The sequence below is a fragment of the Streptomyces vulcanius genome, assembly GCF_042653945.1.
GTDB lineage: Bacteria > Actinomycetota > Actinomycetes > Streptomycetales > Streptomycetaceae > Streptomyces > Streptomyces mangrovi.
The window spans coordinates 1-57,671 of record NZ_JBHSFK010000021.1; the positions used below are offsets into that span (position 1 = coordinate 1).

General features: G+C 68.8%; 44 protein-coding genes and 2 pseudogenes (1 of these 46 running past the window's edge). 13 read left to right on the forward strand and 33 right to left on the reverse strand.

Annotated elements, in window-relative coordinates:
• Window positions 1-288 precede the first annotated feature (288 nt).
• The 5 genes from ACFPIH_RS29135 to ACFPIH_RS29155 all read right to left on the reverse strand — a co-directional run bounded on the left by ACFPIH_RS29135 (window position 289) and on the right by ACFPIH_RS29155 (window position 7,301).
• Window positions 289-2,847 (reverse strand): CBM35 domain-containing protein, encoded by a 2,559-nt coding sequence (locus tag ACFPIH_RS29135; RefSeq protein WP_381178918.1) that lies wholly within the window; start codon window positions 2,845-2,847, stop codon window positions 289-291.
• Window positions 2,848-2,917: 70 nt separating this feature from the next.
• Complete coding sequence (locus tag ACFPIH_RS29140) at window positions 2,918-3,772, reverse strand: carbohydrate ABC transporter permease (protein ID WP_381178915.1); 855 nt, start codon at window positions 3,770-3,772, stop codon at window positions 2,918-2,920.
• Window positions 3,769-4,725 carry a carbohydrate ABC transporter permease gene (locus ACFPIH_RS29145; protein ID WP_381178912.1) on the reverse strand — a complete coding sequence of 319 codons (957 nt, stop codon included), beginning with the start codon at window positions 4,723-4,725 and terminating at the stop codon, window positions 3,769-3,771. The genes ACFPIH_RS29140 and ACFPIH_RS29145 overlap by 4 nt, the downstream gene beginning before the upstream one ends.
• An 82-nt stretch (window positions 4,726-4,807) precedes the next feature.
• Window positions 4,808-6,118, reverse strand: coding sequence for an ABC transporter substrate-binding protein (locus tag ACFPIH_RS29150; protein WP_381178909.1), 1,311 nt, complete (start codon window positions 6,116-6,118; stop codon window positions 4,808-4,810).
• A gap of 112 nt (window positions 6,119-6,230) precedes the next feature.
• Complete coding sequence (locus tag ACFPIH_RS29155) at window positions 6,231-7,301, reverse strand: LacI family DNA-binding transcriptional regulator (protein ID WP_381178906.1); 1,071 nt, start codon at window positions 7,299-7,301, stop codon at window positions 6,231-6,233.
• A gap of 167 nt (window positions 7,302-7,468) precedes the next feature.
• On the opposite strand from ACFPIH_RS29155, the gene ACFPIH_RS29160 reads away from it, so the two are divergent.
• Together ACFPIH_RS29160 and ACFPIH_RS29165 are read left to right on the forward strand one after the other, a co-directional pair.
• Window positions 7,469-9,628 carry an alpha-galactosidase gene (locus ACFPIH_RS29160; protein ID WP_381178903.1) on the forward strand — a complete coding sequence of 720 codons (2,160 nt, stop codon included), beginning with the start codon at window positions 7,469-7,471 and terminating at the stop codon, window positions 9,626-9,628.
• A gap of 329 nt (window positions 9,629-9,957) precedes the next feature.
• Window positions 9,958-10,347 carry a cupin domain-containing protein gene (locus tag ACFPIH_RS29165; protein WP_381178900.1) on the forward strand — a complete coding sequence of 130 codons (390 nt, stop codon included), beginning with the start codon at window positions 9,958-9,960 and terminating at the stop codon, window positions 10,345-10,347.
• An 887-nt stretch (window positions 10,348-11,234) separates the two neighbouring features.
• Here the strand turns inward: ACFPIH_RS29165 and ACFPIH_RS29170 are convergent.
• The 5 genes and pseudogenes from ACFPIH_RS29170 to ACFPIH_RS29190 all read right to left on the reverse strand — a co-directional run.
• Window positions 11,235-12,575: a right-handed parallel beta-helix repeat-containing protein gene (locus ACFPIH_RS29170; protein WP_381178897.1), complete on the reverse strand. Its 1,341-nt coding sequence runs from the start codon at window positions 12,573-12,575 to the stop codon at window positions 11,235-11,237.
• A 72-nt stretch (window positions 12,576-12,647) separates the two neighbouring features.
• A complete protein-coding gene (locus ACFPIH_RS29175; RefSeq protein ID WP_381178894.1) occupies window positions 12,648-13,697 on the reverse strand; it encodes a glycosyl hydrolase 53 family protein in 1,050 nt (349 codons plus the stop codon).
• A gap of 311 nt (window positions 13,698-14,008) precedes the next feature.
• Window positions 14,009-15,139, reverse strand: a complete 1,131-nt coding sequence (locus tag ACFPIH_RS29180; protein ID WP_381178891.1) for a substrate-binding domain-containing protein — start codon at window positions 15,137-15,139, stop codon at window positions 14,009-14,011.
• 340 nt (window positions 15,140-15,479) lie between these two features.
• Window positions 15,480-16,043 (reverse strand): DinB family protein, encoded by a 564-nt coding sequence (locus ACFPIH_RS29185; RefSeq protein ID WP_381178888.1) that lies wholly within the window; start codon window positions 16,041-16,043, stop codon window positions 15,480-15,482.
• 709 nt (window positions 16,044-16,752) lie between these two features.
• Window positions 16,753-16,833: pseudogene (locus ACFPIH_RS29190) on the reverse strand (DUF6355 family natural product biosynthesis protein); the annotation flags it as partial.
• Between the two features lie 1,182 nt (window positions 16,834-18,015).
• Here ACFPIH_RS29190 and ACFPIH_RS29195 point away from each other — a divergent pair.
• Window positions 18,016-19,506 carry a class I adenylate-forming enzyme family protein gene (locus ACFPIH_RS29195; protein WP_381178885.1) on the forward strand — a complete coding sequence of 497 codons (1,491 nt, stop codon included), beginning with the start codon at window positions 18,016-18,018 and terminating at the stop codon, window positions 19,504-19,506.
• An 885-nt stretch (window positions 19,507-20,391) separates the two neighbouring features.
• Here the strand turns inward: ACFPIH_RS29195 and ACFPIH_RS29200 are convergent.
• From ACFPIH_RS29200 to ACFPIH_RS29245, 10 genes and pseudogenes are all read right to left on the reverse strand, one after another.
• Complete coding sequence (locus tag ACFPIH_RS29200) at window positions 20,392-21,417, reverse strand: 6-phosphofructokinase (protein ID WP_381178882.1); 1,026 nt, start codon at window positions 21,415-21,417, stop codon at window positions 20,392-20,394.
• 169 nt (window positions 21,418-21,586) lie between these two features.
• Window positions 21,587-21,664, reverse strand: a pseudogene (locus ACFPIH_RS29205) (short-chain dehydrogenase/reductase); the annotation flags it as partial.
• A gap of 226 nt (window positions 21,665-21,890) precedes the next feature.
• Complete coding sequence (locus tag ACFPIH_RS29210) at window positions 21,891-22,916, reverse strand: nuclear transport factor 2-like protein (RefSeq protein ID WP_381178879.1); 1,026 nt, start codon at window positions 22,914-22,916, stop codon at window positions 21,891-21,893.
• 170 nt (window positions 22,917-23,086) lie between these two features.
• Complete coding sequence (locus ACFPIH_RS29215; RefSeq protein WP_381178876.1) at window positions 23,087-23,749, reverse strand: sigma-70 family RNA polymerase sigma factor; 663 nt, start codon at window positions 23,747-23,749, stop codon at window positions 23,087-23,089.
• Window positions 23,750-23,773: 24 nt separating this feature from the next.
• Window positions 23,774-25,357, reverse strand: coding sequence for an ATP-binding cassette domain-containing protein (locus tag ACFPIH_RS29220; protein ID WP_381178873.1), 1,584 nt, complete (start codon window positions 25,355-25,357; stop codon window positions 23,774-23,776).
• Window positions 25,357-27,099, reverse strand: coding sequence for an ABC transporter ATP-binding protein/permease (locus ACFPIH_RS29225; protein WP_381178870.1), 1,743 nt, complete (start codon window positions 27,097-27,099; stop codon window positions 25,357-25,359). Before ACFPIH_RS29225 ends, ACFPIH_RS29220 begins: the two co-directional genes overlap by 1 nt.
• Window positions 27,086-27,331 (reverse strand): hypothetical protein, encoded by a 246-nt coding sequence (locus ACFPIH_RS29230; protein WP_381178867.1) that lies wholly within the window; start codon window positions 27,329-27,331, stop codon window positions 27,086-27,088. The genes ACFPIH_RS29225 and ACFPIH_RS29230 overlap by 14 nt, the downstream gene beginning before the upstream one ends.
• The gene (locus ACFPIH_RS29235; RefSeq protein WP_381178864.1) at window positions 27,328-28,374 is read right to left on the reverse strand and encodes a cytochrome d ubiquinol oxidase subunit II; all 1,047 of its coding nucleotides are present in this window, start codon (window positions 28,372-28,374) and stop codon (window positions 27,328-27,330) included. Before ACFPIH_RS29235 ends, ACFPIH_RS29230 begins: the two co-directional genes overlap by 4 nt.
• Window positions 28,371-29,789 (reverse strand): cytochrome ubiquinol oxidase subunit I, encoded by a 1,419-nt coding sequence (locus ACFPIH_RS29240; protein ID WP_381178861.1) that lies wholly within the window; start codon window positions 29,787-29,789, stop codon window positions 28,371-28,373. The genes ACFPIH_RS29235 and ACFPIH_RS29240 overlap by 4 nt, the downstream gene beginning before the upstream one ends.
• A gap of 27 nt (window positions 29,790-29,816) precedes the next feature.
• Window positions 29,817-31,295 carry an MFS transporter gene (locus ACFPIH_RS29245; protein ID WP_381178858.1) on the reverse strand — a complete coding sequence of 493 codons (1,479 nt, stop codon included), beginning with the start codon at window positions 31,293-31,295 and terminating at the stop codon, window positions 29,817-29,819.
• A gap of 103 nt (window positions 31,296-31,398) precedes the next feature.
• Between ACFPIH_RS29245 and ACFPIH_RS29250 the strand changes: the two genes are divergently transcribed.
• Window positions 31,399-31,908: a MarR family winged helix-turn-helix transcriptional regulator gene (locus ACFPIH_RS29250; protein ID WP_381178944.1), complete on the forward strand. Its 510-nt coding sequence runs from the start codon at window positions 31,399-31,401 to the stop codon at window positions 31,906-31,908.
• 160 nt (window positions 31,909-32,068) lie between these two features.
• Window positions 32,069-32,743, forward strand: a complete 675-nt coding sequence (locus ACFPIH_RS29255; protein WP_381178855.1) for a hypothetical protein — start codon at window positions 32,069-32,071, stop codon at window positions 32,741-32,743.
• A gap of 257 nt (window positions 32,744-33,000) precedes the next feature.
• Here ACFPIH_RS29255 and ACFPIH_RS29260 read toward each other — a convergent pair whose 3' ends face one another.
• From ACFPIH_RS29260 to ACFPIH_RS29290, 7 genes are all read right to left on the reverse strand, one after another.
• Entirely contained in the window at window positions 33,001-34,068 is a 1,068-nt protein-coding gene (locus tag ACFPIH_RS29260) for a methyltransferase (protein ID WP_381178852.1), read from the reverse strand.
• Complete coding sequence (locus tag ACFPIH_RS29265) at window positions 34,028-34,987, reverse strand: TauD/TfdA dioxygenase family protein (protein WP_381178849.1); 960 nt, start codon at window positions 34,985-34,987, stop codon at window positions 34,028-34,030. Before ACFPIH_RS29265 ends, ACFPIH_RS29260 begins: the two co-directional genes overlap by 41 nt.
• Before the next feature lie 51 nt (window positions 34,988-35,038).
• Complete coding sequence (locus ACFPIH_RS29270) at window positions 35,039-36,394, reverse strand: ATP-grasp domain-containing protein (RefSeq protein ID WP_381178846.1); 1,356 nt, start codon at window positions 36,392-36,394, stop codon at window positions 35,039-35,041.
• Between the two features lie 67 nt (window positions 36,395-36,461).
• Window positions 36,462-37,610, reverse strand: a complete 1,149-nt coding sequence (locus ACFPIH_RS29275) for a GNAT family N-acetyltransferase (RefSeq protein ID WP_381178844.1) — start codon at window positions 37,608-37,610, stop codon at window positions 36,462-36,464.
• Window positions 37,611-37,634: 24 nt separating this feature from the next.
• Complete coding sequence (locus ACFPIH_RS29280; RefSeq protein ID WP_381178841.1) at window positions 37,635-38,798, reverse strand: hypothetical protein; 1,164 nt, start codon at window positions 38,796-38,798, stop codon at window positions 37,635-37,637.
• Window positions 38,799-40,172, reverse strand: a complete 1,374-nt coding sequence (locus ACFPIH_RS29285; protein ID WP_381178838.1) for a DUF6002 family protein — start codon at window positions 40,170-40,172, stop codon at window positions 38,799-38,801.
• Between the two features lie 141 nt (window positions 40,173-40,313).
• Complete coding sequence (locus tag ACFPIH_RS29290; protein WP_381178835.1) at window positions 40,314-41,222, reverse strand: 2-oxoglutarate and iron-dependent oxygenase domain-containing protein; 909 nt, start codon at window positions 41,220-41,222, stop codon at window positions 40,314-40,316.
• A gap of 722 nt (window positions 41,223-41,944) precedes the next feature.
• Here ACFPIH_RS29290 and ACFPIH_RS29295 point away from each other — a divergent pair.
• The 6 genes from ACFPIH_RS29295 to ACFPIH_RS29320 all read left to right on the forward strand — a co-directional run bounded on the left by ACFPIH_RS29295 (window position 41,945) and on the right by ACFPIH_RS29320 (window position 48,822).
• On the forward strand, window positions 41,945-43,102 hold the full coding sequence (locus ACFPIH_RS29295; protein WP_381178832.1) for a glycine amidinotransferase: 1,158 nt from the start codon (window positions 41,945-41,947) through the stop codon (window positions 43,100-43,102).
• Window positions 43,103-43,144: 42 nt separating this feature from the next.
• Window positions 43,145-44,203, forward strand: coding sequence for a 3,5-dihydroxyphenylacetyl-CoA synthase DpgA (dpgA, locus tag ACFPIH_RS29300; RefSeq protein WP_381178829.1), 1,059 nt, complete (start codon window positions 43,145-43,147; stop codon window positions 44,201-44,203).
• A gap of 80 nt (window positions 44,204-44,283) precedes the next feature.
• Window positions 44,284-44,940: an enoyl-CoA-hydratase DpgB gene (gene dpgB / locus ACFPIH_RS29305; protein ID WP_385877806.1), complete on the forward strand. Its 657-nt coding sequence runs from the start codon at window positions 44,284-44,286 to the stop codon at window positions 44,938-44,940.
• Window positions 44,937-46,274, forward strand: a complete 1,338-nt coding sequence (gene dpgC, locus ACFPIH_RS29310) for a (3,5-dihydroxyphenyl)acetyl-CoA 1,2-dioxygenase DpgC (RefSeq protein ID WP_381178822.1) — start codon at window positions 44,937-44,939, stop codon at window positions 46,272-46,274. Before dpgB ends, dpgC begins: the two co-directional genes overlap by 4 nt.
• A complete protein-coding gene (locus ACFPIH_RS29315; protein ID WP_381178819.1) occupies window positions 46,271-47,626 on the forward strand; it encodes an aminotransferase-like domain-containing protein in 1,356 nt (451 codons plus the stop codon). The genes dpgC and ACFPIH_RS29315 overlap by 4 nt, the downstream gene beginning before the upstream one ends.
• Window positions 47,627-47,637: 11 nt before the next feature.
• Window positions 47,638-48,822 (forward strand): cytochrome P450, encoded by a 1,185-nt coding sequence (locus tag ACFPIH_RS29320; protein ID WP_381178816.1) that lies wholly within the window; start codon window positions 47,638-47,640, stop codon window positions 48,820-48,822.
• A gap of 40 nt (window positions 48,823-48,862) precedes the next feature.
• On the opposite strand, the gene ACFPIH_RS29325 is transcribed toward ACFPIH_RS29320, so the two are convergent.
• The 4 genes from ACFPIH_RS29325 to ACFPIH_RS29340 form a co-directional block, all read right to left on the reverse strand.
• Window positions 48,863-50,206, reverse strand: coding sequence for a preATP grasp domain-containing protein (locus ACFPIH_RS29325; RefSeq protein ID WP_381178813.1), 1,344 nt, complete (start codon window positions 50,204-50,206; stop codon window positions 48,863-48,865).
• A gap of 80 nt (window positions 50,207-50,286) precedes the next feature.
• Window positions 50,287-51,585: an MFS transporter gene (locus ACFPIH_RS29330; protein ID WP_381178810.1), complete on the reverse strand. Its 1,299-nt coding sequence runs from the start codon at window positions 51,583-51,585 to the stop codon at window positions 50,287-50,289.
• A 7-nt stretch (window positions 51,586-51,592) separates the two neighbouring features.
• Complete coding sequence (locus tag ACFPIH_RS29335; protein ID WP_381178807.1) at window positions 51,593-53,923, reverse strand: lantibiotic dehydratase; 2,331 nt, start codon at window positions 53,921-53,923, stop codon at window positions 51,593-51,595.
• Between the two features lie 504 nt (window positions 53,924-54,427).
• Window positions 54,428-55,456: an NAD(P)H-dependent amine dehydrogenase family protein gene (locus tag ACFPIH_RS29340; RefSeq protein ID WP_381178804.1), complete on the reverse strand. Its 1,029-nt coding sequence runs from the start codon at window positions 55,454-55,456 to the stop codon at window positions 54,428-54,430.
• 427 nt (window positions 55,457-55,883) lie between these two features.
• Between ACFPIH_RS29340 and ACFPIH_RS29345 the strand changes: the two genes are divergently transcribed.
• Window positions 55,884-56,117 carry an integrase core domain-containing protein gene (locus ACFPIH_RS29345; protein ID WP_381178801.1) on the forward strand — a complete coding sequence of 78 codons (234 nt, stop codon included), beginning with the start codon at window positions 55,884-55,886 and terminating at the stop codon, window positions 56,115-56,117.
• Between the two features lie 33 nt (window positions 56,118-56,150).
• Here ACFPIH_RS29345 and ACFPIH_RS29350 read toward each other — a convergent pair whose 3' ends face one another.
• Window positions 56,151-56,789 (reverse strand): NAD(P)-dependent oxidoreductase, encoded by a 639-nt coding sequence (locus ACFPIH_RS29350; RefSeq protein WP_381178798.1) that lies wholly within the window; start codon window positions 56,787-56,789, stop codon window positions 56,151-56,153.
• 95 nt (window positions 56,790-56,884) lie between these two features.
• Here ACFPIH_RS29350 and ACFPIH_RS29355 point away from each other — a divergent pair, with 95 nt between their 5' ends.
• Window positions 56,885-57,292, forward strand: a complete 408-nt coding sequence (locus ACFPIH_RS29355) for a winged helix-turn-helix transcriptional regulator (protein WP_381178795.1) — start codon at window positions 56,885-56,887, stop codon at window positions 57,290-57,292.
• 117 nt (window positions 57,293-57,409) lie between these two features.
• Here ACFPIH_RS29355 and ACFPIH_RS29360 read toward each other — a convergent pair whose 3' ends face one another.
• A protein-coding gene (locus ACFPIH_RS29360; protein WP_381178792.1) for an exonuclease/endonuclease/phosphatase family protein crosses the window boundary here: on the reverse strand, window positions 57,410-57,671 show its final stretch. The gene runs 1,007 nt beyond the window's last position; the window shows 262 of its 1,269 coding nt (coding positions 1,008-1,269); its start codon lies beyond the right edge, outside the window; its stop codon occupies window positions 57,410-57,412.

Sequence of the window (57,671 nt, forward strand, 5' to 3'; positions counted from 1 at the left end):
GGTCCAGGACCGCATGGGCGTAGGAATGCTCCGCCGAGGCCAGTTCGGCGCCATCGGCGACACGCACCACCACCGCCCGCCCCGACAACGTCCCGTAATCGACTCCGACGACGCAGGCGTCGGAGTGGGTGTGGTCGCCGTGCTCGGCGTTCATCATCGGGTCGCCCTTCCGTTCGGCATTTCGTGCAACGTTCGAAGCGTTGAGTGGGGTGGAGAGAGGAAACCCGTGGGACAGAGGTTCCAGCCGGGGCCCGGCTCCAGTGGCCGGGCCCCGGACGGGGTCGGTCGTCAGCCGACGAGCGGCGCGACGGTGACGCGGTCGATGTTGGGCGCGTACGCGCTGGAGTTGGCGAAGGTGATCGTGTTGGTGCCGGCGGCGAGGGTGACCGGGACGGGCAGGTCCCAGTAGGTCGACCAGCTGTAGTTGTTGCGGAACATGACGGTCTGCGCGGTGCCGTTGACAGCGATCTGGGCTGCCCGGGAGACGACGTTGGTGTTGTAGTTTCCGGAGCCGGATACCTGGTTGTTGGCGTAGCGGACGTTCATGACGTACCGCCCGGCCTTGGGGGCATCGACCTTGACGGTGAGCGTGTTGCCCGAGCCGTTGCCGATGTAGCCGACGTACTTGCCGCCGGAGGCCCAGGTGTCCGAGCTGACGACGGCGGTACCGGCGAGGGTGCCGTTCTCGGCCTCGTAGGCGGTGACGCCCGAGGTGTCACCGGCGGCGGCGACGCGCAGGTCGCTCAGGTCCAGATTGGACCCGGAGGTGGCGGCGGTGATGCGGTTGTTGCCCGCGGACAGGTACAGCCGTGCGCTCCGGTCGGCGGGATCGCCGCTCGTGGACGGCAGAGCGACGGCGGTGGCGCCGTCCAGGGTGAGGGTGGCGCCCCCCTTGGAGGAGTAGTCCGTGTGGACGGTGTAGTAGCCGTCGGTCGGCGCGTAGACGTCGAAGATGGCCGAGTCGCCTGTCTTCAGGTGCAGGGCGCCCGCGCCGGTGATGCCGGAGTCGTCGTAGTGGTAGGCGGGCTTTCCGGTGATGTCGGCGTAGGTGGCCGGGTAGACGGTCTCCGCGGTGGAGGACCTGGTGAGGTCGATCTTGTCGAGGGTGACCTCGTTGGTCCCCTTGGCCAGGGTGAGGGTGTGCTTGCCCGCTGTCAGGGACACCGATGCGCCGGCGATGGAACGGTAGGTCCAGTTCAGGGTCGGCGAATAGGTGATCGTCCGGGCCGAGCCGCCGTCGACGGTCAGGGTCTGGGTCGCCGGTCCGCCGGACTGGTTGCCGTAGAACACGTCGAGGTCGTACGTGCCGGTGCTCGGGACGTCGACCGTGAAGGCGGCCTTGCTGTCCGGCTGGTTCAGGCTGCCGACGTCCTTGGTGCCCGAGGTGGCGTAGCCGTAGGGGTTGGACACCGTGCCCTGGGTGTAGACCGTGCCGCTGGTGAGGGCGGCGTTCTCCGCCTCGTACGTCGCGGACCAGGGGACGTCGGCCGCGGTGGGCGAGCCGGTGCCGGCCGGGTTGACGGTGATGCGGTAGGCCGACATGGGGTCGAGGTCGGTCAGCGGCACGGTGACGCTGCCGTCCGCGGCGACGGTGTAGCTCTTGCGGGCAAGCACGCTCGGCGCGGCGGCCGCTCCTTCGTAGCCGCTCCAGGCGGTGCGCTCCACGGAGACGTTGACCTTGCTGCCGAAGGAGGCCGGGATGTGCTGGATGACGGTGTCGGCCGAGCCGGAGGTCCCGCCGCCGAGGAGCACCTGGGCCTGCTTGGCATGGGTGTCCAGCGATGCGATGCCCTGCAGGGTGTCGATGACGTTCGACTGCGGCGGGGTCACCTTGGCGGTCTTGCCGGTCAGGCCCGCGTACCAGCGCAGCAGCCACCAGTCGCCGTTGGGGATGTTGGTCTGGCTGACGTTGCCGTCCAGGTTTCCGGCGATGTCCCAGTACGCCTGGTCGGCGTAGACCTTGTTCCGTTCGAACATGGACATCCACTGGATCATCTGGCCCGGGACCGAGAGGTCGCGGCGGTTGCCGTACTCGTTGATGTTGACCGGCAGGGCGCTGATGCCGATCTTGCGCTCGATGGCCCGATAGGCGCTGAGGTTGCCCTCGAAGTGGGACAGGGAGCCCGGGTCCAGCTCGTGCCACGTGGTCATGTCCGGCAGGACCTTGTTGGCCTTCGCCCACGGATAGAAGTCGCCCATGAGGCGGGCGTCGTAATGCGTCTCGTTGGGGCCGGCGATCCTGGCCTCCGGAATGATCGACCGGATCTTCTTGTAGACGGTGGTCCAGTCGCTTTCGAAACTGCTCAGCGCGTTCGCGTACGTGGCCGTGTTGGAACTGCCCAGTCCGGTGTACCAGTTGCCGTCCGGCTCGTTGAAGGGCACCCACACGAACGTGTCCGCGTCGGGCCGGGCGGCGACCTTGCGGACCATGGTGTCGACCTTGGCCAGGTAGTCGCTCAGTCCGAGGTTCTCGTAGGGCCAGTTGGCGTAGATGTCCTGCATGTAGATCAGGTTGTCGCCGCCGCCACCGCGGGCGAAGGCGGGCTGGACGACCAGCGCGTCACCGTTGGGGTGCTGCGCGCCGTCGGGCGCCTTCGTGGCGATGCTCGTCATGTGCAGGGGCGTGACCAGGTTGTCGCCGGGGACCCCGTCGTCGCTGAGCCCGTACAGGGCACCGTTGGCGCCGTGCATCACCGCGCCGGTGGTCTGGCCGAGGTCGACGGTCAGCTGCGGTGTGGCGGCCTGCGCGGCGGGGATGGCCAGCGCCGTGCCCACCAGGGCGGCGGTGACGGCGCCCGCGCCCACGAGGCTGCGGAAGCGACCGGATCTGCGATGTGTTCGAGGCATGGCTGTCCTCCAACTCCCGCACCGTTGCGGGAGGTTCGTGGGTTCTTGCGGGGGTGGGTACTACCCGGGGCTACTTGACGGCGCCGCTGGTGATGCCGGACACGATGCGGCGCTGGGCGATGACGAAGACGAGGACCATCGGCAGGCTCATCATCACGACGTAGGCGAAGATCAGGTGCCAGTTGTTGAGGTAGAGCTGCGCGTTGGCGACCTGGTAGAGGTTCAGCGGCAGGGTGGCCTTGTCGCCGCCGCCGAGGACGAAGAACGAGTAGAAGATGTCGCTCCAGGCGAAGAGCATCACCATGATCGTCGCCGTGGCGATGACCGGCCGCAGCAGCGGCAGGATGATGCGCAGGAAGACCCGCATCGGGCCGGCGCCGTCCATGCGCGCGGCCTCCTCCAGCTCATCGGGGAGTGCCCGGATGAACCCGGTCATAAAGAAGATCGACGTGGACAGGTACATCCCGGCGTAGACGCCGATCATGCCGGGCCGGGTGCCGGCCAGGCCCAGCTGGCGAAGCTCCATGACGATGGTGATCACCGCAGGAGGGAGCAGCAGTCCGCTGATGCTCAGCGCGTACATGGCGTTGACCAGGCGCCCCTTGCGGCGGGCGAACACCCAGGCGGCGCCGGCCCCGAGGAGCAGGACGAGGACGACCGACGGGGCGACGACCAGCAGGCTGTTGACGAAGCCCTGGACGACCTTGCCCTCGTCGAAGCTCTGCTTGTAGTTGGCCGCGGCCTGGACGTGGTGGGGCAGGGCGAGGTTGGGCTTGATGGCCTCGGCCTGCGGCTTGACGGAGGTGACCGCCACCAGCCACAGCGGGATGCCGATGGTGACGGCGGCGATGAGCAGGACGGCGACAGGCTGAACCCAGCGCAGCGGACGCCGGTGCGCGGGGGCGAACGCGGGGACGGTGGTCACTGGTTGTTCTCCCTGCGGCGCAGGCCGACGATGACGGGCACGGCGAGGACGACGACGATGAGGAAGAGCACCAGGCTCATCGCCGATGCCTGCGCGTACAGCCCCTGGCCGAAGATGCGGAACATGTAGATGTTGAACACCTCGGTCTCACTGCCGGGACCGCCCGCAGTGGTGGCCTGAACGATGTCGAAGGTGTTCATGGAGCCGATCAGCGCAGTGGTGACGTTGAACGTCACCGCAGGCGCCAGCAGCGGGAACCTGATCGACCAGAACGTGCGCCAGCCGCCGGCGCCGTCGATGCGGGCGGCCTCCAGCACGTCACCGGGCATACTCTTCAGACCCGCCAGGTAGATCAGCATGGCCAGACCCATCCACTTCCAGCCGTGAATGAGCGTGACCACCACCAGCGTCCAGGTCGTCGAGCCGAGCCAGGGGGTGTCGACGTGGTGTCCGGCGAGGGAGGACAGCGCGCTGTTGAGGGCGCCGTCCTGGGCGAGCAGGGCCCGGAAGATGTAGCCGACGGCCAGTGCGGAGATCAACACGGGGAGGAAGAAGACCGCACGGAAGAAGCGGTTGAAGCGGGTGTCGCGCTCGAGCAGCAGGGCGAGAGCGAGACCGAAGCCGTTCTGGAAGACGGCCACGAGGACCGCGTACTCCAGGGTGATGCGGATGTCACGGGCCATCGACCCGTCGTGAAGAATGGTGTTGAAGTTCGACAGGCCCACGAAGCCGATCTGCGAGTGGAACGCCGACCAGTCGGTGAACGGGTAGACGAAGTTCAGCAGGTTCGGCAGCAGGAAGAACACGCCGAACACGGCAAGCGCGGGAACCGCGAACCACCACGGCTGGTTGGCCCTGCGACGGGGGCGCTCGCGCCGGCCGTGACGCGCGGGCCGGTCCGGTTCCTTTGCGCGCGGGGCGTCAGTGACGCCGGCGGTGGCTGTGTCCGCCACTTTTCAACCTCCGGTACGGGGCCCCGGGCACGCCGCCGACGGGCGGCCCGGGGAAGGGGGCAAGCGAAGGGGCGAGCGCCGGTCAGAAGCCGGAGACACCACGCGCCTTGAGGACCTGCTTGAACTGGTCCTCGGCGGCCTGGGCGACCTGCTGCGGGGTCTTCTTGCCGTAGATCATGTCGGCGAGCGCCAGGTGCATGTCCGGGGCGGTCAGGGCGTTGACCTGGAAGACTCCGGTGGCCGTGGAAAGCGCCTTGGACTGGGCGATGGCGGTCTGCGGCAGGCCGTCGGGGTTGGGCACGGACGGCTCCACGGACACCAGCTTGTTGGCCTTGATGTACGCGGGGTAGTCCGCACCGAGCCAGAAGGACATGAACTGCCGGGCGGCGTTCTGACGCTTGCTGTCGCCGGTGTTGAAGGCGACGACGCCGTTGGTCTGGTCCGGGGAGTACTCGGCGTTGGCGGCGCTGTTGGCGATGGGGAACCAGCCGAGCTTCTTGTCCATCTCCTCGGTGCTGGAGGTGGCCTGTATCTCGGACTGGAGCGCGGTGACGTTCAGGGCCATCGCGGCGGTGCCGTCCATGATCGCCTTGCCCTGGTCCACGAAGGTGGCGGTCTTGTAGTTCTTCTGCGCCAGGCCGCCGTCGAGGATCTTCGTCTTGTACTTGGTGATGGCGTCGACGATGGTCTTGTTGGTCCAGGACTCCTTGTTCTTGTTGAGGTCGTCCCAGAACGACTGGGGCAGGTCCGTCATCTGGGCCTGGACCTGCCACTGCAGGGGCCACTTGTCGCCGCCGACCTCGAAGAAGGGGGCCACGCCCGTCTTCGACTTGATCTTCGCCGCGTCGGCGAGCATGTCGTCATAGCTGCTGGGCATCTCGGTGATGCCGGCCTTCTTGAAGACGTCCTTGTTGTAGTAGACGCCGAGGACGGCGGGGCTGGTGACGATGGCGGCATAGCGGTGGCCGTCGACCTGTCCGAGGCCCTGCTCCGTCTTGCCGAGCTTGGAGACCCAGTCCTCATTGTCGAGCTGCAACAGGTTCTTCGCCGGCTGGACGAACGGCAGGGTGCTGCCCGTGGGCTGCCAGAACATGAGGTCCGGCTTGACGCCCGAGGCGAGCTTGGTCGGGACGTTCGACTCGTAGGGGTCGGGGATGACCTCGGTGGTGACGGTGGCACCGGTGGCCTTCTCGAAGGCCTCGATGGCCTGCTTGGGCTCCGAGACGCTGTTCTGGGCGACCCACATCGTGAGCTTGACGCCCTTGAGGGAGGCGGTGGCGTCGACCGATCCGGTGGGTGCGGCGCCGGTGCTGCTGCCGCTCGTGTCGCTGCAGGCGGTGGCGGTCAGCCCGACGATGCAGGCAGTGACAAGGACGGAGACGGCTCTTCTCATGGCGAGATCCTTGATGGTGCGGAGAGGCAGGGCGGGGCGGTGCTGCGGAGATGTGCGATAGCTGCGGGCAAGGCGGCTAACGGGCGAGGAGAGGGCGAGTGCCGGGTCCGGTTCATACGGCTCGCGGCCCGGAGCTCTCTCGGAGGACGAGGGTGGGTTCGGCCGGCACGGGCAAAGGTGCCTGCTGGTCGGTGTCGAGTTGCGAGCGCAGGAGGGTGAAGGCCGCGCGCCCCAGTCCGTGGAAGTCCATGCGGACCGTGGTGAGGGACGGGGTGACGAATTCGGAGTGCGGGGCGTCGTCGAAGCCGATGACGCTGACGTCCTCCGGGACCCGTCGGCCGGCGTGGTGCAGGGCCCGCAGGACGCCCAGCGCCAGATCGTCGTTGCCGCACAGGATCGCGGTGACATCCGGATTCCGGGCGAGTTTCCTCCCGGCCTCGTATCCGGCCTGGGCGTCCCAGCCCTTGCCGGAAGGCGCGGGAGGGGTCACCCCGGCTGCTCGCAGGGCCTGACGCCAGCCCTCGGCGCGGGGTGCCGCCGTCCGCCGGGTTCCGGTCGAGGCGGGGATCGCCACATAGTGCACGTTTTCGTGCCCGAGCGCCAGCAGGTGTTCGGTGGCCGTACGGGCCGCCTCGCGGTCGTCGGCCCATACCGCAGGGCGGTCGGGTGTCCGGCCGGGAGGCGGTGCTTCCACCAGCGCCGCGCACGGCACGTGTGCCGGTACACGATCCAGTGCGGCGGCGCCGAGACGGTCGTAGCCGATGACGACGAGTCCGCCACCGGTGTCGGCGGCCGAGGCGATCGTACGGTCCAGGTCGTCCTCGGGGGTCACCACCCGCACTCCGAGGGGGTAGCCCGCGGCGCGGGCCGCCTCCTCCAGACCCTGCAGGGTGGCTGCGTAACCGTAGAGAACGGTGTTCGACGTGAGGACCGTGACCGACCGGGTCACGCCGCTGGCCAGCGCGAGCGCTGTGGCGTTGCGCCGGAACCCCAGGGCGTGGATGGCCGTCTCGACCCGCTTGCGCGTCTCTTCCCTGACGTTCGGATGGCCGTTGATGACCCTCGAAACGGTCTGGTACGAGACGCCCGCCGCCTGGGCGACGTCGCGGATGCTGGCGGCCTTCTGCTGCCCCTGAAGGGGGTCGGTATGGCCACCGGAGCTTGTGTGACCGGTCACAATCATGCGAGGATTGTGACCGGTCACAATGTGGGCGTCAAGAGACCGTAACTGGGGATTTACTTTTGGAGTACATCCGCCGAAGCGGCACACCCCTCTCCTGCGGATCGCGAATCCCCAGTTCAGCGCCCACGAGAGCCACCGCAGTACCGAACTATCCCGGAAGGGGAAAAATGTTGACCGCTGCCGTCGGAACCGCCGAGAGAACCCGCATCTGGTCGCACCCGGACCTCGGGCTGCACGCCCTTGTGGACGCCGCCGGCTCCGTCAGGCTGGGCAGACCCGACCAGGAGTGGGCCGGTCTGGTCCCCCTCGTCGAGGTCACCGCCACCGGCCACGGGCGCATGTGGTCCGGGGAACGCTTCATCGAGACGGCCATCGGCGACCGCCTGACCTACCGTGCCCACGAGACGGTCCAAGGCAGAGGCCGGGAGCGTACGACGATCCATCTGGCGGACCCGGTGACCGGACTGGCCGCCGAGGTCACCCTGGAGGCGAGCTCCGGTGCCGGTTTCCTGCGCGGGCAGGTACGTCTGGCCAACGAGGGCAGCGCGCCGCTCCGGCTGGAGAGTGTGACCACCCTGACCCTGGGCGGCATCGCCGACGCCGATGGCGACCTCGACGGCCTGACCCTCCACTGGGCGGACAACGACTGGCTCGCCGAATGCCGCTGGCGCCAGGCCGCATTCCGCGACCAGGTCGTTCCCCTGAGCAGGTCCGCCCACGGCCACGAGGGGCGCGGCTGCTTCGAGCGCTACTCGCAGGGCAGCTGGTCCACCGGCCGCCACCTCCCCGTCGCCGCCCTCAGCGACCAGGAAGGCCGCACCTGGCTGTGGCAGATCGAGTCCAGCGCGGGCTGGCGCTTCGAGACCGGCGAACGCGAAGGCGCCGCCTATGTCGCCCTGTTCGGCCCCGACGACGCCCACCACCAGTGGCACCACACCCTCGCGCCCGGCGAGGGATTCACCACCGTTCCCGCCGTCCTCGTCCGTACCGAGGCGGGCGGTCTGGACGCCGCCTTCGGTGAACTCACCGACTACCGCCGTGGCATCCGCCGAGTTCATCCGGACCATCGCACGCTCCCGGTGATCTACAACGACTACATGAACACCCTCATGGGTGACCCCACCACCGAAAAGCTCATGCCCCTCATCGAGGCGGCCGGGGCGGCCGGCGCCGAGGTCTTCGTCATCGACGCGGGCTGGTACGACGACGACGCCCAGGGCTGGTGGGACGCCGTCGGCGCGTGGGAACCCGCCCCCCACCGCTTCCCCGGAGGCATACAGGAGGTTCTGGACGCCATCAGACGGCACGGCATGACCCCGGGCCTGTGGCTGGAACCCGAAGTCGTCGGCGTACGCAGCCCCCTGGCCCACAGCCTGCCGCCCGAGGCGTTCTTCCAGCGCGGCGGCCTGCGCGTCACCGAACACGGCCGCCACCACCTGGACGTGCGCCACCCCGCGGCCCGCGCCCACCTCGACGAGGTCGTGGACCGGCTCGTCGGCGAGTGGGGCGTCGGCTACCTGAAGCTCGACTACAACATCAACATCGGCCCCGGGACGGAGAACGGCCTCGAGAGCGCGGGCGCCGGCCTGCTCGGACACCACCGCGCCCACCTCGACTGGATGAGCTCCCTCCTCGACCGCCACCCCGGCCTCGTCCTGGAGAACTGCGGCTCGGGCGGCCTGCGCATGGACTACGCGCAGCTTGCGGTGGCGCAGTTGCAGTCCACCAGCGACCAGCAGGACCCCCTGCGCTACCCGCCCATCGCCGCCGCGGCCGCCACCGCCGCCACACCTGAGCAGGCCGCCGTCTGGGCCTACCCCCAGCCGGACCAGAGCCTCGACGAGATCGCCTTCACCCTCACCGGCGCGCTGCTCGGCCGCGTCCACCTCTCCGGCTTCCTGAACCTCATGAGTGACGAACAGTTCGACCTCGTCCGCTCGGCGATCCGCGCGTACAAGGACATCCGGCCGGAGATCAGCGGCGCGCTCCCGTTCTGGCCGCTGGGCCTTCCCGCTTGGGAGGACACCTGGATCGCCCATGGCCTGCGGGGGCAGGACTCCACGTACCTCACGGTGTGGCGGCGGGAGCCCGACGTTGGCGGAGGTGAGACCGCCCAAAGCCGTCACGGGCGGAACGAGCCCGTCGACGACCGCTGCACACTCGCCCTCCCCCGCCTGCGTGGCGCTCACGTTCATCCCACGGTGCTGCATCCCGCGACCGCCGATGCGGCTGCGGAGTGGCACGCGGCCGACGGGAAACTCACCGTCTCCCTACCCCGTGCCAACACCGCCGTTCTCCTCCGGCTGAGTTCGGCCCCGTCGCAGTGACGCCCTCCCCAGGCGACCCAGTGGCCGGCGCCCAGGTCCACGGCTGGGTGGGCATGGGCACGGGCGGGCCGCGGGGCGGAGGAGGAAGGAGCAGCGCGGCGTGTCGGGCTGTCTGGACGGCCAAGCCTCGATCTGGAGAGCGGTCGCGGCCCGGCCGGGTTGGGGGGCGAGCAGTCGAAGGTGCGGCTGACCGGATGGGCGGGTGGTTGCGTCGGCTACGTGCGTCGGCACCGCACCCTCGGCATCAGCGTCCCGCGCCTGAACGCCACCTGAGCGTGGGTGGGGAGTGCTGATTGCGTTCGGAGGAGCAGTTGCTAGCGTCTGACCCCGTGAGCGACAGCGTGTACGTGGGCAAGGCGGCCAAGGATGCGGCACTGGACCGGGGATGGCTCCTTGGGCACTTCAAGGATGTTGGCGATCCGCGCCACAGTGAGGCTGTAGAGATCAAATGGGGCGTCCACCCTCGTGGCGACGAGCGACTGGAGTGGGTGAAGGGCGAGGAGCGCACTGCTCTCCTGGTTCTCATCAGTGGCCGCTTCCGCGTGGAACTCCCCGGCCGGACCGTTCTTCTGGAAGAGCAGGGTGATTACATCGTGTGGGGGCGCGGAGTCGACCACTCATGGTTCGCGGAGGAAGAGTCGGTGGTGCTGACTGTTCGATGGCCGTCCGTGCCCGGCTACGCAGTGGCAGAGAAGGGTCGGGCGCGACTGCAGAGCTGAACACGAAAGAGCGATGGTCACAGCCACTCGTTGATCACGGCTGACGAGGACGGTCCTCTCGTCGCGGACTGCGAGCTTGACAACCCGATGGATGTCATCAACCGGCAGGATCACCAGCGGAGTCCCGGGCTACGCAACCGCGGCCTGGGCCAAGGACGGCAGGCCCAGCCGGGGCCGGAACCGCCGGCGCCCTTGCCATGGACCCCGCTTCCCCGGGTCACCATCTGAGGTGTTTGGTTCAGGACACGGGCGCGGACGCCACCGACACCGTCCTGCGTGAGGCTCCGGAGGCGCATGCGCTGTAGGCCGGCATCTTCGCGAGCTCGGCACACGAGGCCAGGCCGACCATCGGCGGTGTCCCGGAGTCCTGGGGCCGCGCCGGGCCGGGTCCCTGGTGCCGAGCGGGCTCGTATGGATCACAAGCACGCCTTTGACCCCCGGTACGGAGTTCAGGTCGCCGAGCGCGGACTGCGAGTTGCGGCTTCGGCACATCGGCGAACTTGGCCGTGCTGTTCAAAACGCGGCTCGGCGTCCCGCCCAGCGCCTTCCGCGACACGTTCCGCCCCGCCACCGGCATCAGGTCCCGGCGCAGGGCGAGCGACGGGGCCAGGGCCGGATCGCCGGTCCAGGTGGTTCCGGCGAGGAAGCAGGGGGACACGTATACGTCGCCGTCGATCTCCGCGGGGTCGGGCGCGAGAGTCCTGCGGGTCGGGGCGGTGTTGAGCGGCGCGCTACAAGGTCAGAACCGGTGGCGGCGCGGACGGTCGTATCGCGCGCGAGTGCCCGGAAGGGCAGGCAGCAGGCGGCTTGCTCCGACACGCCACCACCGGTGGGGCGCGGGATGTGCGTCCGCGTCGCGGCCCGGAACGGTCCTGTGGCGGCAGCCCTCAGGGAGCTTCGAAGGCGCCGAGGTCCGGTGCCTGTCCGCTGTAGGGCAGACCGACGTTGACGCCTTTGTCGATCATGGTGCTGTTTGGCGCGATGCGGAGGTTGGGCAGTACGGGCAGGCTGCCGTCGGCTTGGCGGGGCGCGTCCCAGCCGGACGTCGACACGCTCTGGAACTGGCTGTCCGACAGGGTGATGCCCAGGTTCCAGGAGTTGTTCGCGGCGCTGGTGCCGGTCATGTTCGACGTCAGGGTGCCGGTGTAGGCGATGTTGTTGCGCAGGTTGCCCCGGCCGACGGCGGCTCCGCTGGAATCGACTCCCAGCATGTTGAAGTCGGGGTGGTTTCCGTAGCTGGTGTTGTTGAAGTAGTCGTTGGCGATCGGGTGGTGGTTGGCGTAGAAGCCCGCTGCCTTGTTCGCGAAGGCCACCGACGTGCGGACGGTGTGCTTGACGGCGCCGGCGTCGTAGTCGCCTCCGTAGCCACCGGCCTTGAAGCCGTTTCCGTTGCCGGCTCCCGTGGTTGTTCCCGGTATGTACCCGTTCCGCCACGCCCAGGAGTTCTCGATGGTCACGGACGAATAGGCGCTGATGAGGTCGAACCCGTCGTCGGAGTTCCACCACGCGCGGCAGCCCCGGAACACGTTCCCGGAATTGCCTGCCGAGATGTGGGCGCCGAAGCCGTCGGCGTTTTCACCGGCTCCGCCGGAGGAGTACAGGTCGTAGTTGTCGTGCGAGTCCGTGTTGAGGACGAGGTTGCCGCCTCCACGCTGGATGAACAGGCCCGGTCCCATGTGGTGGTGGGTGTTGATCCGCTCAAAGGTGTTGTTGCTCCCCGAGACCCAGATCCCCCAGGACTCGTGGTTCAGGTTGTTGTTCTGAGGCACGCCGGTGACTTCCAACCCCCTGAGATGGATCCAACTGCCGGTGACGTCGAATCCCTTGATCCGGCAGTCGTCCGTCATGCCCGAGAAGGCGAAGACCGGCTTTTCCCCCGGGTAGGCCCAGTAGCGGATCGGATTGCCCGAGCTGCCGCTCTTGTTCAGGGCGATGGCGTCGACTCTGTCCGTCTGGCTCCTGCAGCTGTTGATCCCGTGGGTATAGGTGTACGCGCCGCCTCGTAAGTACACCGTGTCGCCCGGCTGGACGACGTCCTGCGCATGGGCGATCGAGCCCCAGGGGGCGGCCTGCGTTCCCGCGGCGCTGTCGCTGCCGTTCGGGGCGACGTAATAGACGTTCGCGGCCGCGGCACTGCTCACGGCCGCCGAACTGTCGACGATCGCGAAGGGGCTTGTCATCACCGTCGAAACCAGCAGGGCACGTCCGGCCAACTTGGCACGTCTCATCATTCACTCCGGGATTCGTTGGCGTCGCTCGGGCGGGCGCGGGCGCGTCAGTGCCGCGCTCGCGCGGTACGGTCACACATTGAGGAAACCGTCCAGGGCCGCCGTGGGCCGCCGGCTGGTCTCGTCCCAGGCCGAGCTGTTGTAGCCGTTGAACGACGGGTAGCCCTCGGGCTCCCAGAAGAAGGTGCCCAGGCCGCCGAAACCCTGCAGCCCGGTGGTGAACGCCCTCAGCGAGTTGCGCACCTGGGTGGCCTTGCCCACGGGACCGCCGTACTCCACCTGCATGACCGGTTTGCCGTAACTGGACTGGATGGTCTGCATGTTGGCCAGCACGCCGGGCACGTTGCCACCCTGCGCGTACGAGGACAGGCCGGTGATGTCCCACTTCCCGCCGTTGCCCCCGTAGGCGTTGAGGAAGTTCTGGATGCTGGTCAGGTTCTGCGGCTGGGCCAGATGCACCAGCACCGGGGTGTTCGGGAAAACCTGTTTGGACATGTCGTACGCGGCGTTCAGCAGGCCCGTCATCTGATCCGGGTGGCCGACGCCGCCGATGGGCCTGCAGATCCCGGAGTTGGTCTCGTTGCCGATCTTCACCCAGGCCGGCGTCACACCGTAGTACTTGATGACGTTGCACGAGTGGTAGACGTAGTCGTACATGGCGTCGAGCATCCGGCTGTAGGTCATGCCGGTCCAGGCCGCCGGCGGGTTCTGCACACCGACCGAGTTCCACGTGTCGCCGAAGTGGAATCCGATGAGGACCTGCATGCCGGCGTCTCTGGCCCGCTGTGCCAGCCGCGCGGTCTCCTCGATGCCGCAGTGCCCGTTGGCCGGATCGCTGGACGGGTTGACCCAGGTCCGCAGGCTGACCGCGGTGACGCCGTACCCCTTGAGGATGGTGAACAGGTCCTGCCGCACACCGGAGCTGTTGTTCCAGTAGTAGCCCTGCGCCTCCATCTGCGGCAGCCAACTGACATCCGCGCCCCTGATGAAGGTCGGCGCCGCTTCCGCCCGGGTCGCCAGGGCGTCGGTGCCCAGAGCGAGCGCGCCCGCACCGGCCGCAGCGCCCAGCAGTAACGTTCGGCGGCGCACACCTACCGGTCGTTGCTCACGTTCCTGTCCCATTTCCACTTTCCGCACCCCTCTCGGGTAGTTGGCGGACATGCCACCGACAGGATCAGCCGTCATGACCATGTCAGGTCAGGCAAGGCGGATCCGTGCACGGCGGGTTGATCCCGGATCAGCCATGACTGAAGCGACAGTCGGGCACTCGGGGTGGCACAGCGGCTCTCGATGACTCAGTGAATCATTACGGCAATCTTTGAATCACTGAGCATCAAATTTCTGCATAATGCTGCGCTTGCAGGCATCAAGTGTCAATAGAGGCGTCAAGTTGCATCACGGAGGAGACATTTCCGTGCGGTGGCGGGCGGGGGTCAGGCCCGGGCAGCCGCTCCGCAGGAGGATCTGACGATCAGACGGGGCTGGATGAGCAGCTGGCGGACGGGCACGGCTGACGGGTCGGCCGCGTCGAGACGGTCCAGGAGCAGCCGCGCGGCCTGCACACCGAGCTCGTGCTTGGGCGGCGCCACCGCGGTCAGGGGCACGTCGGCCAGGGAGGCGATCTCGTCGTCGTAGGCGATCAGCGCGAGCTCCTCCGGCGTGCGCAGGCCGTGGGAACGCATCCGCCGCATCAGCTCGATCGCGTCGTGGTCGGAGTGCACCAGCGCGGCCCGGGTGCCGGCGGCCAGGCACTCCTTGATGAACCGGTCGTAGAGCCGGGTGGCTTCCTCGGGGTCGAGCCTGGGGCGCCCGCTGTCCAGCACCGGCGCGCCGGAGGCGAGGCCCAGCTGCCGCACGGCCGCCTCGTGCCCCTCGCGAAGCAGGGCCGCCGTGGGGCTGCCGTTGGTGAACAGCGCCACTCGGTCGTGCCCCAGGCTCATGAAGTGCCTGACCGCCGCGAACGCGCCCTGCCGGTGATCGGTTGCCACGAATTCGCACGGCGCGTAGCGGTCGTACGGCTGGCGTTCCATCAACACGAACGGCAGCCCGCCGGCCCGCAGTCGTTCGAACGGCTCCTGAGGCATGGTGTGGCCCGTGGCGGAGGCCACCAGCAGCCCGGTGGCGCCCGACGCGGCCAGCTCCTCGATCTGCTGCACGTCATTCGGGTACGTGTAACTGCTGAGGCCGATGACGACGCGGACACCGCGCTCGGTGGCCACCGTCTGCACACCGGCAACGACCTGCGGGTAGTAGTAGCGTGCCGACGGGACCAGCAACCCGAGCGTATGTGCCGAAGTCGCCCTGGCGTCGGAGCGGGGAGCGGCCGACGGCGCGATCACCGGCCTCGGCTCGGACGGCTGCCCGGCGGGGTGCGGCATCGTCGGCACGGCGCCCCCGCGGACCCGGGTCACCCGCCCTTGGGCCTCCAGGTCGAGCAGATCCCGCCGGATGGTGGCGCGCGAGACGTCCAGTCGTGCGGCGAGTTCGGTGACCTTCAGCCCGTCGGATGCCTCCAGCTGCCTGACCAGTAGCTCATGCCGCTGCGCAACGAGAATGTCGGACACGGGCCCCCCTGTGAACAGATCTGAAGCATTCTAACCCGCGTGCTTCATCTGCCGCCCACTACCGGTCTACGACAGCCTGCGTAGCGAGCTGCGCCCATGGAGCGAGGGGGGACGTGTCAGACGAGGCGACCCACCAGGCAGGTTGCCGCTGATCCGGGAGCCAACCCGGAGACGCTGCGCAACCACGCCCGGGCCGCCTGGACAAACGGCCCTGGGGGCGCGGCACCCGAGAAGCCACCACGTCCCTGGGGGCGGAGATTATTCCCACTGAAGCTCGCAGCCACGGAGCGTCACCGAGTCCACGTAGGTTTCCGAAGCTCGATCGCCGGTTACCGCAAAGTCATACTCGGCGCGGTACGGCTGCGTCCTGCCAGCGGTAGAGGTCGCGCAGCAGGGAAATCTCGGCGCCGTGATGGATCAGCTCCCTGTTGACGTGCAGGACGATGCCCTCCATGGGAAACCGCTCGGGACCCACCGCGGGCGGATTCTCCAGGTCGGCGTCCGAGAGCTCGCGGACCCCCGCGTTCCATCTCCCATACATCTCATCGAGCTGTTTTAGCGCCTCGTCAGCGGTCCCCGCGTAGGCGAATGTCTGGGAGTCGACGTCCTGGCCGCCGAAGTGCCATCCGACCCGATAGCCCAGGCAGGAGACGATGATGTGCGCCAGCCGCCAGGCAATCGTGGTCACCGGCGCCGGCACCGGGTCAGGGGACGCGGAGTCCATCGTCCATTCCCCCGAACCTGCCGGCATCGGTGCGGCCGACGTGCCACGTGGGCGAATGCTCCAGCAGCCACGCACCGGCTCCCAGAAGTACTCCTCATCGGCAAGACCCTCCAGCCGTGGCCGCAGGTTCTTGCTCCAGTACCAGTCCAACTGGTCCGCGATTCGCTCACTTCTTGTCATGTCCGCACACTACATACAACGGAGATCTGGCTGCGCCCCTCGCGGACACCGTCGCCGGCCGTGGGCCGCGAGAGCGTACCGCACCGGGAGATGACGCTGGGGGCTGATGTGCCCTTCGGGCCGCGCCGCCGCGAGCGGCTGTTTGACATTGACCACCCGGCTGGCTGGGTTGGGTTGGGTTCAATGACCCACATGTGACAGCCTCGACCGATGACATGACGGATGATCAAGACCGCAGACTCCCGCCCGAGATCAGCATGAGTATTCCGCCAGCTTTGGTGACCAGGTGGGAGGCGGTCTTGTCGTGAGAGCCGAGTGCCTTCGCAATGACGGGGGCTGGGGCTTGGAGGACGAGCTGGCGGATCGCGGAGGTCCAGCCGGGCTGCGTAGGGACGCCGGTCTCACGCGCATGGGCTTGGAGGCTGACCTGGTGCATCGGCTGTCCTGGCCGACTACCGGGGAAAAGCCACTGTGAGCACCTGCTGCGGGCACGGTGGCGACCGGTATGTCATCCAGGCAGGGCAGCCGACAAGACCTGGGCGGTTGCCGCCGGCCGAGCCCCGCGGGGCTGGGGCCGCACCACCCCGGCACGCCTGCCAGCCGCCACTGGCTTGAAAGCCGGCAATTCGCCTGCGTAGCACGCCTCATGTCTGCCGTCGCCCCGGACTCACCGTCGTCCCGGGCGCGGCCCCCGGTCATGTGACCGCTGTCAGCAGGTACGACCGGTGCAGTGGGCGCCCTGGATCCTGTTGGCGGAGCCGAACCAGGTCGTACCGGGCCCGACGCAGGAGCGGACGCGCCGACGATGGTGACGGAGGCGGGGAGGATGCTGGAGAGACGCTCATCGCGACCGGCGCCCCATCAACCGGTGATGGCTGTGACCTGGAGAGGGGTGACGTTGTCTCGCACCATGCCCGCGGTGATCGCGAGGAGGAGCAGAAGTGAGTAGGGGCCGGGAACACGGCGAGGGCTGCACACCCCATGGCCGCCGCGCAGGCATCCTGCGTTCCGTCGTCTGGTCGTGGCTGGCCGGCTGCGTACTACTGGCCAACAAGACAGCAGCGGGCAGGCACCGCGACTCAGCTCTACTGCCTTGCTCGCGGGGCCTGTTCGACGGCGTGGCCGAGCGCGAAAAGTCAGTCGCTCCAGGCGCTCGGGATGCCCGACGAGTTGCAGGCCCAACGGCAGGCCCCTCGGGGCGGGACCGAGCGCGGCGGGCCCCAGAACGGCATCCACGTCCGTGAGCAGCGCCAGCATGTCGGCGCGTTCGCGTGCCAGCCTCATCCGCTCCGGCGGTTTCGAGCGGCTCGAGAAGCCGGTCCGTCTCCGTCAACACCCCGTACACGAGCCGGAGATCCGCCACTGCCGGGGTGAGCAGCCCCCTGCCGGGCGGCGAACCCGGGCAACCCCGCACTACGCCGCCGGGCGAGTCGTCGGGGCCTCCGAGTACGTGGACGGCGTCAGCGGCGAGCACTCCGAGCGCGTCCGGTACCGGTGCTCCTCGCTGAGGTGCCCCTGAACGGGGCCGCGGCCGCAGGACAGCCAAGGCCCGCGCTCAATAGCGTTCATCGCGGCCGACACCGCTCGCGGCTTGCACGGCGATGCCGGATGCCAAGGCGGTGACGCAGCGGGCCAGTAGCCCCGGATGGGTCTCCGGAAGCCTGACCCTGGTTGGTCGGCCGCGCGGTACTGCCGGCCTCCTTGATGAAGACTGATCGAGGCGGCTGGGCACCTGGTCCACCTTGGAGAGGACCCGTAGGTATCGCGTCCCGCCGTGCTCGCAGACCTCGTTGAACGAGGAAAGCCATGGCGAGCATGCACACGCACCGTCACCCGGGAGCAGCCCGACCCCCCGGCTCGGTGGCTGCAACGCGTCGTTAGGGTGCTACCGGTCCTCACGTGCTGACAGCTGGCGCGCGGCCGTGAGCGACAGCAATGCGGAAGAGATCTTACAAAGGAGATGTCCGTAGGTATGTCCGAAAACGTGACGCAGCACCTCGCTGAGCATGTCCGTGACCAGGGGTGGAGCGACCGAGTTGCCTTCCTGGTTGACGACCGCGACTGGACGTTCAACCAAGTCTTCGACGGTGCGGCACGGGTCGCGGGCGTATACCGGGCTGCGGGGTTACACCGTGGCGACCGGGTCCTGCTCGCCCTGCCCGACAGCATGGAGATGGTCTGGTGCTTACTCGGGGCCTGGCAGGCTGGTCTCGTCGCGGTGCCGGTCAACGTCCAGATGAGTCGGGAGGACCTGACGCGGGACGTGACCACGGCGGAGCCGGCGCTGGCAGTCGTCGACCCGGACACTGCCGGATGGCTCGACACCGCCGGGCTGGCGCCGACCACCGGGTTCGAACCGCTGATCGCGGGAGAGCCGGACACCCGATTCGCCGATGGTGGGGAGGCTCCGGCACTCGCCCACTTCACATCCGGTACCACGGGCACGCCGAAGCTGTGCTTCTTCCTGCACAGCAACTTCATCGGCGAGCGCGGCTCGTACCGGGACGCCGGGCCCGGGGCTGTCGGGCTGTCGGTGTCGCGGATGTATTTCCGGGGCGGGCTGAGCGTCTCGCTGTTCACCACGCTCGAAACCGGGCAGACCGCCGTGCTCTCGCGTCCGCGTGCGACCCCGGCCGCGGCGATCGAGCTCATGCGCCGTCACCAGGTCACGACCCTGTTCGCGCAGCCGAGCTTCCTGGCGCGGCTGCTGCTCGAGCCCGGTTGCTCCGAGGTGCTCGGCCGGCTTCGGCGGGTGACGTGCGCCGGGGAGGTGCTCTCGGCGCGGCTGCGCGAGCAGTTGGTGCCGATCCTTGGGGAGCGACTGGTCAACGCTTACGGCTCGACCGAGCTCGGCGGCATCGCTTTCGGCCAGCCGGCCGCGTACGGCCTGCCCTCGGCAGTCGGGCGAGCGTTCCCGGACAGGCCGGTGCGCATTGTCGACGCTGACGGGCACACGCTGGGCGAGGGAAAGCGGGGTGAGTTGCACATACGCGTGCCCTTCGTCGCCCGTGGCGTTCCCAGGGGGAGCAGCCCGGTTCCCCATCAGGTGACCGACACCTGGTGGCCGACTGGGGATTTGGCGTCGATTGACGAGGACGCAGTCGTGCACGTGCACGGCCGGCTCGACGACGTCGAGGTGATCGGCGGGCAGAACGTGGTGCCGGGAGAGGTCGAGCGGCTCCTCGAGAGCCACCCGCGCGTGCTGGAAGCGGCGGTCAGCGCCGTGCGGCGTCGGGCCGGGGACACGAGTCTGCGCGCGTATGTGGTGGCTGTCCCCGAAACCGGGTCGGGTGACAGCATCGACTCCGATGCCCTGGCTGCCGAGCTGGTCGATCTCGCCCAGTCCCGTCTGTCCTGGTACAAGGTCCCGCACGACGTCGTGTGGTTGGACGCGTTGCCCCGGAACGGGAACGGCAAGATCCTGCGCAGGCAGCTCCGCGCGGACGGCAATCAGTTCGTCTAGCACTACAGCGGCGGCTGCCAGGAGCACGGCGGTGTCGATCCCGTACGGGTCGTCGTAGCTCTCGTGGTCGGCGACGTCGAAGGGGCGCGCCTTTCGGGGTGACCGTGAGGCAGGGGACGACGGTGGCCGCCTTGCCCGCCGGCTCGGTGTTGAGGCGGTCGGCGTCGTGGTCGGCGAGCCAGGTCTGGTTGTAGGGGCCAGGCGGAGCAGCATGCATCCGGGGCCGTCGCTGCGGCGTGCTTCGACGTGGACGCCGTAGCTCGCCGGGGCATGCCAACGTCGTCGGGGAGATGCAATCCGGCCGCGGTGTGGGTGAGCGGCGCGTAGGCCGGACCGTGCACCGGGGATCGTGGCCGTCTCGCAGCGCGGCCGGCCCAGCCGCCCGGTAGCGGGCGCTGGGGCGCGTACGAGCCGCCGGGGTGTGCAAAGCGACGGCGATGAGGTCGGGCCCGTGGTCGTCACCCGGCCGGGTGTGGGCACGCTCAGCGAACGGGCCGGCCCGAACGGCGACGTCCTGGCAGCGGCCCGGGGTCCGGGCTCCGGGCCGCGCAGGACGGCGAGCATCGCGCGGAATGCGTCGACGGCGGGTTGGTCCTCGGTGGTGAGGACGCCGGGCGCGCGGCCGCAGCGGCGGAGGAGACGCTTCATCGGGCGGGCTCCTGCTCGGGGGTGGTGCGGGCCGGGGCCGGTGGCGGGCGTTTTCAGTACGCGGGCAGGTGGACGTGGAGGAGCTCGACTTCGCATGACCTACGGTCACGTGGAGGGCGAGAGGTCGTGCGTGGCTGTCGCCGGCAATCTGAACCTTCGGCAGACGGTGGAGTCCACCGGCACGGTCCAGCCGATGTCGTCACCAGCGTCGGCATATCCGGGTGAGCACCGGGCCGGTCATCCGAAGAACACCTCGAACTCGTCGTACAGGGAGGGATCGACCATCTTGGTTGCTGCCGTCACATCGGTGAGGGGGAGGCGGACGATCCGGGTGCCCTGCAGGGCGACCATGACGCCGAAGTCACCGTCCTTGACGGCGTCGATGGCGTGCAGCCCGAAGCGGGTGGCCAGCCACCGGTCGAAGGCGCTCGGGGTGCCGCCGCGCTGGATGTGGCCCAGCACCGTGGTGCGGGCGTCCTTGCCCGTACGTTCCGAGATCTCCCGGGCGAGCCATTCACCGACGCCGGACAGCCGCACATGCTCGAACTCGTCGACGGACTGGTCCTTGAGGATCATCTGCCCCTCTCGAGGGACGGCTCCCTCGGCCACGACGACGATCGGCGCGTAGTTGATCATGAACCGGCTCTTCACCTGCGCACAGACCTGGTCGATGTCGAACGGTCGCTCCGGGATGAGGATCACGTTGGCGCCACCCGCGATGCCGGCGTGCAGGGCGATCCAGCCGGAGTGCCGTCCCATCAACTCCACCACCAGGGTGCGCATGTGCGACTCGGCGGTCGTGTGGAGACGGTCGATGGCCTCGGTCGCGATACCGACGGCGGTGTCGAAGCCGAAGGTGTAGTCGGTGCCGGAGACGTCGTTGTCGATCGTCTTCGGCACACCCACCAGGTGGATCCCCTGGCGGCTCAGCTCGGTGGCCACACCGAGCGTGTCCTCGCCGCCGATCACGACGAGTGCGTCCACCTCGTACTTGGCGAGGGTGTCCTGTACGCGCCGCAGCCCGTCCTCGTGCTTGAACGGGTTGGTGCGCGAGGAGCCGAGGATGGTCCCGCCACGGGGGAGAATCCCCCGCACACTGGAGATGTCCAGCGGCCTGACGTCGCCCTGGAGCAATCCGCGCCAGCCGTCCCGCACGCCGACGAAGTCGAATCCGTATGCACTGACGCCTTTGCGGACGACACTGCGGATCACGGCGTTGAGGCCAGGACAGTCACCGCCGCCGGTCAACACTCCGACCTTCATGGACTTCCTCCCATCCGCCGGTCACCCCGCCCGATCGCGGCCTTCTCGCCTCGAAAACCGCAGTCGGGAACGCGGGACCCACTTCCAGCCTCCCTCCGATCGATCCGCTGTCGCCACTCGACGGACGCCGGTGGCTCATCGGTACGGCGTCAGCCTGCCTGCTGTTCGATCACTTCGCCTGGGCGAGCAGGACCGCGTCGGGGCCGGCCGGAAATCGCAGCCGGCCGGTCGTGTCATGCACGGCACGCACGCCTCACAGTCCCGGCGCCGTCGCTCTCCTTGCGGACGGTGTTCCGCAGGCAGGCCGTACGCCGCGCCCTCCCCCGGGGCCGGTCGCGTGCGTACCGGACTTGCCGTCCCCATACCGGGCTCACAGCGGGGCCCTACCAGGCACAACGGCTTCCGGCCGGGCGGGCGCGGTCATGGGGCGGCGCCCGCCCGGCCGGATCCTCATCACGCGTTCGACGCTCGGGTCATCGCTCGATCGCCTTCTGTGCCGGCTCGGTCAGCAGGGAGTCATCGGCGTAGGCCCCGTTCCACACGGCGGTGAACCGCTCGATCCTGCCCCACGGGTCGAGTTCGATACCCGTGATGCCACGGGGTACCGGGCCATGGGCGGCCGTCCACTCGTACCCTCCGCCCACATCGTTGCCGAGCACATGCCGTACGGCCGTGCCGGAGCCGACGTACGGCAGTATCGAGCCGGCCTTGGTGAGAAAGGTCCCGATGCTCGCCTTGCTGGTGATCTGGAGGTGGGCCGGTACGTCTTCGAAGACGGCGTCGGACGAGAACAGCTCCATGGCGGACGCGATGTCACCCTTGCGCAGGGCGTCGGCGAGGCTTGAGGCGACGCGGCGCATCAGCGGGGAGGCTGTTTCTCCGACCGTGGACTCCCGGAAGTCGGTCGGCCACTGGTTCGGCGGCTCCTGTTCCTTCCGCCAGCTGGACACGCCGAACTGCCTGGCGTCCCAGTAGTCGACCCAACGCTCGATCCTGCCCCGGCGGTCGAAGTTGACCGCGCCCGCGTTGCGGACCTGGCCGGGGCCGAACATGCCGGGGGTGTCGGTGAAGAAGAGGATCGCGCTCGTCGTGTCGCCGAGTATGCGCGTCGGATACGACTTACTGTCCTTCGGCCACTTGGGATAGAACGTCGCGAGGCCGTCGTGCAGATCCTGCCAGGTGTACCAGTGCCACCCGAGGATCGCGTCGATGTAGGTGGTCGACCGGTGCGAGAAGTAGGACGACTGCCAGGTGAGGTCCTGGTCGCTCTTCGCCTGGAAGTACCCGCGTATGTGCGCCGCGAGGGCGCTGGTGGCGTGGGAGACGTCGGGTACGACGTCAACCCCTTCCACGTACGGGGAGCCGCCGCGTGCTCGGGTGTCGGCCCACGCTCCGGCGGGCAGGAGTGACGCCGCGGCGGCGGCCGTCCCGCCGATGGCCGCGGTTCGCAGCAGTTGACGCCGGGTCGAACCGCCGGTGAGTCCTGTGTCTTGATTCATCCCAAACCTCGATTCGAGCATCTTTCGTGTGGTTGGGTGCAGCGTTCGCACAGTCGCCGCGCGATGACCTCTCGGTCCGCGTCCTGGGCGTCGGGAAGGGCATCCGCCCCTGGACCACCAAGCGACTATGACCACATAACTATATCCTCAACATCATTATGCGCCTATAACTAGGCATGTCGTTTCCGCTCGCCGTCCCGGGACCGGCCCGCCGGGGCGAGTCGGTGCTCACGGGCGTATGCCCCCAGCAACGAGCGCAACTGCCCCCGCCCCCGGTGCAGCCGCGACAGCACCGTGCCGACGGGGGTCCGCATGATGTCTGCGATCTCCCGAACGGCGAAGCCCTCCACGTCGAAGAGGTACACGACTGTCCGGAAGACCTCGGGAATGGCCTGCAGTGCCGCTCTCACGTCCGCGTCGGGCAGATGGTCGAGCGCCTCCGATTCGGCCGTACGCAAACCCGTCGACGTGTGCGACTCGGCGCGGGCCAGCTGCCAGTCCTCGATCTCCGCCAGGCCGTCGTACTGCGGGCGGCGCCGCCCGCTGCGACGGGAGTTGAGGAAGGTGGTGGTGAGGATGCGGTAGAGCCATGCCTTGAGGTTCGTGCCCTCGCGGTACTGGTGGAAGGAGGTGTAGGCCCTGGCGTACGTCTCCTGGACGAGGTCCTCGGCGTCGGCAGGATGGCAGGTCATCCGCAGGGCGGCCGAGTGGAGCCGGTCGACAAAAGTCAGGGCCGGTTCGAAGCGGGCCTGGAGCTCCAGGTCGGACTGCGCCGCGTGGGGCCGTCCGCCATGGGTGGCGGTGAGCACGTCGCGGGACGGTGCCGTGGTCATGATGCCTCCTGGGAGGTGCGGAATTCACGGGCCCCTGTGGTCGAGCGGGAGCCGGGCCACGTGTCCGGCCGGCTCGAGACACGCCGGTACGTCGTGCAGTGCGACGACGACGGTGGTGTCGGGCAGATGCGTGAGGATGCCGAGCACGTGTCGGGCGGTTCGGTCGTCCAGGCCAGTGGTCGGTTCGTCGACGATGAGTACATGCGGGTGGCGGGCCAGGGCCCGGCCCAGGTAGACCCGGCGGAGCTCACCACCGGAGAGCTGCCTCCCACCGGGGCCCACCGAGGTTCCGGCCGTCAGTCCGCTGCCGCTCAGCCGCAGTTCGGAGAGGCGTTCGTCGATCTCGTCGTCGGTCAGGTCGGCGTCGGCGAGCCGCCAGTTGGAGCCGAGTGTGCCGGTGAAGAGGTGGTCGTCGGCGGCGACGGCCACTACGGCGGGCCGACCGTCGTGGCCGTCAGCAGCCTGCCGCAGCGACGAGGCCAGAGCCCGTAGCAGGGTGCTCTTGCCACTGCCGGAGCGGCCGGTGACGACGAGCATCGTGCCTCGGGCGACGGTGGCGCCGAGGACGCGCCCCGGCCGGAGGGCCATCGGCGGAAGGAGGTAGTCGGCGAAGCCGATGCCCTGCCCGGTGGACCATGACCGTATCGCCGGAACGCCGGCCTCGGTCGGGGTGGGCGGTGTGCTCGTCGTGAGCCTGCGGTGGGCCGCCTTCGCGGTGGCTCGGGCCTCGGCGGCGTTCGCCAGTTGCCCGGCCTGGGCCAGGACACCGAGAGACACCAGGGCGACGAACACGAACGTGGGGGCATCCGGTGCGCTGCCGGTGGCCGCCGTGGCGATCAGTGTGGCCGTGCCGACCAGGTCGGCGGTCAGCGTGGTCCGGCGCCTTCGCCGACCGGCCGCTTCCCGTTCGGTGTCGAGTCGGGTGAACCTCTCCGTCGTACGCGCGGCGAGCTGCTCGGCGGCCCCGAGCGAGGCCATCTCCGGCCATGCGTCGACGGCGGTGACGACTTCGGCACGCAGCGCCTTGCGGGTGCTCTGCTCGACCGCGCGGCCGACGCCGGGCCTACTGTGGGCGATCACCGCCATGATGACGACGCCGGCCGAGAGGACGGCTGCCGGCACGACGGACGTGGACGCGGCGACGGCGAGGACTGCGCCGACGGTCAGCGCGGCGGTGACGGCGACGGGGGTCGTGCACTCGATCAACGCCATCCCGGCGGTGTCGGCATCGGCCATGCTGCGGTCGAGCAGTTCCCCCGACCACAGGCCGTCCGTCTGTGCCCGGTCGGTGGCCGCGGCGCGGTCGAAGAGATCGGCCCGCGCGGCGGCGACCCGGCGCAGGGCGGCCGCGTGCAGCACCAGACGCTTGCTGTAGTTGCCGGCGATGCGGGCCACGGCGAAGGCACGCACACCGCCGCTGGGGGCGATGTAGGAGAAGGAGCTGAAGGTGGCCGCGCCGGCGACGGCGCAGGTGCTGATGAACCAGCCCGACAGACCGAGCAGTCCGGCGGAGGACAGTTCGGCTACGACGGCGAGCACCAGCCCTCCGGTCGCAAGGGAACGCGCCCGCCGGTCACGGCGGAGGGTGTGGCGGGGGCTGCCGCTCATCACGCGTTCACCGGCCTCGTGTCGCGAAGGCGGCCGTCGTCGATCGCGAGCACGGTGTCGGCCGTGGCAGCGAGCGGGGCGGAATGGGTGGCGACGATGACGGTGCAGCCGTCGGTGGCCCGCCGCAGGGCCGCGACGACGTCGTGTTCGCTGTCCGCGTCGAGGTGGGCGGTCGGCTCGTCGAGCAGCCAGAGCCGGGCACCGCGCAGAAAGGCGCGGGCAATGGCGATCCGGCGGGCTTCCCCGGTCGACACACCCCAACCGCCCTCACCGAGCCGGGTGTCCAGCCCGTCGGGGAGCCGCTCGATCACGGTGTTCAGCCCGGCGGCGTCGACGGCCCGCCGTATCTGCCGCTCGCCGGCCTCCGGGCGGCCGAGGCGGATGTTGTCGCGAACGGTCGCGTCGAGCAGCACCGTCCGCTGCCCGACCCAGGCGCATCCGCCGAGTACCGGTGCCTGCAACCCGGAGGAGGTGCGCCATCCGACCGTTCCGGCCGTCGGTCGGCGCAGGCCGGCGATCAGCGCCAGCACGGTGCTCTTCCCCGCGCCGGAGGCCCCGGTGATCGCGGTCCACGTGCCGGGTGCGAAATCGGCGTCGGCCTGGACGGTGTCCTGGTCGGCACCGTCGTAGCGGTGCCGGACCGCCGTCAGCGACACGCCGACCGGCTCGGTCGGCCGCGGGTAGGCCGCCCGGATCGGCTCGTCGGGGGTGCCCTTGACGATGTCACGGATGACACCGGCGGCGTTCGTGGCGCGCTCCCGCTGGTGGAAGGCGGCGGCTCTGGCGCGCATCGGGGCGAAGTACATCGGACACACGAGCAGCACCAGCAGTCCGGTGAACAGGGTGAGCCTCGGGGCGTGCGGCACCTGCACGTAGCCGAGCAGCGACAGGCCGATGTAGGTGGCGTTCACCGCGATGGAGAACGTGATGACGACGTCCATGATCACGCCGGACAGGAAGGCGCGGCGCAGGACGCTCATCGTCGCCTTGTTCAGCCGCTCGGCAGCCGTGGTCAGGGTGCGTCCGCGTCGGCCGACCGCACCGAGTTCGCGCAGCGTCCGCAGGCCGCGGAAGCTGTCGAGGACGACGGCGTTCAGATGCCGGGTCGCGGCCAGTTGACGGTCCGCGCCGTGCTGGGCGAACAGCCCCGCCAGACGCATGTTCAGGGGCAGCAGCGCCGTGGTCAGGACAAGAACGATCGCGGCCGGCCAGTGCACCGCGGCCGTGACCGCCAACACGGCGAGCATGGACAGGAGCGCCGACCGGCGCAGGGGCGCGGCCTGCGCGTGGAAGTCGGCGACGTCGTCGGCCAGATCGACCACGGCCCACGCCGCCTCTGCCGGGCCGGTCTCGCCGATCCGCCCTGCGGTGGGGATCCGCCCTGCGGTGGGCAGGAGAGCGCCCGTCAACTGCTGCCGCAGGCCGGTGGCGACGGCACGCGCGCCCCGATCGGCGAGTATGCCTGCCATCCGGTCGGCGCCCACGGCCGGCACGCTCGTGACGGCGAAGGCCACGAGGCCCCACGTCTCGTGCGTCGTTGCCCGGTCCATCACTGCCTGGGCCGTCCATGCAAGGGCGCCCCAGCGGGTGATCGTGAACAGCGTCCCCAGCGTCTGGAGGGTGGCCGACAGACCGAACCAGTGCCGTCCCGGCGCGGCGCACGCGGTGAGCCATGCGTCGTCGTCCGGCCGCTTTCCGACGGCGCTCGGCTCGCACCCCTCGTTCGTCTCATTCGTCGTCATGAGGGCGCCGCTCGTCGATGATCCATGCGATGCCACCGGTCAGAGCGATGGCGATCATGCCCAGGGTGGTCAGCAGCTGCGAGTGGATCTGCCGGTAGCCGCCGAACATCCCCTGGCAGACGAAGTAGGCGAGCATGCCCAGCACCGTCCAGACGACAGCGGCGAGCAGGCGCAGCACGACACGGAACGGCGTGGGCGGCGACGACGCGTGGTCGGAGTCCCGGGTGGTCATGAGCGTGCTCCTGTGACAAGCGGTCCTTGGGCTGCCGGAGGTTCGTCACCCGGAAGTTCGGTGGGGAACCTGCCGGCGAAGGCCCGGTGGGCGAACACGTTGTAGGCCAGCACCAGCGGCATGTTCAGACCGATGCCGACGAGGATGAAGACCATCGTGGAGTGGGGACCGGCCGTACTGTCGACGGTGAGGTCCGGGGGCACGAGCACCGGGTAGCGGGCCACGGCCAGGGCGAGGAACACGGACACGGTCGCGACGACGAGTCCGCCGAGGGGCAGGACGTCCACCGGACCGGACTCCCGCCGCCGCGGAAACGTGACGAGAGAGGTGACTCCTCCCCCGGCGGCGAACAGCAGCAGCCCCGCGAACGCGAAGGCCCGTCCCGGGCTGTCGAGGTTCAGCGGTGCGGCGGTGGCGTCGACGGCGAAGAGGAGCACGACCAGCAGCACTCCCCCGACCGCCGTGGCGGCCGCACCCCGCCGTGCCGCCGACTCCCTCAGGAGCCCGGCCGCCTTGTGCTTCGTATGGGCGTAGCCGAGAGCGGTGTACGCGGCCGTGACAGTGAGGCCCGACAGCACGCAGAACCAGCTGAAGGACCCGAAGGCCGACCCGGTGTAGACGTCGCCCCGCAGATGAACCGCTGAGGTCAGCGTCCCCAGGGCGAAACCCTGCGCGAACGAGGCGAGCAGCGACGCCACGCCGAAGGCGGTCGTCCAGCGGGGAGCGGGCGGCGCCTGGGACGCCATCTCGACGCTCACGCCGCGCACGACGAGGGAGAACAGCATCACCGTCATCGGCAGGTAGGCGTGCGGCAGGAGCGTGCCGAAGGCCAGGGGGAAGCCCGCCCAGAGTGCGACGCCGAGCAGGATGAGCCAGGTCTCGTTGCCGTCCCAGCCCACCGCGACGGACTCCAGCATGTGCCGCCGGTGCGCGGGATCGCGTTCGAAGAGGGTGGCCACGCCGACACCGAGGTCGTAGCCGTCCAGCACGACGTACATCAGAAGGCAGACGAGTACGGTCGCCGACCAGAGGGTCGTGGTCATCGCGCCGCCACCTCCCGGGCGCCGAGCGGTACGGGAGGCTCCAGCGGTGCGCCGTCCTCGGTGAGGCCGGTATCCGGCAGGTCCTGCGGTGGAGGTTCATGTCGGGGGTCGTCGCGTTCCGGGCCGATGCGCATGGTGCGGACGATGTAGGCGACGTAGGCCACCAGCATGATCAGGTAGAGCGCGGAGAAGCCGATCACCGAGAACAGGACTTCTCCTGGTGCCAGGTGGGACACGGCGTCCGAGGTGCGGAGTTGCCCGAACACGATCCACGGTTGCCGTCCCGCCTCGGCGGTGACCCAGCCCCCGAGGATGGCCAGGATCCCTGCCGGGGTCGTCCAGAGGACGAACCTGTGGAATCGCCTCGCGGTCCACAGACGGTCGCGGATGCGCAGGACGGTGGCGGCGAACGCCGTGCCGAACATCAGCACGGCCGCCAGGAACATGATGCGGAAGCCCCAGAAGGTCGCGGCCATGTCCGGCCGGTCGGCCGCCGGGGTGAGCTTCAGACCGGGCATGGCAGTCTTGCAGCTGAGGTCCTTGGCGATGTAGCTGCCGAGGCAGGGAATGTCGAGCTCGGCGATGTTCCGCGCGGCTTCCTGGTCCGGGACGGCGAACAGGACGAAGCCGGTGTCACCGTTGTCCCAGTTGCCCTCGATCGCCTCCAACTTGGAGAGCTGGTGGGGCAGTTCATGCCCGGCCACGCTGTCACCGAGGTAGAGCTGAATGGGCATCAGCAGCGCGGCGATCCCGAGCGCGATCGACATCGAGCGGCGGGCGAAACCCTTCGCGCGCCCCTTGACCAGGTACCAGGCCGAGATCCCGGCGACGAAGAAGCTCGCCGAGATCAGTACGGCGGCCAGCATGTGCGGCCAGCGCCAGATGAACGACGGGTTGAGGATGACCTGTGTCCAGTCGGTGGGCTCGAACCGGCCGTGGACGACCTTGAAACCGGCGGGCGTCTGCATCCACGAGTTCGCCGCGATGATCCACGTCGACGACAGGACGGTACCCACCGACACCATCACGGTGGACAGGAACATCGTGCCCTTGCGAACACGGCCGTCCCCGTAGAGCAGGACACCGATGAAGCCGGCCTCGACGAAGAAGGCCGTCACGACCTCCATGCCGATGATCGGTCCGATGACCGGCCCTGTCCTGGCGCCGTACACACCCCAGTTGAGGCCCATCTGGAACGTGATGACGGCCCCGGCGACCACGCCGATCGCGAAGCCGACGGCGAAGATACGCCGCCAGAACCGGAACATCTGCAGGTAGACCGGCCTGCTGGTACGCCAGTACAGGCCGTAGACGACCGACAGGAGGATCGACAGTCCGACGGTGATCGCCGGAAACGTCATGTGGAACATGACGGTGATGGCGAACTGCCATCGCGACAAGTCGAGAAGACTCATCACTGCTCCCTTTCGTAAGGGGCGGGTTCAGGCGTCGACGACCGCAGTGGCGGCCGGCGCGGCGGCGGTGAAGCGCGGCAGGGCTGCGGCACCGATCGCGAGGAGGGCGACGATGCCCATGTGCACGTACTCGACTCCGGCGAAGGCGTGCGAGACGCCGTGCGGTGCGAGGCTGATGTAGAGGGTGCCGAGCGTGGCCACCCCGAGGGCGAGTCCGCTCTGCTGCAGAGTGATCAGCGCGCCGCTGCCGATGCCGCCCAGGTGGGCGGGGACGTCGGCGAGCACGCTGCGGAACAGGCCGGCGAACAGCATCGACTGCCCGGCCCCGGCCAGGGCGAGCGGTACGGCCATGGCCCACAGGCTGACGTGCGGCCACTTCACCAGCAGGACCGCCACCAGGGAGACCAGCCCAGCGAGTTGGACGACGGCGCCGGCGGACAGCGCCGCCCTGCCGAATCGGCCGATGAGCCGCGGCGCGACCAGCGAGCCGGCGAAGAACAGCAGGGCCATCGGCAGGATCGCCAGGCCGCCGTGCAGGGCGTCGGCGTGCAGGCCGTTCTGGACGGTGAGGGCGAAGACGAACATGAACGCGCCGAAGCCGATGCTGAAGGCGAACACCATAACCAGGCCGCGCGACATCGACGGCAGGCGCAGCAGGGACGGCGGCAGCAGCGGGACCTCGCCGCGCTCCTCGGCGCGCTTCTCCACGACGTAGGTGGCGGCGCCGAGCACGACCGCGGCGGCGAGCAGCAGCCAGGTCCACCACGGCCAGCCCAGGGAGTGGCCCTCGGTCAGCGGAACCAGCAGGGCGGTCAGGGTCGCGGCGAACAGCACGGTGCCGGGCAGATCGATGCCGACCGGGTGGTGCGAGCGGGTGTCGGGCACGATGCGGGCCGCCACCAGCAGCACGACCACACCGATGGGCACGTTGACCAGGAAGATCGGCCGCCAGGATGTGCCGGCGATGTCGGCGCTGACCAGCAGGCCGCCCACCAGTTGCCCGACCACGGCGGCGATGCCTGAGGTGGCCCCGTACAGGGCCACCGCACGGGACCTGCGTTCTCCTTCGAGGACCTGGTGGAAGGTGGCCAGCACCTGGGGGATCAGCAGGGCGGCGGTCGCGCCCTGGACGATGCGGGCGGCGATCAGCGCGCCCACGCTCGGGGCGACACCGCAGGCCAGCGACGCCAGGACGAAGCCCACGAGCGCGCCGAGGAAGACGCGGCGGCGGCCGTAGCGGTCGCCCAGCCTGCCGCCGAGGACGAGGAGGGTGGCGTACGCGACGCCGTACCCGGCGATGACCAGCTCCAGCGACGACGCCGACGCGTGCAGGGAGGCGTCGATGCTGGGCAGGGCGACGTTGGTGATGAAGAAGTCCATGATCGGCAGGAACGCGCCCGCCAACAGGATGAACACCCCGAGCGGATGCAGTCCGCCCGCACGGGCCGTGGCATGGGGCGAGGGCGCGGCCGCGCCGGCATGCCGGGAGGAGGTGGTTGTCGTCATGACAGCTCCCACGAGAACCGATGTTATGTACTCATAACTATGAGCACATAAGGAGTATGCACCTATAACCACTTGGAGGCAAACCCCGTACCCTGGAGCCGTGATGGAGGACCAAGCGCACCCGACAGGCCCGACAGCAGGGCCGGACCACGAGCCACGGTGGGCCGAACTGGCCGACCTCGTACTGATCATCAGCCGGGAGATCCAGTTCCGCCGCTACACGGACGAGCAGGCTGTCCACCTGTCACAGTCCGAGGGCATGGTGATGCGCTATCTGAAGCGCGACCCCGAGGCCCCGCCCAGCCGCATCGCCGACGCAACCGGGCTCCAGCGCACCAACCTCTCCACCGTCCTGCGCGGACTCGAACAGAAGGGCTTCATCGAACGGCATGCCCACTCGGGCGACGGCCGAGGGGTGACGGTCCACTCCACCGAGCGCGGACGCAGCAACACCACCCTCGTCCGGCAGGAATGGGCCGCGACCGTCTCCGAAGCCGCCCACCACGACACCGAACACCTCGACGCGGCCCTCACCCTGCTCAGGGCCGTGGAAGACGGACTGACCAGGTCACGGCCGCAGAACCGTGCCAGGCGTCCGGCGACCCAACAGTGACCCCCACGCACCAACGACGCCGGCCGGCACCAGCCGGTGGCTGTGCGGTCAGCTCATGACCTTGCCACGGTCCGTCTCGCGCCCGCTCCCCCGGTACGGTCCGCCACGCCGTGGCCTGCGGCGTCGGCCATGGTGGCATCGCACTTGGGGGCTGTGCGCGGTGCTTCTTGGCGCTGTCGCCATGCTGTGGGCGGTCGATGCGTTCACTGCCCTGCCCGCGGCGGTCGCGGAGGAGCGGGGGTTCCTCGCGGCGCTCCCGTGCACGGCGGCCGGAGCCGGCGCCGACCGGGCGGATTGCCTGCACACCGTACGCGCCACCGTCACGGGGACCGTGATCCAGAGCTCCGGGAGAGAGGACACGTACCGGCTCGAACTGTCGGGTCCCGCCCCGGCCTCCGGCTCGCTCGACATGGGTTCCGCGGGCCCCCTTCTGAAGCGGTTGCGCCCGGGCGACCAGGTGAGCGTCACTGTGTGGCGGCACTACGCGACAGCCGTCAGCCAGGGCGGCCTCACGCAGCAGACCAACGACGACCCTGTTGGCGACCCCGATATCGACACCGCCCTGGCGCTGGGGTCGCTGGCCTGCGGAACGTACCTGCTGGGGGCCGGTGGCTGCGCGCTGCTGGGAGCGCGCGGTGCCGCCGAGCGCGGCCTGCCGGCTTCCCTGGCCCCGTTGAGCAAGGCCACTGCCGGTGCGGCGCTGGCGGCATGGCCGGCCTGTCTTGCCGGCGTCGGGTGGGGAGGGCCCGTCACGGTGGCGGCGGCCTGGCTGGTGATGCTGCCGGTGATCGGGTGGATCGTTGCGGTACGAGAGCGCGGCGCCGGGCGCCGATGAGCAGTAGGGGCCCGGTGTGGAAGACCTGCGTCGCCGAGACCCGCCTGCGGTTTCTGCTCGCAGTGCGCACGGGAGCGGGAGGGCCGTGCGGCCGAGCCCACGGCGGGGGTCATCGAAGCGCGGTCGATGCGGACCGCCGTGACGGAGCCGGCCGCCTCACGCGGCTACGACGGCGGCGTTCCACACACGAGCAGCCGTCTCCCGCTCCTCCAGCGATCTCATGCACTGCCGGGCCTGGCAGCCGCGCGATCGTGGCTTCAGGCTTTCACCCCGATGTGAAGGCCGTGTTCGTAGGGATATCCGGTGAGTGTGCGAACCTGCTGGAAGCCCGCCTGCCGCAGCCATTCTTCGTAGTTTCCCGCGGGATAGGCCATGCCCTGACCACTGGCCAGGGCATTCAGGTAGAGCGTGAGGCGCGCCGAATACCAGCCTTCGGTTTCGTCGTCCGATGCGTTGTACCCATAGATCAGGACTTGTCCGCCGGGCGGCAGCACGTCCATGGCCTTGGCCAGCAGGGTCGTGATCTGTTCACCGGAGAAGATTTCCAGTACGTGACTGAACAGCACCGTGTCGCTGCCAGTGGGAAAGGGGTCGGCGAACAGGTCACCGGGATGCACCGTCACCCGCTCCCCGAAGGACGGGGCGGTGGCTTGCTCAGCGATGTGCGACACACTTGGTATGTCGAAGATGGTCGAGGTCAGTTTCGGGTACCGGGCGGTCAGCCGAGTGCTGGTGGTGCCATCGCCGCCGCCCACGTCAAGCAGCCGACGCGTAGAGGCGAACTGCTCGCTCTCCACGAGAGCGTCGACGCTGCGCAGGGTGAAGGCGCCCATGGCGCGGTGGAAGACAGCCTCCAGCCCGGGGTCGTGTGCCAGACGTTGATAGAGAGTGGGTTCACTGCCCGGATGAGCGGCCAACGCGGTGTTCGTACCGGCCCTCAGGGCTTCCGTCAGATGCGCGAAAGCGGGGTAGTACACCTCCCGCCAGCCGACCAGGATGTGCCGCCAGCTGTCCGGGGTGTCGCCGGTGAGCATTTCCTCAGCGACCCGAGAATTCACGTAGTGCCCGTCGCGCCGTTCGAGTAGGCCGGTGGTGCACACCGCATACAACAGGACGCGGAGTGAGTGCGGTGGCAGTCCAGTGGCCCCGCGAATTTCATCGAAAGACGACAGTCCGCCGGACACGATGGTGAACAGGTCGAGTTCCAGCGCCGTGACCAGGGAATTGAACAGGGCCGGAGCGTTCACCAGCAGGTGGAAGCGTTCGAGGACGGGGTCCTCTTCGTCATACGTCTGTGAGGATTTCATCTTGGTGGGCACCTCCATCGGTCGGACGGTGGGTGGGGGCGGAGGCGATCTCGCGACTCTTGCAGGTGACGCCGGTGAGCGGGGCGGAGCCGGCGAGCGCACGGTAGATCATGCGGTCGGCGCCGCCGTGGTCCAGTACGTAGTTGTGCAGCAGCCGGACGTTGTCCCAAACGGCGATGTCCCCCACTGCCCAACGCCAGCGCACCGTGCGCTCCGGAACCAGGGCGTGGTGCAGGAACAGGTCAAGGAGAGTGCGACCCTCCAGATCGGACAGTCCTTCGATGGTCGACACGCAATTGGGGTTGAGGACCAGTGAACGGCGGCCGTCGGCGCGCTGGTCGACCGCGACCAGCGGATGGCTGATCGCAGGCAGCGCCAGCAGTCGGTCACGCAGGACCGAGTCGGCGCCCGGTGCGAGCCAGTCGGCGTAGAGCAGCCGCGCGTCGTGTGTGCAACTGAGGCCCTCTGCCAGGGTGCGCAGGGGTTCCGACAGCACACTGTAGGCGCCGGCCAGATCCGCGAAGAGGGTGTCACCGCCCGTCTGCGGAAGGCGTGCGGCCTGGAGGAGTGAGTAGGTCGGCACTTCGCGCACGAAGGTGCAGTCCAGGTGCCAGTTGGTTCCGTGCCGGTTGTGGATGTCACGGCTGCGCACGTCCTCGGGACGAACGCCCCCCGTCTGGTTGGCCAGCACCTCGGGGCGGCCTGGGAGTCCCTGTTTGAGGGGATGGGCGGGCAGCACCGAGCCGAAGTGAGCGGCCAGTTCGACCAGGACCGCCGGATCGGTGGGCTGACCGCGCAGGAAGATCACCCCGTGAGTGGAGACCAGGGCCTTGAGCCGGTCCGCGGCGGCCGCGTCCACATGAGAGATGTCGAGCCCCGACAGCTCTGCGCCGATGCTTCCGGTGAGACGTTCGATCTCCCAAGTGTGGTCCGACATGTGAGGGAGCCACCTCCTGTTCGCTGGTAGCCGTGGAGTACTGGTCACTGGTCAGGCGGCGGCCAGGACCACGTTCTCCATGGCGCCGCCCTGTGCCACACCCACCACGCCACTGCGGCCGTCGGGGTAGTAGCGCGCGTACACTCCGCCCGTCCGACCACCGAAAAGGCAGGGGCTGAGGACCGGGGCAACTGAGGACCGGTAGGGCGTGGAGCCGGGTCCTGCCACCATCTCCAGCTCATAGCGGCCGGGTTCGACGTACTCCTGCACGATCGAGTCGCCGGCGTCGAGGGCGCTGGTGACCGTCGCCTCCCACTGCGGCTGGGTGCATGTACGGCCCATCACCACGCCCCGGCCCATCATGCCGACGGCCGGCTTCACCACGAACGACTCGCGGTGCGTGGTCAGGAGACGGAGCAGGTCCACCCGGTCGCCCCGCCACTCGACCTTGCCCTCACGGGCGACTCGGGTCCAGGGAACGTACCGGGTCACGAGCCGCTGGTCGTTCCCGGCCATCCAGGGGCGGCCCTCGGAGAGCCACGCCAGCACCTTTTTGTTGGCCACCAGGTAGCTGCTCTCCGGGGGGTACAGGACGCAGCCTGCGTCAAGGATGGCGTGCACCGGATCGAGCGGTTCGCCGCGGGACACCCAGTCGGCGGGTGCGAAGTAGCGCAGCGCCAGCGGGAACCTCAGCTGTCCCGGCCGGCCGACCTTGTGCGGCAGGTCGCCCGGCTCCAGAACTTGCGCGTCGAAGCCGCGTTCTCTCAGATAGGCGGCCTCGCCGTCGAAGTAGCGGGTTGTCTCGCCCCGGCGATCCACCCGATTGCCCACCAGAGCGACTGCGCGCGGCAGGCCGAGTGAGTCGCACAACTCCTCGAACAGTTCGGTGCGGGCCGCGAACGGGTCGTCCACCGTGAAGGGCAGGGGCCGTCCGGGTGCGCCGAACAGGCGGGTCCATGCCCGGTCGAATCCATGGGCTTCCGTGGGCCCTCCGAACGCTCCGCTGACGTTGAACTCGAGGAAGCGGGGACCGTCGGGCCCGATGACGACGTCGGGGCGGGCCATCGCGTCGCAATGGCGCAGCTCGAAGGCGTCGTCGTCGATGAAGAAGGGGAAGGAGTGGGTGGTGGGCCGGACTCCCAGGGCCGCAAGCCTGCCCGGACGGTCGGGGGCGGACTCGAGCAGCGCTTGGCGCAGCAGGCCGAGTAGGCCTCGGGCTGCTGAGAACAGCTCATCGTAGGTGGCCTTGGACACGGCGAACGGCTCGAGGGGAACGGGCTGGGTGTGCACCCAGGTTCCGCAGTCGCGCAGCTCGTCGCGGAGTACCTCGACGACGTCGTCCGCCGGGCTGCGCTCGTGGTGGCGGTAGGGGCGGGCATCGAACCATCGGTGGGTTTCCGATTCCACTCGAACTAGCCTTCCTGGGACCGGTTTTGACGCGGGATGAGCGGTCGGTGCAGCGCGCGCCCGGTGGTTACGGGAAGGGGGCGGACGGCCGCCTCGGGCCGGAGTGAAGGAATGAGTCCAGATCCACGTGTTGCGCCTGCGCGATGCCGGCGGTCCGCCACGGCAGATCGGCACGGGGCGGCCGTCGGCCGTCGTGGAAGTAGACGGCTACGAACCCGCCTCGGTCGTCGAGGGCGATCATTGGATTGTCGATGAGGAAGCGGCGTACGGGCTCCGTGTCGCGCAGGACGGTCACCCGCAGCCGCTTGTGGCGGAAATGGTTGCCCGGCATGGTGACCACGGGGTGCAGCTTGCGCTTGAACTGGAAAGTGCCCTTGCTGATGAAGGGCTCGCAGCCGCCCAGGTCGACCGAGGCCATGCCTTGGTGTGCGGCCCACTCGAGCACGTGGATGAAGAGGGCGGTATACGTGCCCCCGCGGTAGTGGGCGGGGTTGCCGTCCGCTACGCCGACCAGCCGCAGCGTCAGGATTCCGGTGGTGGGCTCCAGCCGGCACAGGGCGCCTGCCACGGGTTCGCCGGAGTGGCTCAGGAAGAACAGCACGCCCTTACGGAAGATCTCGGTATGGGCGATTGCGCGCCGCTCCGAGCGGGTGCTCTCGCCGTGCCGGACCTGCATGGTCGGTGCGTGCATGTGGTCGTAGAAGTACGCGAAGTCGGCTTCCCGGGTGGCGACTTCAAGGGTCCAGGTGCGGCACTGGCGCTGCCGCACGAACTGCTGACGGTCCTTGCGGGAGACCCGCCCCAGGACGTCGGCCTTGTCGCCGAGCGGTACCGTGAGCGCCAGCCGGAAAGGGAGTGTGAGGGAGCGCGCTTGTGGCAGGTGACGGGCGTGGTGGATGTCGTAGCCGGTGACTGCCAGGTCGGTGTGTTCCGCAGTGGGTGCGGCGAGCAGGCTACCCCAGCGGCGGCGGACGGATGTCCTCACGGCCCCGGCTGCCGGGGCGCGGCGGTGCTCGAGGAAGGGCAGCGTCAGATGTACTCCCTCGGGTAGGCCCGCGTACGCCAGCTGCACCATGCCGTCGCCGCTCGGTGACTCGACCCACACTGGACGGCGCGCCGCCATGACGTCGAACAACCGGTGGGCGGTGCGGACCACGGGGCCCTCGCCGTTGCGCCAGCGGTACCCGCCCGCCGCGTACAGTCGGTCCAGCATCATCTCGAACCTTCCGTCCATGCCGCATCACACATGGGCGCCTGCATCCGTCTGTTCCGCCTTCGCCCGGTGGGCGGCCGGTCTGGTTCGCAGACGGGCACGGAGTGTCTCCACAACGGTGCGCGCGGCGTTCAGTTCGCCGATCGGGAAGCCGTCGGCCAGGTCGGCGATGTCGCCTGCCTGCGGTGCGTCGAGTGATCGCGGCCCGGTGGTCTCCTCGTGCTCGTTCAGCGCGTGCAGTGCGGCGCTGAGGCGTCCGGTGAAGCGGACCGTCCCGTCGGCGATGTCCACGCCTTCCGCCGTGCCCACCTGCCGGTTCCATGCCACTGCTGCTTCCTGGGTCAGCCCCGGGGGCAGTGCCAGTTGCAGTGTTCCGCCGCGTATCCGTACCGGGTAGCCGCCCGGGAGGCCCCACGGCCCTGGCAGGCTGGTGTCCCAGTCCGCGCCGTACAGCAGCGCTGCGGCCAGTCGGGCAGCGGTGCGGCCGGTCACCAGGTTGAGGCGTTCGCGCCCGGTGGCCCGCTGTGCGGCCAGGTGCTGTGTCACGTCCGGGACAGGCGTGCCGTCCAGCCAGGCGCGAGCCTCGTCGTCGGCCGACCGGGGCCGGCTGAGGTGGACATGGTGGGCGAGGACCTGCAGCCGTTGTGGATCGACGGCGCCCAGGGCGTGTGTGAGGGACGAGGCCACGAGCCCGGCGTTGCCGATACCGCACAGCACCGGCAGGTGGAGAGCGTTGAGCAGAGGATTGACCGCGTCCGGGAAGCAGGCGTTGACCAACCGGGTGCTTCGGCCTGCTGCGGCCACGGCGGTGGCGGCTCGTACGGCGAGGTCGGCCTGGAACGGCAGAGTGAGCCCGAAACCCGCTTGGGCGATCAGGTCGGTCCAGGCGCTGGGAGTGCGTTCGCGTTCCCAAGGCGAGTGCATCGAGGCGCAGACCAGTACGAGGTCCGGACGCTCTGCCCTGATCAGCTCACACAGCGCCTCCCCATCCGTTGCGGCCTGCGCTGCGGTGAAGGTGACGCCCGTACCTGCGACGGCGGCCCGGGCGCCGGCGAGGTAGACCAGCTCCGTGACGGCTGTGTGCCGACGGCCCGCCACGGTGACGCGCAGGCCTGCGTGGGACAGATCTGCCAGGGCACAGCAGGTCGCGGTGGCCAGCGAACCTGTACCCAGGATCAGGAGGCGGGCCATTCACTTCGCTCCGACGGCGGCGGCCACGTCCGCGACACTCTGCACCAGGTGCGCGTCGCCGTCGTGCAACGGCTGGTAGTCGGAGCGCGCGTAGGTTCCGGACCCGTGGATGACGACGGTCCGGTGCGGGCCGATGAGTCCGCGCTCCACTCCTTCCCGCACGCCGGTCATCGCCATCAGCAGTGACCATTCAGCGAGTTCGTCCGGGTCCTCGGGCAAGCTGAGCCCGGCATGGGCCAGTGCGGTACGCACGGCCGGGTAGTGCTTGAGGCACTCATGCCGTGACACGACGATCCCGCCGCCGCCGAACTTGCCGATGATCTCGTTCATGCGCTGGGCGGTGGGCGGCCGGTGGGTGTAGAACGTGGGATCGATGATCTCACTCGGGCTCTGCGTCGTGTAGGGGAAACTCGGGTCGACGTCCTGGTGGTACAGGCGCTCGGCGGGGTCCCAGGCGTACCTTGGCGCGTTGCGGCGGTCGAAGCTGCCGAAGCGCTGGCTGAGCACCATGTCCGGAATGTGGAGGTGCTGGACGAGATACGACTCCGGCCGCTGTATGGACGCGGCCTCGGGAGCGGCTTCCAGCAGGGTCCTGCCGGTGTGGTAGCCGAGCAGGCCGAAGGCACTGGAGACGGCGTGGGCGTGCGTGCGTACCTCGCCCGGCGTGATCGGGTCGGCGTCTTCCTCGAAGAACGCCCGGGTGGCGTCCGCCACCATGTAGTTGGCCAGCTCCAGTGAGAACCACATGCGGCCACCGGTATGCCGGGCCCAGTCAGCAGCGTGTGTGCGTACGAACTCCCGAGCGAGCGGTTTGACGTCTTCGGCTTGTTGACCGTCGTACAGCAGGACGGGGTTGAGCGCGCGCAGTTCGGGGTCGGTGACGAGCCGGCTGCGGCGCAGCTTGCTGCGACAGGCTGCGGGGCTGATCGTCACCACTCGCAACTGGTGAGGTTCGGCCAGGCCCAGTTCGAGCGCCCGTAGCACAGCGTCGCGCAGGGCGGTGCCCTTGTTCGCGGAGGTGGGTGTGACCAGCAGGATGGGGATCCCGGTGCGACGCAGGTGTTCGACGGCGCGCGCCACGATGAGCAGGGAAGCAGGGGTCTTGGTGGTCTGGGTGGCAGGGTTGGCGGTCAGGTCCAGCAGCCGCATCGGGTGCCCCTGGAAGTCCTCCAGCCGGCGCCAGGAAACGACCGCGGCGGCGAAGTACCCGCGGACGGCTTCGTCCAGCTCGGGGAAGTGGAAGCCGGGCCGGAACCCCTCGGGCTGTGGGGCGCCGTGCGGCTCCTGACCGCATGCCGCCACGATGTCGGGCAGCCGGTGGTAGTGCTCGAGGACTGGGTTGCGTGTGACGTTGCCGGCGCCCGCGTACGTCATGACGGCGCTCCGGACGGTGGCCGGCGATCCGCTTCGAGTCTGTTCACTGCGGCCCTTGCTCCCTGGGGTGACGGGTGTTCCTGCCGAACCGTGCGCGGTGCGGGAAGGCGCCGAGGACGGTCGTTGGGCGCCAGAGGGGATTCAAGTGCCGAGGATCGACTTCAGAACGGCCACATAGTCCGAACCGGTGTCGAGCGGCGCGTATTTGGGCGGTTCGGCCTGGGTGAGGGCGTCAAGCGGCGCGACCACCACGCCGTAGTCGGGTCGGTGCTTGTACTGGATGGACATGCGGTCCTGGCGCACCGCGCTCACCCGGTGTGGTGCTGCCCGGTGCCGGCCGTTGGACCAGCGCTGGACGTAGTCGGCGAGGAAGACGAACAAGGTGTCCGGCTCGGTGGGCACTTCGGACCACGAGCCGTCGCTGCTGCGGACGTCCAGGCCGGGTTCGTCCTGGTGCAGGATGGTCAGCAGTGACAGGTCGATGTGCGGCGACATGGCGTAGTTGACCTTCGAGCCGACGTCGGACAGGTGGCTGGCGCCGTAGTAGTTCAGTCCGAGGCGATGCAGCGGAGTGTTCAGGTAACCGGTGAAGAAGTCATCGCCCAGGCCCAGGTCGATGGCGCAGGCGGCCAGGAGGCCGTCACCCAGGTCGGTCAACCGGTGGAACAGCTCCAAGGACTTGGGGAAGGGTTCGTGGTAGAAGTCCACGGACTCGGGAAGGGTCAGTTCGCCGGTGACGTTGCCGATCCGGAACTGCTCGCAGGCTTCGGTGCCGCTGTGGGTGCGGCTCCTTTCCCTGCCGAGTCCTCGGTAGCCCAGGAACTGGGACTCCTCTGCGGCGTCGTACTTGTTCTTTTCGTCGGACGGCAGACGGTAGAAGGTGCGCATTTCCGCGTAGACGTCCTGGATCAGCCCGACGGGAATACCGTGGTCGCGGACGAAGAAGAATCCTTCGCGCCGACAGATGTCGCCTATGTCGTCAGCGACCGCCTGTCGCTCTTTCGAGGTCCAACCGGCCGCAGGACCTGGCAGCCGTATTTGCGGTATCACCCTGTTACCTCCCGTTTCGTCGCCGATCGAAGCAGCCTGGGGTGTTTCCCGGGCCGCTTGGTCGCGTCACGCCGATGGGTCCGGCCACGCACGCCGCAAGGGCCGGCGGCCTGACGGCGGGCCCGTCCCGTGGGCTGCACGAGTAGGCGTCGAAGGGAGCGAATGCAGGGCCGCTGAGCGCCGCGTCCGGTCCCTTTGGCGGATTGTGCACTCGTGAGGAAATGGCGAAGAGCCCTGGTGGTCGATGCAGGCTGCCGCCAGGACGGCATGAGGGGAATGAGACCGCCGCTCGCCCGCTCCGTCCGGACCGTGGGCAGCAGTTCTGGTGTTGCCCCAGTCATCTTCTGAGCGCTGCGTAACCGCCGCAACCCCGCGGGGTCGACTTTCGGTCACCTTGCGCACACGGAACGCATCCGTTATCGCGCCGTGACGTATCTGTCGGGAGACGGCGCCTTTTTAACGAGTCATGACGTATTCACAGGGCGTCTCGACGGCAGAGAGTCCCCCTGGAACTGGTCGGGCAAATGTCCGAAAGTACGGTGCAGGTCGCCAGGCACGGTCTTCCGTTCATCCTGCACATGCCCAACACTGAGGAGCCGCACCACATTTGGCGCCGGTGGTGGGCCGGACTCTGTCCGGCTCGTGCCACGAATGCCGCCGCGCCCCTGCCCGGCCTGTGAGCTGTCCCGCTGCGGTGCATGACGACAATCGATGGAGCACGCATGATGCTCAACAGTTTCGATGAATGGTCGCCGCTCAAGGAGGTGGTGGTCGGCTCTGCGACGAACTACACCTCGCATCAGCGTGAACTGTCCTTCGACCTCTTCTTCCACGACAACATCGCCGGTGACAACGCCTCCCGCTCGGAGTGGTATTACCCGCGGCTGACCGCCGGTGGACGCAGCGAGTCGTCACCGAGCGGAACCGTGCCGATCAAACAGCGCTACGTGGACGAACTCAACGAGGACTTATCGGGCATCGTGGATGCTCTCACCGCGCTGGGGGTGACGGTTCACCGTCCGATGGACCTGGACGCCGAGACGGCCGAGGTGCGCGCGCTCGCTTGGAGCGCCTCGGTGGTGCCTCCGCTCAACGTACGGGACAACACCCTCATCGTCGGCGACGAGATCATCGAAACGCCACCGATGATCCGGTCCCGCTACTTCGAGACCCAGTTCCTGACACCTGTGTTCCAGCGGTACTTCGAGCGGGGAGCCCGGTGGACGGTGATGCCACGGCCCCTCATGACGGATGCGTCTTTCGACCTGTCGTACGCCAGGGTCAGCTCTGTGGGTGGCCCGACCGAGCCCATCGCCGATCCGCAGCCCACGAGTTACGACGTCGGCACGGAGATGATGTTCGACGGTGCCCAGGTCCTGCGCCTGGGCCGGGACCTGGTCGTGAACGTCTCCACCGCCAATCACATGCTCGCGTGCGACTGGCTGGAGCGTCACCTGGCAGGCCGTTTCCGCATCCACCGGGTTCACCGCATCAGCGACAGCCACATCGACAGCATGGTGCTCGCGCTGCGGCCCGGTACTCTCCTGGTCCGCACACCCGAGCTGCGCGACAAGCTGCCCAAGAAGCTCCGCTCGTGGGACCTGATCGTGCCGCCGGCTCCGGAGCGCAACCACTTCCCGTCGTACGACGATGACGATCTGATCCTCACCAGCCCGTTCATCGACCTGAACGTGCTGTCCGTCTCCCCCGAGACCGTACTCGTCAACGAGGCCTGCCCGGAGCTGATGCGCATGCTGGAGAAGCACGGCTTCACAGTGGTGCCGGTACGGCACAGGCACCGACGGCTGTTCGGCGGCGGCTTCCACTGCTTCACCCTCGACACAGTGCGCGAAGGCGGGCTGGAGGACTACCTCGACTGAGGCCGGTCCACGCCGGGACCGCCTGCCACAGAAGGAGACCGCGTGCTCGCTCCGGCTCGACTCATCGGCATCGGGACCGCCCTGCCCTCGGTCTCCTACACTCAGGACGAACTCCTTGAGACATTCGGGATCACCGATCCCGCGACCCGGGCGATCTTCCTCAACAGTACGATCCGGCGGCGCGGGCTGACCCTGCCGCCTCAACTGCCGGACCGGTCCCGTGCGGTGGAGTCCCAAGGGGAGTTACTGGCCAAGCACCTGACAGAAGGGCTGCGGCTGGGCAGGGAGGCCGTGCTCGCCTGTCTTGCGGAAGCCGGAGCCGATGTGACGGACGTGCGGCACCTGTGCTGCGTCACGTCCACCGGGTTTCTCACCCCCGGATTCTCCGCCCTGCTGCTCAAGGACATGGGGATCAGTCCCAGCTGCTACCGCCTGGACGTGGTCGGAATGGGATGCAACGCAGGGCTGAACGCACTGGCGTCGGTGGCGGGATGGTCACGATGCCACGCCGGCGAACTGGCGGTCATGGTGTGCATCGAGGTGTGCTCGGCAGCGTACGTCATCGACGGTACGCGGCGTACCTCCGTGGTCAACAGCCTCTTCGGTGACGGCGCCGCCGCCGTCGCGGTGACGGCCGGCGGCACTCAGCCGCCGGCCGCGGGCCCAGAACTGCTGGCCTTCGCCAGCCGCACCGTTCCCGAGGCAGTGGACGCGATGCGCTACGACTGGGACGACGAGCAGCACAAGTTCAGTTTCGCCCTCGACCCGCAGGTGCCATACGTCGTGGGGGCCCATGCCGAAGAGCTCATGGAAAGACTGCTGACGGGTACCGGGGTGCGCCGCTCCGAACTCGCTCACTGGGTGGTGCACGCAGGCGGAAAGAAGGTCGTGGACTCCGTCCGGGTCAACCTCGGCCTGAGCCGACACGACGTCCGGCACACCACGGGTGTGCTGCGTGACCACGGCAACCTGTCCAGCGGATCCTTTCTCTTCTCCTGTCAACGGCTCGCTGACGAGAAGGCGGCTGCCTCCGGGGACTTCGGGATTCTGATGACGATGGGTCCCGGCTCGACCATCGAAATGGCCCTGGCACGGTGGTGACGGGCCGGGAGAGAGGTGTGACGGTGCGAAGCAGCGGTGAGCGGGATCGGGCCCACGAGGGGCTGGAACTGAGTCTGAACGTGGACGGCACAAGGCCCCTTTCCCGACTGACGGCGGAGCTCGACGCGGTGTGCGATCGCCTTGAGGAACTCACGGACCGCTCGGTGTTGGGGATTCGGTTACTGCCGGTCCCGGCCGACCGGAGATCCTGGCCAAGCGGCGTCGGCGTGCAGGAAGTGAACCGTTGGGAACGGGCAGTGCGCCGGCTGGAGCGGCTTCCTGCGATGATCGTGACGACCGCGGCCGGGGTATGCGGCGGCCCGGCCTTGGACCTGCTGCTGGCCAGCGACTTCCGGATAGCCTCTCCCGACCTGCTGCTGATGCTGCCCGTGAACGACGGGCACTTCTGGCCGGGCATGGCCGTGTACCGGCTTGCTCAGCAGCTCGGCACCGGGCGTGCCCGGCAGATCGTGCTGTGGGGAGACGATCTTGACGGCGTCCGGGCACACGAACTCGGCCTCGTCGACCAACTCAGTGATGACCTGCCGGAGGCCGCTCACACGGCTGTGGTGCTGATGGGCCGGATATCCGACCGTGAGCTCGCGGTGCGTCGACAACTGCTGCTGGAGGCCCCGTCCGCGGAGTACCAGGACGCGCTGGGCGCCCATCTGGCTGCCTGCGACCGGGAACTGCGCCGCTTGGCCGCAGTCGGCGGCGGCGAGGAGACTGGCGCATGAGCTCCGCCATGCTCCCGGACACCCACGCGCTTCCATCGCCTCCGGTGCCGCGAGGGCAGCTCGCCACGGACGCCGAGGCGCTGCGGCGCTACGCGGAGCGGGCAGAGCGTCGGTTGACCCTGCTGCCGCCCCGGCCCGAGCGGGACGCGGCGCAGGAGGCACAGGCCGACGCTCTCCGCGATGCCTGTAGGACGGCCCGGCACAGCTTTCTGGCCCGGCACGCGGAGCAGGTGTACGAGGTACTGACCGAAGGCCGCGCGCGGCGGCTTCGGCTGAACCCTCTTGTACGGGAAGCCCAGGCGCGATTCCCCGGGCTCGTGCCGGCCGAGGCGAGGCTCGCCGAGGATCGCGACCGTGTGCAGGCCCAGAAGGAAGGCCACGAGATCGATCTCGGTGTCTTCTTCGGCGCCCTGCTGCGCTGCGCTGTCGCGGGCACGCACCTGATGGAGACCATGCTGCACACGGCACCTGGGTCCCAGGCCCTGCTGGAGGATTTCCGCCGCACCGACCGGCTGGAACTCAACTCCGTGCACGTGGAGCGCCGCGGCCCCGCCGCGCATGTGACCTTCCGCAACAGCCACTGCCTGAACGCCGAGGACAACCAGCTCATCGCGGACCTGGAGTCGGCGGTGGACGTGGTGCTGCTGGACGACCGAGTGCGGGTCGGTGTGCTGCGTGGAGGAGGGGTCGACCACCCTCGGTATGCCGGACGGCGGGTCTTCAGCGCGGGAATCAATCTGAAGGACCTGCGCAACGGCGCGATCTCCTATCTGGACTTCCTGCTCGGCCGTGAGCTGGGATACGTCAACAAGCTCGCGCACGGCCTGCTGCCCACGGAGTCCGGTTGGCGGGTGCCCGCAGCGGTGCACAAACCCTGGGTGGCCGCTGTCGACACCTTCGCGATCGGCGGCGGTATGCAACTGCTGCTCGTGGTGGACCGCGTCATAGCCGAGGACGGGGCGTTCTTCAGCCTGCCCGCGGCAGACGAGGGCATCGTTCCCGGTCTGGGCAACCTTCGGCTCACCCGGCTGACCGGCGCCCGGATGGCACGGCAGGTGCTGCTGTCGGGGCGCCGGCTGCGTGCGGGCGAACCGGGAGCGGAGCTGGTATGCGACGAGGTGGTGCCGGCCGGCGAACTCCACGACGCCGTGGAGCGGGCGGTGGCCGACCTGGCCGGCCCGGCGGTGGCGGCCAACCGCGCCATGCTGGCGCTGGCCGAGGAGCCGTGGAGCCACCTGCGCTCCTACCTCGCCGAATTCGCGGTGGTACAGGCCCAACGCATCTACAGCGCCGATGTCATTGCCCGGGTGGAAAGCCGGTGGGCCGGGGCATGACCACGCCCGCGCAGAACCGGGCCACAGCGCGCGGTGTACCGGAGCCGCCCCGGCCGCTCGCCGCGCTGGACCGCTCCCACCTGCACTCCTCCCTGAGCGATCCGCTGCTGGGTTCCGTGGAGTTCCTCAATGAGGTCATGCGCCGGTACCCGGACGCGATCTCCTTCGCTCCGGGTGCTCCGCACCCCGACACGTATGCCGACCTCGACGTGGAACGCTTCATGCACAGGTTCCTCGAGCATGCGGGCGCCGAGTGGGGCCACACGCCGTCCGGTGCGCGTCGGCTGCTGTACGAATACGGGCCGAGCCGCGGCCTGGTCAACGGCCTGGTCGCCGATCTGCTTCGACGCGACCGGCAGGTGCACGCCTCGCCGGAGGCGGTGGTGATCACTGTCGGTGCGCAGGAAGCGATGTTGCTGGTTCTGCGCGCCCTGATCCGCTGCGACGACGACCTGCTCGCCGTGGCGGACCCCTGTTATGTGGGGATGACCGGCACGGCCCGACTGCTGGGGGTGGGGGTCGTTCCGGTTGCCGAGAAGGAGCACGGCCCGGATCTGGAGGCCCTGCGCGCGGCCTGCCGGGCGGCCCGCCGCTCCGGGCGCCGGATTCGGGCGTTCTATGTGGCACCGGACTTCTCCAATCCCGGCGGGAACCACATGGATCTGGCCCACCGCAGAGAGCTCTTGGAGTTGGCCGAGGCGGAGGACTTCCTCGTGGTGGAGGACAGCGTCTACGGATTCACCGCCGCTGAAAACGAAGAACTGCCGTGCCTCAAGGCCATGGATCGCGGCTGCCGGGTGGTCCACCTCGGAACCTTCGCCAAGGTGTGCTTCCCCGGGGCGCGGGTGGGATATGTCGTGGCGGACCAGAAGGTGCGCTGCGAGGGTGCCCGCACCACGCTGCTGGCGGATGAGCTGGCCCGGCTGAAGACGATGGTGACGGTGAACACCTCACCGCTGTCACAGGCGGTCGTCGCAGGGATGCTGCTGGAGCACGGCGGATCCCTGGCCGCCGTGTGCCGGGCGCGTTCCGGGCTGTACCGGCGCAACCTCGCCCACTTGCTGGACGAGCTGGACGGGTTGCGGGATCAGGGGCTGTCGCGGGACGTCAAGTGGAACCGCCCGGCGGGCGGCTTCTTCGTCCGGATGCGGCTGCCCATCCGGGTCGACGACGAACTGCTCGCGCTCTCCGCAGCCCAGTACGGTGTGCTGTGGACACCGATGGCCGCCTTCCACCTCGGCTCCGGCGGCGACTGCGTCCTGCGGTTGTCCTGCAGCTATCTGGACGCCGAGGACATCACCGCCGGCGTGGCCCGGCTCGGCGCCTTCCTGCGCGGAGAGGTGGGCGCGTGACCTCTTCCCGGGTGCCCTCGCTGCCTGTTGAGCGGATCACGCCCTTCGACCCACCACCCGAACTGGCACAGCTGCGGGCCACCTCCCCTCTGACCAGGTTGCGCTACCCGGATGGCCATCTGGGGTGGCTGGTCACCGGCTACCACATGGCCCGGCAGGTGTTGTCGGATCCACGGTTCAGTGCGCGCTCGCAGTTGAAACGGGCTCCGACCGTGCGCCCGGGCATAGAACCGTTCTACCGTGCGCCCGCGTTGCCCGGATGGCTGGTCGACATGGACGCACCGGAGCACACCAGGATCCGGCGGCAGCTGGCCAAGGCGTTCACCGCACACCGGATGCGGTCCCTGCGGCCGAGGATCGAAGCGATCGTCAGCGACCGTCTGACCGCCATGGGTGAAGCAGGCGATCCGGCTGACCTGGTGGAGTCGTTCGCGCTGCCGGTGCCGTCGCTGGTGATCTGTGAATTGCTGGGCGTGCCCTACACGGAGCGAACCACCTTTCAGCGCGACAGTGCCACGCTGTTCAGCCTGGAGGCGACTGCGGAGCAGGCCGTACGCGCCATGGCGGATCTGGAGGCGTTTCTCACCGACCTGACAGCGTCCAAGCGACGGCGGCCGGGGGAAGACCTGGTCAGTACCCTGGCCACCGACGGTGAGCTGACCACCGCCGAAATCGCGGGGGTGGCTGCCCTGCTGCTGTCTGCGGGACACGAGACGACCGCCAACTCCCTGGGACTGGGAGTGTTCGCCCTGCTGAGCCACCCCGACCAGCTGGCGAGGTTGACCGCCGAACCCGGTCTTGCCGATACCGCGGTGGAAGAACTGCTCCGTTACCTGACGATCTTCCACTTCGGCGTGCCGCGCACCCCGTTGGAGGACGTGCCCTTGGCGGGAGAGGTGGTACGGGCGGGTGAGGCCGTGACGGTGTCGCTCCCGGCGGCGAACCGCGATCCTCAGCGGTTCGCGGGCCCTGATCTGCTCGACATCGGGCGACGCCAGGGTGGTCACCTCGCATTCGGCCACGGGGTGCACCAGTGCATCGGGCAGAACCTCGCGCGCGCCGAAATGCGGATAGCGTTCCCCGCCCTGTTCCAGCGTTTCCCGTCCTTGCGTCTTGCCGTGTCGCCTGAGCAGGTGCCCTTGGGGCGGGACAACGGTTTCTACGGAGTACACCGGTTGCCTGTGCGCTGGTCGTGATCGTGCGGCCGTCGCCGGGCGGCCGCACGATCACGCTTGGTCAAGCGGTGAAGAGCCGAGCGAGGCGTTCTTCTACTTCGTGCGCGGTCGGGAGGCTCTCGGCCACAACGCAGTGCAGCAGTGTGTCGTCGCGCCGGTCGAAGGCGCTGCTGATGATGACACCGGTCCGGGTGTCCGGATCGTATGCGAGTCCCGCGTCGTGGAGCCGTTCGATCGCCGCGTCGAACGAGGGGACCGACCAGCCCTTGGGCCAGAAGCCCTCGAACAGGACCCGGTCCTTCGTGTAGTTGCTGCCGACGATCTCGTCACCGAAGACGCTGTACACGTGCGTCGAGCCTGTGATGCGCCCGTTGTACTCGGTGAAGAGCAGCTCCCCGTCGGGGGTGACGATCGCATCGGCACTGAGCCTGCCGCGGTAGCCCATGCGCTGAAGGGGTTCGCACAGTTGCCGACCTTGGCGGGCGAGTTCCTCCAGTACGTCCGGTGGTACATGGGCCGGTGGGATGATCTGCTTCGTGGTCACCGGCTCTGACAGCATCTCGCCGTGGCCACCGAACGCGATGACGTCATCCGTGATCAGGAATTCCGCGAAGCACGCCACGCTGTCGGGAAAAAACCGTTCCACGACAAAGAGATGCCGGTCGTCGTCGGTGAGCCAGTTCCAGCGGTCCTTCAGATAGCGCCGAACAGCATCGTGGTCAGCGGCGACGACGGCCCTCTTCGCTCCGACGGGCGTCAGGCCGGGCACCGCGGACACGATCTCGTTGCCGGCGCCTCCTGACATGTAGTCCTTCTTCAGGATGGCGACGTGGCCGGAACCGACGAGTTCCCATACGGCCTCGACGGCGTCCCCCTGATCGGCGCACACTCGTCCCTGCGGCAGGCCCGCGCCCGCGCCGGCGGCGATGGCCCTGAACGCTGTCTTGCTGTTCAGCAGGGCGCCACCGCCCTGCTCCACGAAGGCGTGGCCGGGGAGCGCCGCGGGAACCCCGAGGGCAGTGGCCAGTCGAGCGACGGAGGCACCGGGCCACAGGGGCAGGATGCCCGTGATGGGGCGACCGGCGAGGGCCGAGCGGATTTCGGCGAGCAGACGCCCGTCGGTCAGGGTCGTCCCCGACAGGGTTTCGGAGCCACCACTGCCCGTGGGCGGTACCACGATGTGCAAGGACGATCGCCGTGTGCCCGTCATGGCGGTGACATAGCGAAGGAAGGATTCTTCCGGTGCGGTCGGCAGGACGACGATGTCGTCGTCCTGCGCGAACCACACCACGCGCTGATTCCACCAGCCCGATGCCGGGCGGGTCCGCAGCACCTCGTCGAAGTCATTGCCGACCACCAGGTTCACCATGTCGGTCACCCGGTCCGGTACGAACTCGGTGTGCATGCACGCGCGTTCATCATGGATGAGCACCCCCAACGAGTCGTCTTGGGCTGTTGCCTGTTCGGTTCGCCGGGCGGCCGTGGTCACTTGGGGTCGCCGACGGACACGTTCTCTCCATTGCTGGGCTGACCGGGATCGGGGTCGGACCCGGGTGCGGGGTCAGCACTCGTTCCGTAGCGCCGGAGCGCGGGGAAGCAGAGCGCGATGAGTGCGATGGCGGCGATGGACGAGAGTCCGCCGGTGAGGAGGCTGACCGACGGGGTGGTGGCCGAGGCGACCATCCCGCCCCGGAAGTTGCCCAGGTGCGGGCCGCCGGAGCCGACGACGAAGTCGACGGAGGTGGTGCGGCCTCGGAACTCGTCGGGAATGCTCATCTGCACGATGGATCCGCGCAGCACGACGGCTGTGGAGTCGGCCGCTCCCGCAACGATGAGCAGAGTGAGCGCGAGCCACAGGTGCCCGGTCAGTCCGAGGCAGGCAAGGGCTGTACCCCATACCGCGCCGGCGCCCAGCAGCCAGGTGCCTTTGCGTGTGGCGCCGCCGACGGGGCCGGAAAGGGTCATGGCGAGGACTCCGCCGACGGCTGGGGCTGCGTTGAGCAGGCCGAGGGTGGTGGGTGATCCTCCGAAGCGGGCGTCGTTGAGGGCCGGGAGGATCGCAAAGGGCATCGCCAGGACCGTGGCGCTGAGGTCGGAGAGCATCGCGCCTGCCACGATCTTGTTGTGGCCGACGTAGCGCAGCCCTTCCCAGATCGATCTGATGCCCGGTGGAGAGGACGTCCCCTCCACACGCATGGGCGGGAGCCGGAACACTCCGTACAGCGCGGCGAAGAAGGTCAGCGCATCGATGATGTAGCAGATCTTCACCCCGCCGGCCGCGGCCAGGACGCCGCCCAGGCTCGGGCCCAGGAGGACACTCGCGTGAAAAGCCAGCATCTGCAGGGTGAGGCCGGCTGGCAGCAGGTCCTTCGGCAACAGCCGGGGCACGAACGTACGGCGGGCCGGTCCATCGACCGCGAACAGCAGCGATTGCACGGTGGTGAGAACGTACAGCGGCCACACGTTCTCGTTGCCCGCGAGAGCCTGGGCGGCGAAGAGCAAGGAGACCACGGCCATGCTGCTGCCGGTCACCAGGACCAGTTTCCGGCGGTCCACGGCGTCGGCCAGGGAGCCGCCGATCAGGCCCATGACGAGAGTCGGCACGAGGGTCGCCAGCCCCACCGCACCCACTGCCGCGGACGAGCCGGTGATCTGGTACACCTGCAGCACGACGGCGAACGTTGTCATCCTGCTGCCCAGTGACGACAGCGCACCGCCCACCCAGAGCCGCCTGAAGGACGCTTCGGCCTTCAGCGGTGTGACATCGACGATCAGATTCCGCATCGACGCCTCACCGCGCCCTTCGTTCCGAACCGGTGGAGCTGTCGAGCGGCGGGCGCTCGGTGCCGCCGCTGAAGACGGCGTATCTGAACTCCGACGTGACTCTGCCCCGGCTGCTCTCGAGCCACAGCTCATCCGGGGCGGGGATCATCTCGGACACGATGAGGGAACGGCTCCCTGCCGCCTTCGCGAGGTGGGAAACCTGGCGGACCAGCAGCGGGCTGTCGAGGTCGCAGTAGATCGGCTTCACTTCCTGGGGGAACTTCACGAACACATGCCGGGGAAGCTGATGCCTGGTCCGCAGGTCCTGAACGCCCTGGAAGCCCGCGAACCAGGTGCGGCCGTGGAACGCGGTGGCCGGCAGAGCCCACATCGCGCGCTGCAGAACCACTCGCCCGTGTACCAGGCGCGGTAGGCAGGGACGGTCCCCGAGGGGTACGGGCAAGCCGTCGACCCGCTGGGGGAAGGAGAACACGGCGAACGGATTGCGGGCGCGTACCCCTTGCCAGTACAGGGGTGGTGAGGTGAGCCGCAGACCGCGATCGCTACCGGGCAGGTGCAGCCGCAATCCCCGTGGCGCATCGCTGATCATCAGTTCGTGCAACCGTATCCGCGCGTGCGCCGACAGCGGTGAGCGGTCGGCCGCCTCAACGTCGAGGCAGGGAAGGCCGGTGCGCGCATAGTGCTTGCTCCGGTGCCGGTGGGTGACGTCGGCGAGGTCTTCGCCCGGCTCCAGGATGGCCCTGTAGGCTGCGGCGACCTGTTCACCGAGTGCCTGATCGGGCGATGCCTTTTCCATCCACGGAGCGAACAGGCTGTGCGACAGACCCTCCTCGGCGGCGTGCAGATCCCCTATCACCGCCAGGAAGTCCCCACGGGCCACCGCTTCCGCGTCGTCCGCGGCGAGCATCAGGTCGGGATTGCACACGGCAGGTGAGGGCTCGTCCGTAAGGGCAAGTGCCGCGGAGATCGCCTCGGCGGAAAGGTGATGGACACGTCCGGTCTGCTCTCCAGGTGCGAGGAGAGCCGTCAACGCGGTGGACCTGGCGGAGACCACGGCCTCCACTTCATCGAATCCAGCGGACAGCGCCGCGTCGTGCCGCAGGCAGGCGGTGACGAAGTCATGCACCGTGACCGTCGCGCCCGCTCCGAAGACATGCTGGAACCAGCGGTGCATCACCCGGCGCGTCTCATGCAGCCGGACACGGGGCAGGACCAGGAAGAGGTCATAGACGAAGGCGAGTTCATGTTCCATCAGGCCGGGCAGAGGCTCGCCGATCAGCATGGAGCCGTACTCGCTGCCGCAGTCCTCGTTGTAGACGGTGCGATCGCCGTACGTGACCCCTGCGGCCCGACGCGGGGCCTCACCCGTCGCCGCGGTGAACGCCGTCTCGACCGCGGCGATCGCGGTGGCTCGGTGGTGCTCGTCGGCTGCCGAAGCCAGATCCTCCAGCGCGGCATCCAGCGCGTTGAGATGCTGCTCCGCTTTGTGGTCGGCGGACTCGGCCGCGCGACTGCGCAGCAGTGGCAGCGCGTCGTGAATGCCGTAGGGGAATTCCGGGCCGGTCACCACCGCGCCAAGAACCTCCAGCGAACGCAGTGCCGTCACAGCTTGAGCCTCGGACAGGGGCGCGCCGTTTGCGGCCGCGTCCCGTTCGAGAATCTCGGCCACTGACCGGCTGCCGTTGCACCAGCGCAGTATCCGCGTCTCGGTTGCGGTGAGGCGGCGCTCAGTCACATCCGTCACGGCATCGGGCAGGCGCTCGTGGCGTTGGGCGAAGTTGTACCTGACGATGCTCACATCGTTTCCAGCGAGGTGGCAGCCGGGGGTGATGCGGGGCCGCCACCAGGAGTGCGGGACCGCTGTGTCTGCGAGGAAGGACTCCTGCAGCCGCTCCGCTGCCCAGTGGGAAAGCCGGACCTGTCTGAGCGGCAGACCAGGCTTGCAGTTGACTCCTTGACTGCTGCGGGACAGAAGAGCTGGAGTGATGGGTCCGACGTGACTGGTTGTCTCGTTCTTCGCGCAGTACCGCTGGAACATACGGGTCAGGGTGTCGATCCGTTGCCGGTCCGCGCTGCGCCAGCCGTCTGTTGTGGCAGCCCGCCGGTCCAGCCATTCCGACAACAGGCGCCAGAGCGAGGGATTCGCGAACTGTACGGCGTCGCGCAGCGCGGACTCCTCCTGGAACCACCCTATGACGGCTGTGGAAGTCTCCACTACCTCTGCTTCATAGGCGGCCTGTGCGGTGCCGGCGTCGCCTTCCCGTAGTGCGGACACTGCCGCACCGGATTGCAGGCTGTCGAGCCAGGACGAGGGGAGGCCGGCGCTGCGTACGACCACGTGCGGGAGAGCCCGCCAGGGCGATGAGACCCCGGTCACCTGCCGCTCCGCGCTGCGACCGCGCGCCGGGACGGTGTTCGTAAGAAGAGGAGAACGCGACACCCCGCTGCAAGCAGGTCGGACACTGAACACCGCCATCGTCACGTGTGAAACGAGCTGCGCAAGAAGGTCACTTGAGCCTGCCTATGGGGCGACTGCCCTGTCAAGAACACCCCGGTGGCGTAGGGGGCCACACAGTGATTTTTGGTCAACTGTCGTTGCGGCGTGGTGGCGTTGGCCGGCGACACGATCGTCAACGTGACCGTCCGTATCCGCCCCTGACCCTCCTCCGGTCAGGCGCGGCCGGCATGCGAGGCAGGCGAAGCAGCCACTCGGCCTGATAACGCCCTGTGCTGGCAACTGGATGAGGTCACACCTTTGATGGCACAGACGGCTCGATCGCCTCACGTCGACCGTCCCGGGCCCCCGCGCATGGGACCTGGGACGCCATCATCCGAACCACTGTCAGCCCAGGTCCGGGGCCATTCTCGGCAGATCGAGGGTGGTCCGGATGCCGGGCGGCGCCTCGCAGACCACGGGTACGGCGTTGACGACGATGTGGGCCGTGTAGCCGGGTGAGACGGTGGAGTAGTTCTCGCCGGCGACGCGGATGTCGATGTCGAGCGGGGCGTCGCCCTCAACGAGGACGTGCCAGCCGGTGTCGCGCACCTCCCAGGCCGGTTCGAGGTTCCTGGTCACGTACCAGGTGGGCCTGATCACCAGGAACGGCCTGCCGTCGCGCAGCCCTGTGACCTCGAACCGCCACGCGGCGACCGTGCCGGCCTCCACAGCTGCCGCGCCGACCCTCACCGTCTTCGCCGCAACGGCGACCGACCCTGTGGCGGTGATGTCGTCAAGGGGTGCTGAGAGCCCGTCGGCGAGTTGGCACAGCGAGGTACCGAAGTCGTCCTCGAGGCGGCCGATCATGTGCGTGAGGTCCATCGCCGCGGGATCGCCGCCGAACATCCGGGCGAGCATCTCCGGCGAGTCGCGCGTCGACATGTCGGCGAACTCCTCGATCGTCAGGCGATCGAGCCGGCGCTGGAGAGCGGTCACCGCGAGCGGAAAGACCTCGGTGATCCACCCCGGGCTCGAACCCGTGGCGTAGAGCGACGTGCCGCCCCGCCGGCACGCTGCCTCGACCCGCTGCCGCACGTCGGGGGTGAATTCGGACGCGGTGACGGTCGTGACGATGTTGGCACCCGACTCGAGAAGCCGGCGTATCTCGTCGATCCTGACGCCTTCGGGCGCCGGCATGTAGAGCACACAGTCCGGTTCGGCGGCAAGGATGTCCTCTGTGTTCCCGGTGGCACGGACACCGGTCGGCCCTGTGCCGCACAGCTCACCGGCGTCGCGGCCGACCTTGGCGTCGGAGTGCACATGCACGCCGACCAGGTCGTACTGCGGGTGCTCGATGACGCATCGCAGTGCTCGCGTCCCGACGTTGCCCGTTGCCCATTGCGCGACTCGGTAGCGGGTGTTGTGCGTCGCCAACCGCTCGGAGCGTCCGTCAGGGTTCGCGGGCCGCGGTTTCCTGTGGGGCTGCTGATCGGACATTTCTCTCCCTGCGTATGCATCATGCCGAGGGCAGGCACGGACGGCTCGGTTCACGTCGAGGTCAGTGCCGTGAGGGTTCCGTGCTGGGCTGCGGCCTTGCACTCGAACCGGCTCCGTCAGCCGGCCTCGATCCACCGGGCCCACTGGGCCTGCCCGGCAGGCGGAGGAGACGAGTGCGGTCTGGATGCCGGACCTGGCGTAGTCGGCCATGGTCTGGCGAAGCCGTCGCTATCGCCGTTGTCGAACTCCCACCACGCTGACGCCCAGTCGCATGTCAGCCTTGCGCCGCAGTCCCTGACCGCGCTTCCTGGTTCAGTCCTGGGCGAGGCTCGCGCGGGCGTCGCCCGCGGAGCGTCGGACGGCGGTGTCGGTCAGTTCCTTCACCTTGTCGGCGGACACCGGGATGCCCGGGGCCTCGGAGAACCAGCGCCACTTCTCCTCGTCACAGGAACGACGCGACGCGTTCCCTCAATGGCTGCACTCCTACAATCACCACCGCGGACACACCGCGCTGAAGGGCCAACCACCCGCCAGCCGCGTCCCCAACCTCACAGGGCAATACACCTCGGGCTTGGTCGCGGGGTCGATCTCCATGTGATGTGTGATCGGTGCGCTGCGTGTGGCGAGGTGGTCAGCGGCCGGTGGTGAGTACCGCGGTGCGCCGGGACCACGAGCCCTCGACGGCGGCATCCAACAGGAAGGCGGCGACATCGGCTCGGGAGATCCTGGGCAGGCCGGGCAGGCGGTCGAGCGCGGTCAGGTCGACGGCGCGGACGTCGCCCGTGGCGGGCTTGTTGGTCAGCAGCACCGGATAGGCCAGCGTCCACTCCAGGCCGGAGGCGGTGAGGATCCGCTCGCCTGCCTCCTTGTCGGCGAAGGTGGCCTTGCCGCCCGAGTTGTAGAGGAACCGGGCGAACGCGGAGGCTTTGGCCAGGGAGTCGCCGACACCGAACGCCGACATGATCAGCAGGCGCTTGGTTCCGCTGTCCTCAGCGGCCCGGACCAGCGCGCGCGTGCTGTCGGCGATCAGGTTTCCCGGGTCCTTGACCCTGCCGAGCCCCAACGTGCTGACCACCGCGTCGGTGCCGCGCATCGCCTCGGCTAGCGCGGGGGCATCGCGAACGTCCCCCTCGACCACGGTCAGCCGGTCGGTCGATGTGATCCTGGAGGCATCGCGGACGAAGGCGACCACCTCGTGTCCGGCCGCGGTGGCCCGCTCCGCGAACAGGGCGCCGGTGGCGCCGGTGGCGCCAAGGAGGAGGAATTTCATCGGACAACGTCTCCCTTCAGGAGCCCCAGCGGCTCATGCTTACGAAAGTACAGCACTTACTCGAAATAAGCACATCATCCGTTTAACATGGGCGCATGAGTCGAGGGACCGCGCGCGTCGCCGGGATGAGCGTGTTCGATCCGCAGTGCACGTCCCGGGAAGTACTGGAGCACGCGACGGGCCGTTGGGGCGCCCTGACCCTCGCCGCCCTGGTCGAAGGCCCTCTGCGGTTCGCCGAGGTGCGTCGCAACGTTTCCGGGGTCTCCGACCGGATGCTGTGGCAGACCCTCCAGCGACTGGAGGACGACGGCCTCGTCGCGCGGACACCGCACCCCACGGTCGCCAGGCGGGTCGACTACGAACTCACCCGTCTCGGCCGCCCGATCGCCGAGCGCGTCTGCGACCTGATCGACGCGATCTACGAGCAACTGCCCGGCATCGTCACCCATCAGCGCGCGAACGGCACCGGCACCGCGCCCTCCGCGGAAAACACGTCCGATTGACTGGGTGCGCTCAGGGGCGCCGGCAGTCATGAGCTCGTCCGTCGCGCATCACCCGGGGGCATCCGCATCGCACAGCCCCTCGCCGGGCAGGCGCGCCTGCCCGGCGGGTCTCGGTGTCTAGAACACCACGAGTGGGGCGTTCGGTCCTGGGTCGTTGTCGAATCGGAAGTTGAACCGGGCCTCGCCCTTGTTGCAGTTCATGGTGGTGACGATCTCGCTTCCCCACCCGAAGTCGGTGTCATCTCCGAGACATGTCGTCCGATTGAGCGGCTTGAGTCTGAGTTGCCCCGTGTCATCCCAGTACTGGACGTCGAAGCGCTGCGAGGTGGTGCCGTCGCAGCTGTAACGGAGAAGCCGTGTGTCGATGGCGTCCAAGCAC

Coding starts and splice junctions, on each gene's coding strand:
- ACFPIH_RS29135 (WP_381178918.1), bottom strand. CDS start 2,847: ATGCCTCGAACACATCGCAGATCCGGTCGCTTCCGCAGCCTCGTGGGC.
- ACFPIH_RS29150 (WP_381178909.1), bottom strand. CDS start 6,118: ATGAGAAGAGCCGTCTCCGTCCTTGTCACTGCCTGCATCGTCGGGCTG.
- ACFPIH_RS29155 (WP_381178906.1), bottom strand. CDS start 7,301: ATGATTGTGACCGGTCACACAAGCTCCGGTGGCCATACCGACCCCCTT.
- ACFPIH_RS29160 (WP_381178903.1), top strand. CDS start 7,469: ATGTTGACCGCTGCCGTCGGAACCGCCGAGAGAACCCGCATCTGGTCG.
- ACFPIH_RS29170 (WP_381178897.1), bottom strand. CDS start 12,575: ATGAGACGTGCCAAGTTGGCCGGACGTGCCCTGCTGGTTTCGACGGTG.
- ACFPIH_RS29175 (WP_381178894.1), bottom strand. CDS start 13,697: ATGGGACAGGAACGTGAGCAACGACCGGTAGGTGTGCGCCGCCGAACG.
- ACFPIH_RS29185 (WP_381178888.1), bottom strand. CDS start 16,043: ATGACAAGAAGTGAGCGAATCGCGGACCAGTTGGACTGGTACTGGAGC.
- ACFPIH_RS29195 (WP_381178885.1), top strand. CDS start 18,016: ATGTCCGAAAACGTGACGCAGCACCTCGCTGAGCATGTCCGTGACCAG.
- ACFPIH_RS29200 (WP_381178882.1), bottom strand. CDS start 21,417: ATGAAGGTCGGAGTGTTGACCGGCGGCGGTGACTGTCCTGGCCTCAAC.
- ACFPIH_RS29210 (WP_381178879.1), bottom strand. CDS start 22,916: ATGAATCAAGACACAGGACTCACCGGCGGTTCGACCCGGCGTCAACTG.
- ACFPIH_RS29215 (WP_381178876.1), bottom strand. CDS start 23,749: ATGACCACGGCACCGTCCCGCGACGTGCTCACCGCCACCCATGGCGGA.
- ACFPIH_RS29220 (WP_381178873.1), bottom strand. CDS start 25,357: ATGAGCGGCAGCCCCCGCCACACCCTCCGCCGTGACCGGCGGGCGCGT.
- ACFPIH_RS29225 (WP_381178870.1), bottom strand. CDS start 27,099: ATGACGACGAATGAGACGAACGAGGGGTGCGAGCCGAGCGCCGTCGGA.
- ACFPIH_RS29230 (WP_381178867.1), bottom strand. CDS start 27,331: ATGACCACCCGGGACTCCGACCACGCGTCGTCGCCGCCCACGCCGTTC.
- ACFPIH_RS29235 (WP_381178864.1), bottom strand. CDS start 28,374: ATGACCACGACCCTCTGGTCGGCGACCGTACTCGTCTGCCTTCTGATG.
- ACFPIH_RS29240 (WP_381178861.1), bottom strand. CDS start 29,789: ATGAGTCTTCTCGACTTGTCGCGATGGCAGTTCGCCATCACCGTCATG.
- ACFPIH_RS29245 (WP_381178858.1), bottom strand. CDS start 31,295: ATGACGACAACCACCTCCTCCCGGCATGCCGGCGCGGCCGCGCCCTCG.
- ACFPIH_RS29250 (WP_381178944.1), top strand. CDS start 31,399: ATGGAGGACCAAGCGCACCCGACAGGCCCGACAGCAGGGCCGGACCAC.
- ACFPIH_RS29260 (WP_381178852.1), bottom strand. CDS start 34,068: ATGGAGGTGCCCACCAAGATGAAATCCTCACAGACGTATGACGAAGAG.
- ACFPIH_RS29265 (WP_381178849.1), bottom strand. CDS start 34,987: ATGTCGGACCACACTTGGGAGATCGAACGTCTCACCGGAAGCATCGGC.
- ACFPIH_RS29275 (WP_381178844.1), bottom strand. CDS start 37,610: ATGATGCTGGACCGACTGTACGCGGCGGGCGGGTACCGCTGGCGCAAC.
- ACFPIH_RS29280 (WP_381178841.1), bottom strand. CDS start 38,798: ATGGCCCGCCTCCTGATCCTGGGTACAGGTTCGCTGGCCACCGCGACC.
- ACFPIH_RS29285 (WP_381178838.1), bottom strand. CDS start 40,172: ATGACGTACGCGGGCGCCGGCAACGTCACACGCAACCCAGTCCTCGAG.
- ACFPIH_RS29295 (WP_381178832.1), top strand. CDS start 41,945: ATGATGCTCAACAGTTTCGATGAATGGTCGCCGCTCAAGGAGGTGGTG.
- dpgC (WP_381178822.1), top strand. CDS start 44,937: ATGAGCTCCGCCATGCTCCCGGACACCCACGCGCTTCCATCGCCTCCG.
- ACFPIH_RS29315 (WP_381178819.1), top strand. CDS start 46,271: ATGACCACGCCCGCGCAGAACCGGGCCACAGCGCGCGGTGTACCGGAG.
- ACFPIH_RS29325 (WP_381178813.1), bottom strand. CDS start 50,206: ATGCACACCGAGTTCGTACCGGACCGGGTGACCGACATGGTGAACCTG.
- ACFPIH_RS29330 (WP_381178810.1), bottom strand. CDS start 51,585: ATGCGGAATCTGATCGTCGATGTCACACCGCTGAAGGCCGAAGCGTCC.
- ACFPIH_RS29350 (WP_381178798.1), bottom strand. CDS start 56,789: ATGAAATTCCTCCTCCTTGGCGCCACCGGCGCCACCGGCGCCCTGTTC.
- ACFPIH_RS29355 (WP_381178795.1), top strand. CDS start 56,885: ATGAGTCGAGGGACCGCGCGCGTCGCCGGGATGAGCGTGTTCGATCCG.